This is a genomic window from Streptomyces sp. NPDC006283, from assembly GCF_040613325.1.
In the GTDB taxonomy this organism is placed as follows: Bacteria; Actinomycetota; Actinomycetes; order Streptomycetales; family Streptomycetaceae; genus Streptomyces.
The window spans coordinates 1-52,297 of sequence record NZ_JBEXRZ010000022.1 but is presented as its reverse complement, the minus strand read 5'-3'; the positions used below and the strand labels follow the sequence as shown (position 1 = coordinate 52,297).

Annotated in this window: 44 protein-coding genes, 1 tRNA gene and 2 pseudogenes; 23 read left to right on the top strand and 24 right to left on the bottom strand. The window is 70.5% G+C overall.

Annotated elements, in window-relative coordinates; all coding sequences use genetic code 11:
- The 6 genes from pknB to ABZ070_RS07720 form a co-directional block, all read right to left on the bottom strand.
- On the bottom strand, positions 1-818 hold an 818-nt coding region (gene pknB / locus ABZ070_RS07745), incomplete at its 3' end, for a Stk1 family PASTA domain-containing Ser/Thr kinase (RefSeq protein ID WP_356631048.1).
- Positions 819-986: 168 nt separating this feature from the next.
- Complete coding sequence (locus ABZ070_RS07740) at positions 987-2,447, bottom strand: penicillin-binding transpeptidase domain-containing protein (RefSeq protein ID WP_356631046.1); 1,461 nt, start codon at positions 2,445-2,447, stop codon at positions 987-989.
- Positions 2,444-3,871, bottom strand: a complete 1,428-nt coding sequence (locus tag ABZ070_RS07735) for an FtsW/RodA/SpoVE family cell cycle protein (RefSeq protein WP_356631044.1) — start codon at positions 3,869-3,871, stop codon at positions 2,444-2,446. Before ABZ070_RS07735 ends, ABZ070_RS07740 begins: the two co-directional genes overlap by 4 nt.
- A 24-nt stretch (positions 3,872-3,895) precedes the next feature.
- On the bottom strand, positions 3,896-5,392 hold the full coding sequence (locus tag ABZ070_RS07730) for a Stp1/IreP family PP2C-type Ser/Thr phosphatase (protein WP_356631043.1): 1,497 nt from the start codon (positions 5,390-5,392) through the stop codon (positions 3,896-3,898).
- A 141-nt stretch (positions 5,393-5,533) separates the two neighbouring features.
- On the bottom strand, positions 5,534-6,046 hold the full coding sequence (locus ABZ070_RS07725; protein ID WP_356631041.1) for an FHA domain-containing protein: 513 nt from the start codon (positions 6,044-6,046) through the stop codon (positions 5,534-5,536).
- Between the two features lie 10 nt (positions 6,047-6,056).
- A complete protein-coding gene (locus tag ABZ070_RS07720) occupies positions 6,057-6,908 on the bottom strand; it encodes a DUF3662 and FHA domain-containing protein (protein ID WP_356631039.1) in 852 nt (283 codons plus the stop codon).
- Between the two features lie 337 nt (positions 6,909-7,245).
- On the opposite strand from ABZ070_RS07720, the gene ABZ070_RS07715 reads away from it, so the two are divergent.
- A tRNA-Leu gene (locus tag ABZ070_RS07715) sits at positions 7,246-7,332 on the top strand.
- A gap of 134 nt (positions 7,333-7,466) precedes the next feature.
- On the opposite strand, the gene ABZ070_RS07710 is transcribed toward ABZ070_RS07715, so the two are convergent.
- Entirely contained in the window at positions 7,467-7,628 is a 162-nt protein-coding gene (locus ABZ070_RS07710) for a hypothetical protein (protein ID WP_356631058.1), read from the bottom strand.
- 239 nt (positions 7,629-7,867) lie between these two features.
- On the opposite strand from ABZ070_RS07710, the gene ABZ070_RS07705 reads away from it, so the two are divergent.
- The 6 genes from ABZ070_RS07705 (at position 7,868) to ABZ070_RS07680 (ending at position 15,059) form a co-directional block, all read left to right on the top strand.
- Positions 7,868-9,553 (top strand): ribonuclease J, encoded by a 1,686-nt coding sequence (locus tag ABZ070_RS07705; RefSeq protein WP_356631037.1) that lies wholly within the window; start codon positions 7,868-7,870, stop codon positions 9,551-9,553.
- A 143-nt stretch (positions 9,554-9,696) separates the two neighbouring features.
- Positions 9,697-10,419 (top strand): spermidine synthase, encoded by a 723-nt coding sequence (locus tag ABZ070_RS07700; RefSeq protein WP_356631035.1) that lies wholly within the window; start codon positions 9,697-9,699, stop codon positions 10,417-10,419.
- Positions 10,420-10,640: 221 nt separating this feature from the next.
- Positions 10,641-11,900, top strand: a complete 1,260-nt coding sequence (locus ABZ070_RS07695) for a serine hydrolase (RefSeq protein WP_356631054.1) — start codon at positions 10,641-10,643, stop codon at positions 11,898-11,900.
- A gap of 228 nt (positions 11,901-12,128) precedes the next feature.
- Positions 12,129-13,643, top strand: a complete 1,515-nt coding sequence (locus ABZ070_RS07690; RefSeq protein WP_356631033.1) for a DUF2252 domain-containing protein — start codon at positions 12,129-12,131, stop codon at positions 13,641-13,643.
- 33 nt (positions 13,644-13,676) lie between these two features.
- Positions 13,677-14,525, top strand: coding sequence for a J domain-containing protein (locus ABZ070_RS07685; RefSeq protein WP_356631031.1), 849 nt, complete (start codon positions 13,677-13,679; stop codon positions 14,523-14,525).
- A 189-nt stretch (positions 14,526-14,714) separates the two neighbouring features.
- Positions 14,715-15,059 carry a rhodanese-like domain-containing protein gene (locus tag ABZ070_RS07680; RefSeq protein ID WP_356631029.1) on the top strand — a complete coding sequence of 115 codons (345 nt, stop codon included), beginning with the start codon at positions 14,715-14,717 and terminating at the stop codon, positions 15,057-15,059.
- A gap of 84 nt (positions 15,060-15,143) precedes the next feature.
- Here the strand turns inward: ABZ070_RS07680 and ABZ070_RS07675 are convergent, their stop codons facing one another.
- From ABZ070_RS07675 to paaA, 6 genes are all read right to left on the bottom strand, one after another.
- Complete coding sequence (locus ABZ070_RS07675) at positions 15,144-16,286, bottom strand: acyl-CoA dehydrogenase family protein (protein ID WP_356631027.1); 1,143 nt, start codon at positions 16,284-16,286, stop codon at positions 15,144-15,146.
- A gap of 138 nt (positions 16,287-16,424) precedes the next feature.
- Positions 16,425-17,480 (bottom strand): 2Fe-2S iron-sulfur cluster-binding protein, encoded by a 1,056-nt coding sequence (locus ABZ070_RS07670; RefSeq protein WP_356631025.1) that lies wholly within the window; start codon positions 17,478-17,480, stop codon positions 16,425-16,427.
- Positions 17,481-17,996, bottom strand: coding sequence for a 1,2-phenylacetyl-CoA epoxidase subunit PaaD (gene paaD / locus ABZ070_RS07665; RefSeq protein WP_356631023.1), 516 nt, complete (start codon positions 17,994-17,996; stop codon positions 17,481-17,483).
- The gene (paaC, locus tag ABZ070_RS07660) at positions 17,990-18,724 is read right to left on the bottom strand and encodes a 1,2-phenylacetyl-CoA epoxidase subunit PaaC (RefSeq protein ID WP_356631021.1); all 735 of its coding nucleotides are present in this window, start codon (positions 18,722-18,724) and stop codon (positions 17,990-17,992) included. The genes paaD and paaC overlap by 7 nt, the downstream gene beginning before the upstream one ends.
- Before the next feature lie 47 nt (positions 18,725-18,771).
- Positions 18,772-19,062 carry a 1,2-phenylacetyl-CoA epoxidase subunit PaaB gene (paaB, locus tag ABZ070_RS07655; protein WP_356631019.1) on the bottom strand — a complete coding sequence of 97 codons (291 nt, stop codon included), beginning with the start codon at positions 19,060-19,062 and terminating at the stop codon, positions 18,772-18,774.
- Positions 19,059-20,024: a 1,2-phenylacetyl-CoA epoxidase subunit PaaA gene (paaA, locus tag ABZ070_RS07650; RefSeq protein WP_356631017.1), complete on the bottom strand. Its 966-nt coding sequence runs from the start codon at positions 20,022-20,024 to the stop codon at positions 19,059-19,061. The genes paaB and paaA overlap by 4 nt, the downstream gene beginning before the upstream one ends.
- Positions 20,025-20,137: 113 nt before the next feature.
- On the opposite strand from paaA, the pseudogene ABZ070_RS07645 reads away from it, so the two are divergent.
- From ABZ070_RS07645 to ABZ070_RS07635, 3 genes and pseudogenes are all read left to right on the top strand, one after another.
- Positions 20,138-21,106: pseudogene (locus ABZ070_RS07645) on the top strand (DUF5819 family protein); the annotation flags it as partial.
- A 215-nt stretch (positions 21,107-21,321) separates the two neighbouring features.
- On the top strand, positions 21,322-22,509 hold the full coding sequence (locus ABZ070_RS07640; protein WP_356631015.1) for an HTTM domain-containing protein: 1,188 nt from the start codon (positions 21,322-21,324) through the stop codon (positions 22,507-22,509).
- Positions 22,506-23,165, top strand: a complete 660-nt coding sequence (locus tag ABZ070_RS07635) for a TrmH family RNA methyltransferase (protein WP_356631013.1) — start codon at positions 22,506-22,508, stop codon at positions 23,163-23,165. The genes ABZ070_RS07640 and ABZ070_RS07635 overlap by 4 nt, the downstream gene beginning before the upstream one ends.
- A gap of 163 nt (positions 23,166-23,328) precedes the next feature.
- On the opposite strand, the gene paaN is transcribed toward ABZ070_RS07635, so the two are convergent.
- Positions 23,329-25,005, bottom strand: a complete 1,677-nt coding sequence (gene paaN, locus ABZ070_RS07630) for a phenylacetic acid degradation protein PaaN (RefSeq protein WP_356631011.1) — start codon at positions 25,003-25,005, stop codon at positions 23,329-23,331.
- 122 nt (positions 25,006-25,127) lie between these two features.
- On the opposite strand from paaN, the gene ABZ070_RS07625 reads away from it, so the two are divergent.
- Together ABZ070_RS07625 and ABZ070_RS07620 are read left to right on the top strand one after the other, a co-directional pair.
- Entirely contained in the window at positions 25,128-26,642 is a 1,515-nt protein-coding gene (locus ABZ070_RS07625) for a 3-hydroxyacyl-CoA dehydrogenase (protein ID WP_356631009.1), read from the top strand.
- Positions 26,639-27,244, top strand: coding sequence for a TetR/AcrR family transcriptional regulator (locus tag ABZ070_RS07620; RefSeq protein ID WP_356631007.1), 606 nt, complete (start codon positions 26,639-26,641; stop codon positions 27,242-27,244). Before ABZ070_RS07625 ends, ABZ070_RS07620 begins: the two co-directional genes overlap by 4 nt.
- A 19-nt stretch (positions 27,245-27,263) precedes the next feature.
- Here the strand turns inward: ABZ070_RS07620 and ABZ070_RS07615 are convergent, their stop codons facing one another.
- The gene (locus tag ABZ070_RS07615; RefSeq protein WP_356631052.1) at positions 27,264-27,803 is read right to left on the bottom strand and encodes an Lrp/AsnC family transcriptional regulator; all 540 of its coding nucleotides are present in this window, start codon (positions 27,801-27,803) and stop codon (positions 27,264-27,266) included.
- A 226-nt stretch (positions 27,804-28,029) separates the two neighbouring features.
- Between ABZ070_RS07615 and pdhA (ABZ070_RS07610) the strand changes: the two genes are divergently transcribed.
- The 7 genes from pdhA (ABZ070_RS07610) to ABZ070_RS07580 all read left to right on the top strand — a co-directional run bounded on the left by pdhA (ABZ070_RS07610) (position 28,030) and on the right by ABZ070_RS07580 (position 36,477).
- Positions 28,030-29,172 carry a pyruvate dehydrogenase (acetyl-transferring) E1 component subunit alpha gene (pdhA, locus tag ABZ070_RS07610; RefSeq protein ID WP_356631005.1) on the top strand — a complete coding sequence of 381 codons (1,143 nt, stop codon included), beginning with the start codon at positions 28,030-28,032 and terminating at the stop codon, positions 29,170-29,172.
- Positions 29,169-30,173: an alpha-ketoacid dehydrogenase subunit beta gene (locus ABZ070_RS07605; protein ID WP_356631003.1), complete on the top strand. Its 1,005-nt coding sequence runs from the start codon at positions 29,169-29,171 to the stop codon at positions 30,171-30,173. The genes pdhA (ABZ070_RS07610) and ABZ070_RS07605 overlap by 4 nt, the downstream gene beginning before the upstream one ends.
- Positions 30,173-31,582, top strand: a complete 1,410-nt coding sequence (locus ABZ070_RS07600; RefSeq protein WP_356631001.1) for a dihydrolipoamide acetyltransferase family protein — start codon at positions 30,173-30,175, stop codon at positions 31,580-31,582. The genes ABZ070_RS07605 and ABZ070_RS07600 overlap by 1 nt, the downstream gene beginning before the upstream one ends.
- Positions 31,583-31,708: 126 nt before the next feature.
- Positions 31,709-32,617 carry an NTP transferase domain-containing protein gene (locus ABZ070_RS07595; RefSeq protein ID WP_356630999.1) on the top strand — a complete coding sequence of 303 codons (909 nt, stop codon included), beginning with the start codon at positions 31,709-31,711 and terminating at the stop codon, positions 32,615-32,617.
- A 128-nt stretch (positions 32,618-32,745) separates the two neighbouring features.
- The gene (locus ABZ070_RS07590) at positions 32,746-34,401 is read left to right on the top strand and encodes a molybdopterin-binding protein (RefSeq protein WP_356630997.1); all 1,656 of its coding nucleotides are present in this window, start codon (positions 32,746-32,748) and stop codon (positions 34,399-34,401) included.
- A 20-nt stretch (positions 34,402-34,421) separates the two neighbouring features.
- A complete protein-coding gene (locus tag ABZ070_RS07585) occupies positions 34,422-35,477 on the top strand; it encodes a potassium channel family protein (protein WP_356631050.1) in 1,056 nt (351 codons plus the stop codon).
- 10 nt (positions 35,478-35,487) lie between these two features.
- Positions 35,488-36,477, top strand: a complete 990-nt coding sequence (locus ABZ070_RS07580; protein WP_356630995.1) for an NAD(P)H-quinone oxidoreductase — start codon at positions 35,488-35,490, stop codon at positions 36,475-36,477.
- A gap of 198 nt (positions 36,478-36,675) precedes the next feature.
- Here ABZ070_RS07580 and ABZ070_RS07575 read toward each other — a convergent pair whose 3' ends face one another.
- The 6 genes and pseudogenes from ABZ070_RS07575 to ABZ070_RS07550 all read right to left on the bottom strand — a co-directional run bounded on the left by ABZ070_RS07575 (position 36,676) and on the right by ABZ070_RS07550 (position 44,108).
- Positions 36,676-37,218, bottom strand: coding sequence for a bacterial proteasome activator family protein (locus ABZ070_RS07575; RefSeq protein ID WP_356630993.1), 543 nt, complete (start codon positions 37,216-37,218; stop codon positions 36,676-36,678).
- Positions 37,219-37,419: 201 nt separating this feature from the next.
- Positions 37,420-40,281 carry an ABC transporter permease gene (locus ABZ070_RS07570; protein WP_356630991.1) on the bottom strand — a complete coding sequence of 954 codons (2,862 nt, stop codon included), beginning with the start codon at positions 40,279-40,281 and terminating at the stop codon, positions 37,420-37,422.
- Positions 40,278-41,039: an ABC transporter ATP-binding protein gene (locus ABZ070_RS07565; protein WP_356630989.1), complete on the bottom strand. Its 762-nt coding sequence runs from the start codon at positions 41,037-41,039 to the stop codon at positions 40,278-40,280. The genes ABZ070_RS07570 and ABZ070_RS07565 overlap by 4 nt, the downstream gene beginning before the upstream one ends.
- A gap of 205 nt (positions 41,040-41,244) precedes the next feature.
- A pseudogene (locus tag ABZ070_RS07560) lies at positions 41,245-41,679 on the bottom strand (PadR family transcriptional regulator); the annotation flags it as partial.
- 83 nt (positions 41,680-41,762) lie between these two features.
- Complete coding sequence (locus ABZ070_RS07555) at positions 41,763-42,311, bottom strand: hypothetical protein (RefSeq protein WP_356631056.1); 549 nt, start codon at positions 42,309-42,311, stop codon at positions 41,763-41,765.
- A 183-nt stretch (positions 42,312-42,494) separates the two neighbouring features.
- Complete coding sequence (locus ABZ070_RS07550) at positions 42,495-44,108, bottom strand: protein kinase (RefSeq protein ID WP_356630987.1); 1,614 nt, start codon at positions 44,106-44,108, stop codon at positions 42,495-42,497.
- 367 nt (positions 44,109-44,475) lie between these two features.
- Here ABZ070_RS07550 and ABZ070_RS07545 point away from each other — a divergent pair, with 367 nt between their 5' ends.
- The gene (locus ABZ070_RS07545; RefSeq protein ID WP_356630985.1) at positions 44,476-46,026 is read left to right on the top strand and encodes a protein kinase; all 1,551 of its coding nucleotides are present in this window, start codon (positions 44,476-44,478) and stop codon (positions 46,024-46,026) included.
- 30 nt (positions 46,027-46,056) lie between these two features.
- Here the strand turns inward: ABZ070_RS07545 and ABZ070_RS07540 are convergent, their stop codons facing one another.
- From ABZ070_RS07540 to ABZ070_RS07530, 3 genes are all read right to left on the bottom strand, one after another.
- Entirely contained in the window at positions 46,057-47,064 is a 1,008-nt protein-coding gene (locus ABZ070_RS07540) for a phosphotransferase (RefSeq protein WP_356630983.1), read from the bottom strand.
- Between the two features lie 34 nt (positions 47,065-47,098).
- Positions 47,099-47,515, bottom strand: coding sequence for a pyridoxamine 5'-phosphate oxidase family protein (locus ABZ070_RS07535; protein WP_356630981.1), 417 nt, complete (start codon positions 47,513-47,515; stop codon positions 47,099-47,101).
- 135 nt (positions 47,516-47,650) lie between these two features.
- Positions 47,651-48,319, bottom strand: a complete 669-nt coding sequence (locus tag ABZ070_RS07530; RefSeq protein WP_356630979.1) for a response regulator transcription factor — start codon at positions 48,317-48,319, stop codon at positions 47,651-47,653.
- A gap of 327 nt (positions 48,320-48,646) precedes the next feature.
- Here ABZ070_RS07530 and pdhA (ABZ070_RS07525) point away from each other — a divergent pair, with 327 nt between their 5' ends.
- The 3 genes from pdhA (ABZ070_RS07525) to ABZ070_RS07515 are packed head-to-tail and all read left to right on the top strand — an operon-like array spanning position 48,647 to position 52,235.
- Positions 48,647-49,798 (top strand): pyruvate dehydrogenase (acetyl-transferring) E1 component subunit alpha, encoded by a 1,152-nt coding sequence (pdhA, locus tag ABZ070_RS07525; protein WP_356630977.1) that lies wholly within the window; start codon positions 48,647-48,649, stop codon positions 49,796-49,798.
- Between the two features lie 2 nt (positions 49,799-49,800).
- A complete protein-coding gene (locus ABZ070_RS07520) occupies positions 49,801-50,781 on the top strand; it encodes an alpha-ketoacid dehydrogenase subunit beta (RefSeq protein ID WP_356630975.1) in 981 nt (326 codons plus the stop codon).
- Between the two features lie 14 nt (positions 50,782-50,795).
- Entirely contained in the window at positions 50,796-52,235 is a 1,440-nt protein-coding gene (locus tag ABZ070_RS07515) for a dihydrolipoamide acetyltransferase family protein (protein WP_356630973.1), read from the top strand.
- Positions 52,236-52,297: the final 62 nt, after the last annotated feature.

Here is a 52,297-nt window from a genome sequence, read left to right as displayed (position 1 = left end):
GACTGGTAGCGGTAGTCGGGGTCCTTGACCAGGGCCTTCAACACGATCGCGTCCATCTCGGGCGTGATCTCGGGGTCGAAGTTGCTGGGCGGCTGAGGCTCTTCGCGCACGTGCTGGTAGGCCACCGCAACCGGGGAGTCGCCCACGAACGGGGGACGCACGGTGAGGAGCTCGTAGAGCAGGCAGCCGGTGGAGTAGAGGTCGGAGCGCGCGTCGACCTGCTCGCCCTTGGCCTGCTCCGGGGAGAGGTACTGGGCGGTGCCGATGACGGCCGCGGTCTGCGTCATGGTCATGCCCGAGTCGCCCATGGCGCGGGCGATGCCGAAGTCCATGACCTTGACCTGGCCGGTACGCGTCAGCATGACGTTCGCCGGCTTGATGTCGCGGTGGACGATCCCGGCGCGGTGCGAGTACTCGAGCGCCTGCAGGATGCCCACGGTCATCTCGAGCGTGCGCTCCGGCAGCAGCTTGCGGCCGGAGTGCAGCAGCTCACGCAGCGTGGAGCCGTCCACGTACTCCATGACGATGTACGGGATCGAGACACCGGCCCCGGCGCCCGAGGCGTTGTCGTACACCATGTCTTCGCCGGTGTCGTAGACAGCGACGATCGCCGGGTGATTGAGCGAGGCGGCCGACTGGGCCTCACGGCGGAACCGGGCCTGGAAGGACGGGTCGCGGGCGAGGTCGGCCCGCAGCGTCTTCACGGCGACAGTGCGGCCGAGCCGGGTGTCGTGGGCGAGGTAGACCTCGGCCATGCCACCACGGCCGAGCACCGAGCCCAGTTCATACCGGCCGCCGAGGCGACGCGGCTCTTCCATAACTGTTCCAGCCCTCTCCGTCAGTCCCGACCGCACCCGTGTGTGGTCCTCCGGTGTGCTGTTCGCGCAAAGGCTACCGGGCACGCCCTACTTGATCCGCCCGCAAGCGGCAGCTGATACCCGACCGGTATCGCAATGTGCAGGTATGAAGGTCGGGCGTGATCTACGTCACTGCTTGTCGTTGAGTACGGCCTGCATCACGGCCTTCGCGATCGGGGCGGCCAGGCCGCCGCCGGAGATGTCGTCACGGCGGGCGTTGCTGTCCTCGACCACGACCGCGACGGCGACCGGCGAACCGTTGTCGTCCTTGGCGTACGAGATGAACCAGGCGTACGGGTTCTTGCTGTTGTTCTCGCCGTGCTGGGCCGTGCCGGTCTTGCCGCCGACCTCGACACCCGGGATCGCCGCGTTGCCGCCGGTGCCGTTCTCGACGACGTTCTCCATCATCTGCTGGACCAGCTGGGCGTTCTCCTGGCTGAGCGGCCGGCTCATCTCCTCCGGCTCGGTCTTCTCGATCACGTCCAGGTTGGGTGCTTCCAGCTGGTCGATCATGTACGGCTTCATCAGCTTGCCGTCGTTGGCGATCGCCGCCGTGACCATGGCCATCTGGAGAGGGGTGGTGGCGGTGTTGAACTGGCCGATCGACGACAGTGCGTTGCCGGGCCGGTCCATCTTCTTGTCGTAGACGGAGGCGGCTGCGCGGACCGGGGTGTCGATCTCGGGGTTGTTGAAGCCGAACTTCTCCGCGGTCTCCAGCATCTTGTCGCGGGTGACCGTGTCACCGAGCTTCGCGAAGACGGAGTTGCAGGAGACCTCGAGCGCCTTGTTGAGGCTGGCGTTCTCGCACCCGTTCGCGTGGTTGATCATCGGGGTGGTGGTGTTCGGCAGGATGTACGGCTCGGGGGTGTCCGTGGCGGCGTTGATGTCGTCGACCGCCCCGTGCTCGAGAGCCGCCGCGGCGGTGAGCACCTTGAACGTGGAGCCGGGCGGGTACGTCTCGCGCAGCGCACGGTTCAGCATCGGCTTGTCCGGGTCCTTGCCGAGCGCGACCCACGCCTTCTCGTCGTCCTTCAGCCGGCCGGCGAAGGACGAGGGGTCGTACGACGGGGTGGACGCCAGGGCGAGGATCTTGCCGGTCTTCGGGTCGATCGCCGCGACGGCGCCCTTCTTGTCGCCGAGGCCCTCGAAGGCGGCCTTCTGGGCCTTGCCGTTGAGGGTGGTGACGACGTTGCCGCCCTTCTTCTTGTCGCCCGTGAACATCGCCATCGTGCGGTCGAAGAAGAGCTGGTCGGAATTGCCGGTGAGGATGCCGTCCTCGAGCTTCTCGATCTGGTTGGCGCCGAAGACCTGCGAGGCGTAACCGGTCACCGGAGCCCACAGGGGCCCGTCGGTGTAGGTCCGCTTGTACTTGTAGTACGTGTCCTTGGTCTCGGCCGAGCCGGTGATCGCCTTGCCGTCGACGACGATGTTGCCGCGCTCGTAGGCGTAGCGCTCGATCTCCACGCGCTTGTTGAGCTTGTGCGTGTTCAGCTCGTCGGCCCGGACGTACTGGAGCCAGTTGTCCCGGAGCAGCAGGGCGAGCACGAGCAGCCCGCAGAAGATCGCGATCCGGCGCAGGGGCTTGTTCACGGTCGGACCACCTGGGTCATCTCGGCGTCGGGTGAAGGTGCGGGCGCGGGCGCCGGGCGGCGTGCGGTGTCGCTGATCCGCAGCAGGATGCCGATCAGCGCCCAGTTGGCGATCACGGACGAACCACCGGCCGCGAGGAACGGCATCGTCATACCGGTCAGCGGGATGAGGCCCATCACACCGCCGGCGACGACGAACACCTGGAGCGCGAAGGCGCCGGACAGGCCGATCGCCAGCAGCTTGCCGAACGGGTCACGCGCCGCCAGCGCGGTGCGCACACCGCGCTCGATGATCAGACCGTAGAGCAGCAGGAAGGCCATCACGCCGGCCAGCCCCAGCTCCTCGCCGACGGTGGCGAAGATGAAGTCCGAGTTGGCGGCGAAGGCGATGAGGTCGGAGTTGCCCTGGCCCCAGCCCGTGCCGAGCGTGCCTCCGGCGCCGAACGACATCAGCACCTGCGTCATCTGGTCGCAGGCGTAGACCATGTTGGAACCCTCGGGAGCCGTCTCCAGGCATCCGAACGGGTCGAGCCAGGCGGCCACACGGGACTGGACGTGACTCGCGAACTGCGACACGACGACCGCGCCGCCGACGGACATCAGCAGACCCATGACGATCCAGCTGGTCCGCTCGGTGGCCACGTACAGCATGACCACGAACATGCCGAAGAAGAGCAGCGAGGTACCGAGGTCGTTCTCGAAGATCAGAATGAGCAGGCTCACGGCCCAGATCGTCAGGATCGGACCGAGGTCGCGTCCGCGCGGCAGGTACAGGCCCATGAAGCGCCGGCTGGCGAGCGCGAGGGCATCGCGCTTGACCATGAGGTACCCGGAGAAGAAGACCGCGATGATGATCTTCGCGAACTCGCCGGGCTGGATGGAGAATCCCCCGACCCTGATCCAGATCTTGGCACCGAAGACCGGCATTCCGAGGCCCGGGACCAGCGGCAGCAGCAGCAGAACGATGGACGCCGCCATCGAGATGTACGTGAACCGCTGGAGGATGCGGTGGTCCTTCAGGATCAGCAGCACACCCACCAGCAGCGCGATGCCGAGCGCCGAGTACATCAGCTGGTTCGTGGCCTGCGGCGCGAAGTCGCTGCGCGCCAGCAGGCGGGGCGACTGGTCCAGCCGCCAGATCAGCACCAGCCCGAGGCCGTTCAGCAGCGTCGCCAGCGGCAGCAGCAGCGGATCGGCGTACTTGGCGAACCGGCGGACCACGATGTGTGCCACGCCTGCGAGCAGGCCGAGACCGAGCCCGTAACCAAGGACACCCGCGGGCAGTTCGCCGTCGAGGGCGAGCCCCACGTTGATGTACGCGAAGACGGGGATGGCGACAGCGAAGGCGAGGAGCATCAGCTCCGTGTTCCGCCGGCTCGGCGCGTCGATCGCGCCGATCGTGGTCGTGTTGGTGACAACGCTCATGTGGAGAAGGCCCCCTACGGACTATTACTGCTTGCCGCAGTTCGAGGCCAGCTTCTGCTCCTCCTCCGAGAGGGTGGGACCCGGGGAGGGAGAGGCTGCGGTCGGCTTGGTCTTTTCGCCCTGGGTGGTGGGCGTGCCGGCGGTGCCGCCGGCCTCGCCCTCGCCCGGGGGCGGGGTGCTCGCGCGATCCGCCGCCTCGCGGCGCTGCTCGTCCTTCTTGCAGGCGCCGGCCTGCTTGGCGAGCTCTTCGATCTTGGCGCGGGCCTTGCCGAGGCTGTCCTCGGTGATCGTCGCCTCGACCTGCTTGCGCTGGTAGGGCGGGAGGTACTTGAGTTCGATCTCGGGGTGGTCCTTCTCGACATCCGAGAGCGAGACCCAGCCGAGGTCCTGGCTGATGCCTCTGTACAGCGCCACGTGCTCGTCCTGCGAGCCGACGTAGTACTGGGTCTGGGTCCAGCGGTAACCGCCGTACAGACCGCCGCCGACGACCGCCAGGGCGAGAACGGTGTAGAACGAGCGCTTCAGCCACTTGCGGCCGCCGCCGCGCTTGACGAAGTCGTCGTCGGTGTACGCGCCGAAGCTGCCCTCGGGCGGCATGCCGCCGTAGCCGGGGTCGCCGGAGCCGGGCGGGCCGAAGCTGCCGTTCGGCGCCGGCGGCGCGGACGGGCGGCCGAGGCCCGCGGCGCGGCCGGCCGGGGTCTGCATGGCACCGCCGTCGTTCAGCTGGTGCTGGTTCTCGGCGACCGCGCCGACGACGACCGGGGTGTCGCTGAGCTGCCCTGCCAGGGTGTCGCCCGAGTCGGTGTCGAGGACGTCGGCGACGATGCACGTGATGTTGTCGGGGCCGCCGCCGCGCAGCGCGAGCTGGATCAGATCCTGCACGGTCTCCTGCGGGCCCTGGTAGCTGGCGAGCGTCTCCTCCATGGTCTGGTGGGAGACGACGCCGGACAGGCCGTCGGAGCAGATCAGATAGCGGTCACCGGCGCGGACCTCACGGATGGAGAGATCGGGCTCGACGTGGTCGCCGCTGCCCAGCGCGCGCATCAGCAGCGAGCGCTGCGGATGGGTCGTGGCCTCTTCCTCGGTGATCCGGCCCTCGTCGACGAGCCGCTGCACCCAGGTGTGGTCCTGCGTGATCTGGGTCAGCACGCCGTCGCGGAGCAGGTAGGCGCGCGAGTCGCCGACGTGCACCAGGCCGAGCCGCTGACCGGTCCACAGCAGGGCGGTGAGCGTCGTGCCCATGCCCTCGAGCTGGGGGTCCTCCTCGACCATCATCCGAAGCTGGTCGTTGGCGCGCTGCACCGCGGTGCCGAGCGAGGTGAGGATGTCGGAGCCGGGCACGTCGTCGTCGAGCGTGACGAGTGTGGAGATGACCTCGGAAGAGGCGACCTCACCGGCGGCCTGGCCGCCCATGCCGTCGGCGATGGCCAGAAGGCGGGGGCCGGCGTAACCGGAGTCCTCGTTGCCCTCCCGGATCATGCCCTTGTGCGATCCGGCGGCGAAACGCAGAGAGAGACTCATACGCACCTCGCCCGTCGGCTCGCCGCTCGACTGTCGCGCCAGCCGGTCTCGAGCCACACTGCCCACCCTCCGGTCGGGAGCCGGTGCGGGTCGCCTGTGGGGACCGCCGCGGCTCGCTCGCTCCGCTCGCTCATTGTCGTACTACTTCCGCAGCTCGATGACGGTCTTGCCGATGCGGATCGGCGCGCCCAGCGGAATCGGTGTCGGGGTGGTGAGTCGGGTCCGGTCGAGATACGTGCCGTTGGTGGACCCGAGATCCTCGACGATCCACTGGCCGTCACGGTCCGGGTAGATCCTGGCATGCCTGCTGGACGCGTAGTCGTCGTCCAGCACGATCGTGGAGTCGTGCGCCCGGCCCAGGGTGATGGTCTGGCCCTGGAGGGCGACGGTCGTGCCCGTGAGTGTGCCCTCGGACACGACCAGTTTCGTCGGCGCTCCGCGGCGCTGGCGGCCGCCCGCCTGCTGGCGCTGCTGCGGCGGCGCGGTGTTCTGACGCGCCTGCTGGGGACGCTGGTCGGCGCCACGGCGTGAGCCGCGCTGCGTCACCCGCGTACCGAACAGATCGCTGCGGATGACCTGGACGGCCACGATGACGAACAGCCACAGAACAGCCAGGAAACCTAGCCGCATGACCGTCAGGGTCAGCTCTGACATTGCCCCCGCTTCACCCTTCGGCTTGCCGGTAAACGATGGTGGTGCTGCCCACGACGATCCGCGAGCCGTCGCGGAGCGTAGCGCGGGTGGTGTGCTGCCCGTCCACCACGATGCCGTTGGTGGACCCGAGATCCTGGATCGTCGAGGGCGTTCCGGTCCGGATCTCACAGTGCCGGCGCGATACGCCGGGGTCGTCGATCCGCACATCGGCGTCGGTGCTGCGACCCAGCACCAGCGTCGGGCGGGAGATCTGATGGCGTGTGCCGTTGATCTCGATCCAGCGTCGTACTTGTGTGCTCGGCATGGCACCGGGACCGGGTCCGCGCTGGCCCTGTGCGGGGCCGGGGCGCGGGCCCGCGGACATGCCGGGCGGCGGTGCGGCCGGCATGGGAGGAGCACCGGCCGGGGGGTAACCGTAACCTCCGCGAGCACCTGCCGGGGCCCCCGGGGCGCCGCCGACGGGCCCGCCCCCCGGCGACTGTGACGTACTCGACGCGAGGGTGCGGCTGCGCACCCGGTAGAGACCGGTGTCGAGGTCGTCGGCCTTCTCGAGGTGAACCTTGATCGGCCCCATGAAGGTGTAGCGCTGCTGCTTGGCGTAGTCGCGGACCAGGCCGGACAGTTCGTCGCCCAGCTGGCCGGAGTACGGGCTGAGGCGCTCGAAGTCCGGGGTGCTGAGCTCCACGATGAAGTCGTTGGGGACGACCGTCCGCTCGCGGTTCCAGATCGTCGCGTTGTTGTCGCACTCCCGCTGGAGGGCGCCCGCGATCTCGACGGGCTGGACCTCGGACTTGAACACCTTGGCGAAGGTGCCGTTGACCAGGCCTTCGAGACGCTGCTCGAATCGCTTCAGGACTCCCATGGGGCACCTCCTCCGTCGTTGTCGCCCTGGTACTGCTTACTGATCGTATCCACGCGTCGGGAAATCGGCTGGTTCCCCTTGTCTGCCCCGTCGATGAGTGTCACCCCTCACACCGGATCGTAGAGGCGGCCTCCTGACAGTGTCCCGCACCCGGGGTGCATACAGGAGGAGTGGGGGGAGGCCGCCCTTCGTTCCCCGTTCGCTCGCTCTGTTCCCTGTTCGCTCGTCGGGGCCCCGAAACAAACGGATGTGAATCCACCCTGTGCAGCGTGCTAATCTTCTGCATGTCGCCAGGGGGCGCACCGAAACAGGTGAGGAACCGACGACAACACCCAATGCGCGGGTGGCGGAATAGGCAGACGCGCTGGATTCAGGTTCCAGTGCCCGCAAGGGCGTGGGGGTTCAACTCCCCCCTCGCGCACCACAGGAGACGGGTCTCCACCGGACGAAAGTCCCGGTGGGGGCCCTTTTCCCGTTGTCGTACGAAGCCCCGGCAGCCTTGGCGGCGCCGGGGCGCAGTTCTTGATCTTCCGAAGGCGGCCCGCGAACCGCTGGACCTCAGTCACAGGCGCGCACCGCGAAGGGGCCCATGGACGGGTCGAAGCCCATGGTGATCGAGAAGGAGACGGCTCCAGGGACGAGCGCCAAGCCGGCCGCGGGCCCCGCCGGCACCTCGGTGCGGTGGGCGGGGGAACGCTGCGGCTGCGGGTCGGACCTCATCGCCCCGAGCCTGCGGAATCACAGGGCCCGATCGCGCCTCGCGCCCGGCGGGACGACCGTGCGGGGTGCGGAGATCGATCGGAGGGGGCCTCCGGGGCGGGGCGGGCGGACCGGAGGGCACAGCGCCGGCTGCCGCGGGATCACGATGCAGGATGCCCGGGGAGCAGCGGGGATCATGGCGCGGGACGACTGAGGAGCAGCGGGGATCATGGCGCGGGACTCTTCGGTAGCGTCAGGGTATGAGCCATCCACATCCCGAATTGAAAGCCGCTCCTCCGCTGCCCGCAGGAGGACTGAGGGTCGTCGCACTGGGCGGCCTGGGCGAGATCGGCCGCAACATGACCGTCTTCGAGCACGCGGGCAAGTTGCTCATCGTCGACTGCGGTGTGCTGTTCCCGGAGGAGACACAGCCCGGGGTGGATGTGATCCTTCCCGACTTCACCTCGATCCGGGACCGCCTGGACGACATCGTGGGCGTGGTCCTGACCCATGGCCACGAGGACCACATCGGCGGCGTCCCCTATCTGCTGCGTGAGCGGTCCGACATCCCCGTCGTCGGTTCCAAACTGACGCTGGCCTTCCTGGAGGCCAAGCTGAAGGAACACGGCATCAGGCCGCGCACGGTGCGGGTGCGGGAGGGCGACCGGCGGAGATTCGGCCCCTTCGACTGCGAGTTCGTCGCCGTCAACCACTCCATCCCGGACGGGCTCGCGGTCGCGATCCGCACGGGTGCCGGCATGGTGTTGCACACCGGCGACTTCAAGATGGACCAGTTCCCCCTGGACGAACGCATCACCGACCTGCGCGCGTTCGCCCGCCTCGGTGAGGAGGGCGTGGACCTGTTCCTCACCGACTCCACCAACGCCGAGGTGCCCGGCTTCACCACCTCTGAGCTCGAGTTGAACCCCGCGATCGAGCAGGTTCTGCGCACCGCGCCGCGGCGGGTCATCGTCTCCAGTTTCGCCAGCCATGTGCACCGGATCCAGCAGGTGCTGGACGCGGCTCATCAGCACGGACGCAAGGTCGCCTTCGTCGGGCGGTCCATGGTCCGCAACATGGGGATCGCCCGTGAGCTCGGCTACCTGAAGGTGCCCTCCGGCCTGGTGGTCAGCATGAAGGAAATGGAGAAGCTGCCGGACCACAAGATCACCCTGGTGTGCACCGGATCGCAGGGCGAGCCGATGGCCGCCCTGTCCCGGATGGCCAACCGCGACCATGTGATCCGCATCGGCAAGGGCGACACGGTCCTGCTGGCGAGCTCCCTGATCCCGGGCAACGAGAACGCCATCTACCGGGTGATCAACGGACTGACCCGGTGGGGCGCCAACGTCGTCCACAAGGGCAACGCCAAGGTGCATGTCTCCGGTCACGCCAGCGCCGGTGAACTCGTCTACTGCTACAACATCGTCAAGCCGCGCAACGTCATGCCCGTCCACGGCGAGTGGCGTCATCTGCGCGCCAACGGCGACCTGGCGATCCGTACCGGTGTCGACCCGGACCGGGTGGTGATCGCCGAGGACGGCGTCGTCGTCGACCTGGTCGACGGGCGCGCCTCGATCACCGGCAAGGTGCCCGCGGGCAACGTCTACGTCGACGGCATGACGGTCGGCGGTGCCACCGAGGCGTCTCTGAAGGACCGCCTCACCCTGGCCGAGGAAGGCGTTGTCACCGTGGTCGCCATCGTCGACGCCGACACCGGAGCGCTCGCGGAGGCGCCGGACTTCCTGGCCCGGGGATTCGTGCACGACGACACCACGTTCGAGCCGGTCATCCCGGTGATCGAGAAGACCCTGGCCACCGCGGCCGAGGAAGGCGTCGGCGACGCCCACCAGCTCGAACAGCTCATCGCGCGCGCAGTGGCCGCCTGGGCGTTCCGTACCTACCGCCGCAAGCCGCTCATCATCCCCGTGATCATCGATGCCTGACACGGCTGGGGCCTGACGTCGCTGGGGCCTTGTACCGCTGGGGCGTAACGCCGCTGACACGCGGCTCCCGAGGCGGTGCGGGGCTGACGCCCGACGCGTGAGGCCTGACGCCTGACACTCGACGACAGCAGGAGGGCCGCCGAATGAGTCGGCGTTTCGAGGAGATCGACTGGCGTCCGACACCGATGGGCGACATCAGCCTGCGGCGTCGGCGGGACCCGGCGTCGGGCGAGGACGTGTACGAGGTGAAACTCGGGGACGAGTTCCTGATGTCGAGCCTTTTCACGGCGGGCGAGATCGCACTGGCCCGGTTCGGCCTGGCGATGCTGCCCGGCGCCGAACTGGACGTCGCCGTCGGTGGCCTTGGTCTCGGCTGCACGGCGCGAACAGCGCTGGACGACCCGAGGGTCCGCTCCCTGATCGTGGTGGAGGCGCTCGGCGAGGTGATCGAGTGGCACAAGCGGGAGCTGGTGCCGCTGGGCGCCGGGCTGGTGTCCGACCCCCGCTGCCGGTTGGTCCACGGCGACTTCTTCGCCGCCGTGGACGACGCTTGCGGGCTGGATCCCGAAGAGCCGGGCCGCCGTTTCCACGCCGTTCTGCTCGACGTGGACCACTCGCCCCGGCATGTGCTGCACCCCAGTCATGCTGCGTTCTACCGGCCCGTCGGGCTGGAGGCGTTGGCCGGCCGTCTTCACCCCGATGGTGTCTTCGCCCTGTGGTCGAACGACCCGCCGGACGAGGAGTTCACCGCTGTGCTCGGCCGGGTCTTCGCGGAAGCGGCGGCCCACGTCGTCGAGTTCGCCAACCCCTTGCAGCAGGCGACCGCCGCCAACACCGTCTACGTGGCGAGGAAGGGAACAGGCTGAGAGGCGGGGGGTGTGTCCGCCTCCTCGGGTCGGGCCGTCGCTCGGGAGCGCGGCGCGTCCGCCTCGGGTCGGGCCGGTCGTTGCCTCGGGTCGGGCCGGTCGTTGCCTCGGGTTGGGCCGGTCGGCTCAGCAGCGCTGCGGGGAGCGGGACCCATTTTTACGCTGACTGAATGATCATCAGACCTGTTTCGAAGATGGCTCTCTGCGGCGCCTCGGCTTTCATGGCCGGCGCCCTTACCCTCCTTCCGGTTCCCGTTGCGGCGGCCCCGCTGGACGACCCTCCTCCCCGATCGGAATCCTCCGGCTCGTCACGGCTGGACGAGCCGGGGACGCACGTGAAGCTTCGCGACGGGGCGCCCGATCTGCCTGATGATGTGTCCGCTCTGTCGTGGCTGGTGGCCGATGCGGAGTCGGGCGATGTCCTCGCCGCCCATGACGCACACGAGCCGCTGCCGCCCGCCAGCACGATGAAGACGCTGTTCGCCCTGACCGCGCTGCCCCGGCTGTCCGGGGCGGACACGCACACGGTCACCGACGAGGAGCTCGCCACCGTGGGTGAGGGCAGCAGCCTGGTGGGCGTCGCCCCCGGCAACACCTACCGGGTGGCGGACCTGTGGCGAGGCGTCTTCCTCAGCTCCGGCAACGACGCCGTGCACGTACTCGCCGAGATGAACGGAGGCTGGGAGGAGACGGCCGCCCAGATGGAGGAAAAGGCCCGCAGCCTGGGCGCGCTGGACACCAATGTCGTCTCGCCGGACGGCTACGACGCCCCGGGCCAGGTGTCCTCGGCGTTCGACCTGGCCGTCTTCGGACGGGCCGGACTGGCGATCCCGGAGTTCGCCGAGTACGCGTCGACCGTCGACGCCCAGTTCCCCGGTAACACCGACAGCGACGGGACGCCGACCTGGACGTACGGCATCCTCAACACCAACCGGCTGCTGACCGGAGTGGGCGGGGTCGAGGCCTATCCGGGCCTGATCGGCATCAAGAACGGCTACACGACCGAAGCCGGCAACACGCTGATCGCCGCGGCCCGCCGTGACGGCCGCACGATCCTGGTGACGGTGATGAACCCTCAGGAAAGCGGTGGACACGCCTTGTACGGGGAGGCGCGGGATCTGCTCGACTGGGGCTTCGACGCCGCGGGTCACGTCAGCCCTGTGGGTTCGCTGCAGCCGCCCGCCCCCCGCGCCGATCCCCCCGCGCGGCAGGTGACTCCCCATGCCGGACCGGAGCCCGTCGCACCGGAGCCGCTCCCGACGCCGGAACGCCCGCTGGGGGGTGAGGAATACGGAGACGGCAGCGCGTACGCCTGGGTCGGGGGCGTCGTCGGGGCCGCGTTCCTGACGGCTGGGCTCATCGTGGTCCGCAGAAACCGCGCCCCCGTGCGGTGGGGCCGGATCCTTCCCGCCCGTTGGGCGGCCTCTGCCACGGTGCGGCGGCTCCGGCTTCGGCTCCGTCGGCGTGCTGCGGATCTGTGAGCCCCGCGAGTCCGGTGATTCATGCGATGTCGTGGGCCACGCCGACTCTGTGAGCCCACCGCTTCTGTAAGCCTGCCGCTTCTGCGAGCCCACGCGATGTTTCACGTGGAACACCTGCGGATGGGGACCGTCCGCTTTCTTGGGGGGAGACGGGTGTCCGGGCTCGGCGGTACGGTCGTGAGCACGTGAGGTTCATGGCGTCCGCAGGCGCCGGGGGAGGCAGTGGGCATGAGCGAGTCGGCAGCGCCGGTGCCGGAGCAGCGGCTGGAAACCCGCGCGAGCGGTGTCGGTACGGAGAGCGACACCGGCCCGGCCGGTTCCGGCGGCGACGTGCGCATACCCGAGGTGCCGGGCTTCGCGTCCCGTACCGAGATCTCGGGCTCCGGCAGGTCACCGAAGAGCGCGGGCAAGGCGCTGCGCAGCCTGGTACCGCGCGCGGCACACGACTCGCTGGTGCTCACGACAGGGCGTCCCGATGCCGTGCAGGCCGTCGAGGAGTCCAGCCGCGGACGGGTGCCCGAGCTCACTCCGATAAGAGTGGGCAGGATGGCGGCCTCGCCGTTCGCCTTCCTGCGGGGCGCGGCCGGCCTGATGGCCCACGATCTGGCGGGCACGCCCATGACCGGCATCAGCGCACAGATCTGCGGCGACGCGCACGCGGCGAACTTCGGGCTCTACGGGGACGCCCGCGGCCGCCTCGTCATCGACCTCAACGACTTCGACGAAACCGTCGTCGGCCCGTGGGAGTGGGACCTCAAGCGCCTTGCGGTGTCCCTGGTGCTGGCGGGACGGGTGGCGGGCGTCGACGAGGACATCTGCCGCGCGGCTGCGTTCGACACCGTGGGCGCCTACCGGCGCACCATGCGGCTGCTGGCCAAGCTGCCCGCGATCGAGGCGTGGAACGCGAAGGCCGACGAGGAACTCGTCTCGTACACCGACGCGCGGGACCTGGTGGGCACGCTGGAGCGGGTCGCGGCCAAGGCACGCAACAACACGAGCGCGCGCTTCGCCGCCAAGGCGACGGAGGCCGTGGCGGAAGACGACGACCCACAGGGCGCCGGCCGCCGGTTCGTGGACGCCCCGCCGGTCCTGCGCCGGGTGCCGGACGCCGAGGCGGCGGCAGTCGCCGCCTCGCTCGGCCCGTATCTGGCGACCGTCGGCGAGGACAGGCTCCCGCTGCTCGCCCGTTACGCGATACACGACGTCGCCTTCCGGGTGGTGGGGACGGGAAGCGTCGGAACGCGCTCGTATGTGGTGCTGCTGCTCGACCACCGGGGCGATCCGCTGGTGCTGCAGGTCAAGGAGGCACGGGCCTCGGCGCTGGTGCCCCATCTGGCCGCCGTCGGTGTCCAGGTCCCGGAGGTGGGGCACGAGGGCCGACGGGTGGTGCTCGGGCAGAAGCGCATGCAGGTGGTCAGCGACAGTCTGCTCGGCTGGACGTCGGTGGAAGGGCGCCCCTTCCAGGTCCGGCAGTTCAGGAACCGCAAGGGCAGTGTGGACCCCGCGGCCCTCACGGCCGACCAGCTCGACGACTACGGCCGGATGACCGGCGCCCTGCTGGCCCGGGCCCACGCCCACAGCGCCGACCCGCGGCTGCTCGCCGGATACTGCGGCAAGAACGAGGAGCTGGACGAGGCGGTCGCGGCGTTCGCGGTGCTGTACGCCGACCGCACGGAGGCCGACCACGCGGACCTGCTGACAGCGCTCAAGAACGGCCGGATAGCCGCTGAACTGGGCGTGTGACAGCAAGCCCGGCAGCGCCCTTAGTCTGGACTGGTGACTCAGGATGCCGCCGGGGGACCGACGACCCGGAACGACGACGCGCAGCAGGCTGCGGACCAGGACGAGCAGGCGCGGCCCGAGGCCCGGCTCGCCAAGGCTGTGGGGGCGGCCGAGCACGCGCTGATCGAGTTCGAGATCGCGGTGGAGACGTTCCGGGTGGAGGTGGAGAACTTCTCCCGGCTGCACCACCAGAAGCTCGGGCCGATGTACGCGCGCCTGGACGAGCTCGACGCCCAGATCGCCGAGGCACGGGCGGCGCGCAGCGGCGACCCGGAGGACCTGCGCAAGGCGCAGGAGGCCCGGGCCATGGTGCTGCCGATGCCCGGCGTCGACGAGCTGTTCCACGACTGGATGGACTCCGACGGCCTCTCCCCCGAGGCCTCTGCGATGCTCACCGACCAGCCCGTCCGGGCGCCCAAGCGGGTCAGGCCCAGCGAAGAGGCGCGCAAGCTCTACCGCGAGCTGGCCCGCAAGGCGCATCCGGACCTGGCCCAGGACGAGACGGAGCGGGTGCGGCGCGAGGAGTTCATCACGCGGGTGAACGCCGCCTATGGCCTCGGTGACGCGGTGCAGCTCAAAGAACTGGCCGAGGAATGGGCCGCCGGGCCGGTGTCGGCCGCGCCGCGCCCCAGCGAGAGCGAAGAGCTGTACGCCCGGCTGGAGTGGCTCGCGCAGCGTAAGGAACTGCTGACCGCGGTGGCCAGGGAGCTGGAGGAAGGCGCGATCGGAGCGATGCTGCGGATGGCGCCGGACGACCCGGACCGGCTGCTGGAGGAGATCGCCGAGCAGCTGCTGGCGCAGGTGAGCGAACGTGAGGCGGAACTGGCCTCACTGGTGCAGTAGGTTTCCTGGGGCCCGCCGGGCTCGGGCATCAGGACCTGGACGCCGCAGGCCTCAGGACTTGGGCCCGCAGACCCAAGGCACAGGGAGGCGGGCCCTCGGGAGGCGGCGCGCGTCACAGCAGCCGGCGCGGCGCCTGCGCGACACCCGCGGCTGCACCCACACGAACACGTACGAGAGAAGGCATCACCCATGAACTTCGCCCCGCTGCCCTCGGTGGAAGCCGCGGCGGTACCGGCCGACGGCCTGGTGCTGGACGTGCGGGAGGCCGACGAATGGGCGGCCGGACACGTCGACGGCGCGCTGCACGTCCCCATGAGCGACTTCGTGGCCCGCTTCGGCGAGGTGACGGAGGCTGTCTCGGACGGGCGCCGCGCATACGTGATGTGCCGGGTGGGGGGCCGTTCCGCGCAGGTCACTCAGTACCTCGTGCAGCAGGGCATCGACGCCGTGAACATCGACGGCGGAATGCTCGCCTGGGACGGCGCCGGCCGCCCGATGGTCACCGAGGACGGCAGCCCCGCCTTCGTGCTCTGACCGCTGCGGTCCGGGTGAAGCGGGCCGACGCCGTTGCAGCGGTGCCGCGCCCAGGTGCCCGGGTCGGGGCTTCGATTCCGACGCCTAGCCGAGCGGGTGGGCCGCCAGCAGGTCGCCCAGAGCCTCTTCATGGGCGGCGGCGGGGCCGAGGGAAAGCTCCAGCTGCTTGGCCCAGGCGTGGTAGCGGTGCAGCGGGTATTCGATGTCCGCTCCGAAGCCGCCGTGCAGGTGCTGAGCCGTCTGCACCACGCGCCGTACCCCCTCCGACGCCCAGATCTTGGCCACCGCTATGTCGCCGGCGGGCGGCAGAGCCCCGCCGGCGCCGGTGCTGATCCGCCAGGCGGCCTGCCACAGCGTGGCTTCCATGGCGCGCAGGTCGATGTACCGATCGGCGGTGTGCACGGCCACGGCCTGGAACGTGGCGACCGGAAAACCGAACTGCTCACGCTTGCCGGTGTAATCGGCGGTCATGGCCAGCACCCTTTCACCGAGGCCCAGCGCCACGGCACAGGTGCCCGTGGCGAGCAGTCCCCGCAGCCACTCCCAGGCCTCTTCGTCGTCGATCAGATCCCGGTCGTCGACCCGTACGGTGTCGAACCGGACCTCGGCGAGAAGCTCCCCGCTCGTGGAGACCTGGTCGAAAAGGGTGACGCCGTCGTGGCCGTTCGGCACGAGAGCCAGAACGGCCCGGCCGTCCTCGGTATGGGCCGGCACGGCGACACGGTCCGCGCACTGGGCCCAGGGCACTGCCGTCTGCACCCCGTCGAGGACCCAGCCGTCCGTCGATCCGGCGGGCCGGCGTGCCGTGACGGCGTGCTCGGCGGGGTCGTGCCCCGTACGGCCGTTGGCGCCGACGGTGAAGACCAGCTCACCGCGCCCGATCCGGGGGAGGACCACCTCGCGGAGCTCGGCGCTGCCGTAGCGCGCCACGGCCATGGCGACCGCGCTCGTCTCCAGCAGTGGCACACGTGCCAGCACCTTCGCAGACTCGCGCAGCACCAGGCAGAGGGCGACGGGGTCGAGGCCTGCCCCGCCGTGCTCCGGCGGCAGGACCAGACTCAGCAGGTCGGAGGCCGCGAGCCGGTCCCACAGCGGGCGGTCGAACTCGTCGGCAACCGCTCCCGCGGCCATCGCCGGACTCGGCACCGCATCGGGGGCCACCGACGAGAAGACCGCCTTCGCCGCCTCCACGGCCGCCAGGTGCTCCTCGGTGAAGGTGAAGTCCACAGCCCGCTCCTTCCACGACACAGCCGTATCTGACGGAGCGTCAAGATAGGGCAGGCCGTGCGGGAAGGGAATGGGCGTGGAGACCGAGAAGCGCTCCGAGCGGCGTCCGTACGTCGCCGGGGAGCGCTCACGGCTTCGTCAGCGGTCGAAGTCCAACTCCACGTCCGGTGTGGCGGGATGGGACTGGCAGGCCAGGACGTAGCCCGCCTCGGTCTCCTCCGGTTCCAGAGCGAAGTTGCGATCCATACGGACCTCACCCGACACCAGGAAGGCCCTGCAGGTGCCGCAGACGCCGCCCTTGCAGGCGTACGGCGCGTCCGCCCGGCTGCGCAGCACCGTCTCCAGGAGCGACTCGCCTTCCTTGACCGGCCAGGTGCCCGACCTGCCGTCAAGGGTCGCGGTGAGCGAGGCGTGGGCCGGTGCGGCCACAGCGACGGCAACCGGCGACGAGCCGTCGTCGACGTGGAAGATCTCCTGGTGGATATGGCCCCGGTCCACGCCGAGCCCGCGCAGAGCGCGCTCGGCGCCCTGCACCAGCCCGAACGGTCCGCAGAGGAACCAGCCGTCCACGGCCTGCACCGGCAGCAGGACCGGCAGCAGGCTTGTCAGGCGGTCCTGGTCCAGCCGCCCGGAGGGCAGACCGGACTGCTGCTCCTCCCGCGAGAGAACGGTCACGAGCTGGAAGCGCTCGGGGAAGCGGTCCTTGAGGTCGGCGACCTCGTCGAGGAACATCGTCGAGGCCGCGGTGCGGTCGCTGCGGATGAGGCAGAACCGGGCTTCGGGCTCCTGCGCGAGAAGCGTTGCGGCCATCGACAGCACCGGGGTGATGCCACTGCCGCCCACCACGGCGGCGAAATGACCTGGCCTGGGGGGAAACAGGAACCGGCCTGCGGGAGGCATGACCTCGACCACGTCCCCGGCGGACAGCTCCTTCAGGGCAAAGGTCGAGAACTCGCCGCCGTCGACCAGACGGATACCGACGCGGAGCACGGGCGCGGCGTCGCCCACGGCGGCCGGGGCGCAGATCGAATACGTACGGCGGACTTCCACGCCGTCCACGAACCGGCGCAGCGCTATGTGCTGGCCGGGTGTGTGGCGGAAGGTCTCGCGCAGCTCGGCCGGCACCTCGAAGGTGACGGCCACCGAGTCGTCCGTGAGCCGTTCGACCGCGCTGACCCGGAGCGGATGGAACATCTACAACTCCTTGAAATGGTCGAAAGGTTCGCGACAAGAAACACATCGCCGCAGGGCCTTGCAGGCCGTGGAGGAGAACCTGCTCAGCAGCTCCGTCTCGGTCGAGCCGCAGTTCGGGCAGCGCACCGAGAGGGTCAACGGCACCGGCTCGTCCGCCGAGTGGGGGCGAGGCGGCGCTATGCCGAACTCGGTGAGCTTGCGCCGGCCTTCCGCGCTGATGTCGTCCGTCGACCAGGCAGGGGAGAGAACCCTGACGACCGAGACGTCGGACATGCCGTGCTCGTGCAGCACCTGCTCGATGTCCGAGGTCATGGCCTCGATGGCCGGACAGCCTGTGTAGGTCGGCGTCAGCTCGACCCTGACGCTGCCGGGACCGAGCAGACTCACCCCGCGAATGACGCCGAGCTCTCCGAGCGTCAGCACCGGCAGTTCGGGGTCCGGCACCGAGCCCGCGAGCCGGCGCAGCTCCGCCTCGAGCGTCGTGTCGGTCTCGACCTGTCCGGCCCCGGTCACCATGACGCCCCCGGGTGGCTGCGGTGCAGGTGCTGCATTTCGGCAAGCATCCGCCCGAACGACTCGGTGTGGAGCCCCTGGCGCCCTGCTCCCGCCGACCAGGCATCGCTGCGGGGGCCCGGGGGAACGGTCAACGTCGCCCGCTCCAGGACGGCCCGGACCCGCTCCAACCAGAGCGCCTCCAGAGTGCCGAGGTCCACGTCGAGCCCGTCCACCGGCTGGAACATCTCGCCCGTGAAACGCCACAGCGCGTCGCACGCCCGCTGCATCCGCTCATGGCTCTCAGCGGTGCCGTCACCGAGCCGCGTGATCCAGTGCTCGGCGTGGTCCTGGTGGTAGGCGACCTCCTTGACCGCCTTGGCGGCGAGCCCGGCGAACGGGCCCTCTGTGGCGGCCAGTTGCCCGTACAACAGGTGCTGGTGGACCGAGAAGTAGAACTGACGGGCGATGGTGTGCGCGAAGTCGCCGTTCGGCTGCTCGACCAGCTGGAGGTTGCGGAAGGCCCGCTCCTCACGAAGGAACGCCAGTTCGTCCTCGTCCCCGACGAGCGAGAGCAGCACACGAGCCTGTCCCAGCAGGTCCAGGGCGATGTTGGCCAGGGCGACCTCTTCTTCGAGGACCGGCGCGTGGCCGGCCCATTCGGCCAGCCGGTGCGAAAGCACCAGGGCGTCGTCGCCGAGAGCCAGGGCCGCCGAGGCGTTCACCGCGGGGCCGTCCGTGGGGGCGTACACCGGGGGAACCTTTGCCGCGGGCGTGGGCCGCGTGGTGGGCGTCGTGCTCACAGGTGCTTCACCCCTTCCGGGATCTCGTAAAAGGTCGGGTGGCGGTAGGGCTTGTCGGCGGCCGGCTCGAAGAACGGGTCCTTCTCGTCCGGAGAGGAGGCAGTGATCGAGGCGGAGGGCACCACCCAGATCGAGACGCCCTCGCTGCGCCGGGTGTACAGATCCCGTGCATTGCGCAGGGCCATCTCCGCGTCCGGTGCGTGGAGGCTGCCTGCATGGGTGTGCGACAGCCCGCGGCGCGAGCGCACGAAGACCTCCCACAGCGGCCATTCGGTCGAGCTGCTCATGCCGTCGCCTCCACGGACTCGTTGTGCTGTGCCTGGTGCTTCTCCGCGTACGCGGCGGCCGCGTCCCTCACCCAGGCTCCCTCTTCGTGCGCGCGTCGGCGCTGGCTGATCCGCTGTTCGTTGCAGGGGCCGTTGCCCTTGAGGACCTCGTGGAACTCGGCCCAGTCGATCGCGCCGAAGTCGTGCTGGCCGCGTTCCTCGTTCCACCGCAGATCAGGGTCCGGGAGGGTGAGACCCAGTGATTCGGCCTGCGGGACACAGATGTCCACGAAACGCTGACGCAGCTCGTCGTTCGAATGGCGCTTGATCTTCCAGGCCATGGACTGCGCGGAATGCGCCGACGCGTCGTCCGGCGGCCCGAACATCATCAGCGAGGGCCACCACCAGCGGTCCACGGCGTCCTGGGCCATCGCATGCTGCTCGGGCGTACCCCGGGACAGGGTGAGCAGCAGCTCGTACCCCTGGCGCTGGTGGAAGGACTCCTCCTTGCACACACGCACCATCGCGCGGGCATAGGGCCCGTACGAGCAGCGGCAGAGCGGCACCTGGTTGGTGATCGCGGCGCCGTCCACCAGCCAGCCGATCGCGCCCACGTCGGCCCAGGTCAGCGTGGGGTAGTTGAAGATCGAGGAGTATTTCTGGCGGCCGGAGTGGAGCTTGTCCAGGAGGTCGTCGCGGCTGGCGCCCAGCGTTTCCGCGGCGCTGTACAGGTACAGGCCGTGACCTGCCTCGTCCTGCACCTTGGCCATCAGGATCGCCTTGCGGCGCAATGAGGGCGCGCGCGTGATCCAGTTCGCCTCGGGCTGCATGCCGATGATCTCCGAGTGCGCGTGCTGAGCCATCTGGCGCACCAGTGAGGCGCGGTACGCCTCCGGCATCCAGTCACGCGGCTCGATGCGCTCATCGGCGGCCACGGCGGCGTCGAACGCTGCCTCGTACCCATCCGCAGTCACTGCCGTCATCCGGACTCCCCTACCGACCGATCGTTCGGTTCATCGACTTCAATGGTCGGTCGGGGGCCCGTAGGGTGTCAACCCTGTGGATAACCGAGGTGGGCGACGGGGATCGGGGCGGGATGGACTCCTACGAGGATGAGGGCGCCAACGGCGCCGGAAGCCTGAGCTCCGGCCCGCGTTCCCCCCGCCCTGCCCGGCGGCCGGACGATCTCCCCGGCCCCCGCCGCGAGGACGGGACCCGACAGCTGCGACGGGTGGACGGGCCGCAGGATGTCCAGGACGGTGGCCAGGGCGGGGACGAGGGGCCTCAGGAGCCCGCCGCCGGGGAAAGGTCGCGTGACGACGGTCGTGAGGCCTGGCCCATAGCCCGGCAGGCGCTGCCCTGCCCGCCGGCGCCGCAGACCCCTCCGCCCTCAGACGCCGGGCCGCCGCCCGGGCCCCTCGCCCTCGCTCCGCCCCAGACGGGTGGCGGCATGGCCGGCCTGTCCCTCCCTTACCAAGTGGCCGCCGCCGTGGCGCTCGGGCTGATCGCGGTCGTCGCCTGCGTCCACCTTGCGATGGTCTTCCTCCATGTCGCTCCCGCCAACACCGTGACCAAACAGCACGGCGAGGCGGTCGACGGCTGGGTCTACCCGGAGTTCGAGCAGAACTGGAAGCTCTTCGCGCCCAATCCGCTCCAGCAGAACATCGCCGTTCAGGTGCGTGCCCAGTACACGGCCGCCGACGGCAGCCGGCGCAGCAGCGACTGGATCGACCTGTCGGCCGAGGACGGCGCGGAGATCCGGGGCAACCTTCTCCCCAGCCACCTCCACCAGAACCAGCTCCGCCGTGCCTGGGACTTCTACGTGGGCTCCCACGACACGGAGAACCAGCCCAACGGCCTGCGCGGACGGCTCTCCGAAAGCTACATCCGCCGCATCGCGATGCTGCGCCTCGAACGCCACGACCTGGGCGGACCGGTCGAGCGCATCCAGCTGCGTGCGTCGACCAGGTCGATCGAAGCTCCCGAGTGGAGCGACGAGAAGATCGACACGCGGCCCGTGCACCGTGAGCTGCCGTGGTGGACGGTCACCGCGGCGGATCTGCCCGGAGGCGTCGACAACGGACGCGAGCAGGCCGGGCGTGCCGCGGCCGGACGTTCCGGGGCCGGACGCGAGCAGGCCGGACGTGAACAGGCCGGACGTGAACAGGCCGGACGTGCCGAGGCCGGACGCGAGCAGGCCGGGCGCGCCGAGGCCGGACGTGGGCAGACTGGGCGGGTCGACAGCGAGGGGATGACCGGCGACGCGGGGGTGGGCCGGTGATGGCCGCCACGAAGCCCGCCGCCGACCGCAAGGTCGCCCGCGCGGTCCAGCGCGTCACCTCGACCGCTCTCGGGCCGTATCAGAGCGCCGTCGTCCGGATCGGCTTCGCCGCGACCTGGTTGCTGTTCCTCCTGTGCGAGGTGCCCAACCGGCATGCCCTCTACGGACCCGACGGTCCCTGGAGCTGGGACATGGGCCGGGAACTGGTCGCCGACAACAACGCGTTCACCGTGCTCCTGGTGTCGGGCAGCACCCTGTGGTTCGAGGTCGTGTACGGCGTCTGCCTGCTGTCCAGCCTGTTGATGCTGCTCGGCTGGCACACCCGTGCCGTGTCCGCCGTCTTCATGGTCGGCGTCCTGTCCCTGCAGAACCGCTCGATCTTCGTGGGCGACGGCGGCGACAACGTCGTCCATCTCATGGCTGTCTACCTGGTGCTCACGCGCTGTGCCCAGGTCTGGTCGCTCGACGCCCGGCGGGCGGCCCGGAACCCTGGCCCCGACCGCGTGGGGCCGGTTCTGTGGTCGGTGCTCGGCGTGCTGCTCTTCGTCGGGACGCTGCTGGGCCGGGCAGGCGGGGACACCTGGCTGATCGTCCTCTTCTGGGTCCTGTGGACAGCGCAGGGCGTGTGGTGGGCGGCGAACCGCTACGCGCCGGAGAGCGAGCCGCGGACCCTGCTGGACGTCCTGGCGAACCTCGCCCACAACGCCGCCCTCTTCGTGATCATGGCCGAGGTGTGCCTGATCTACGCGACCGCCGGCTGGTACAAGATCCAGGGCTCACGCTGGCAGGACGGCACCGCGCTGTACTACCCGCTCAAGCTGGACTACTTCGCCCCCTGGCCGGAACTCTCCGCGCTGCTGGCCTCCGGTGGCGTGATGGTGATGCTGCTCACCTACGGCACGGTCGCCGTGCAGGTCGCGTTCCCGTTCACGCTGCTCCGGCGGCGCGTCAAGAACGTCTTGCTCGCGGTCATGATGCTCGAGCACGCGGCCATCGCCGTCCTGCTCGGCCTGCCGTTCTTCTCCCTGGCGATGATCGCCGCGGACGCGGTGTTCCTGCCGACCGCCTTCCTGGTGAACCTGGGCGCTCTGGTGGTGCGCAGGCGGAACCGGCTGCTGGCAGGCAGGGCCGTCCCGCCCCAGTTGCGACGAGGGAGCGAGGAGCGGCACCGTACGCTCGTTGGGTGAGCACCACCGAAGAACCGCTTCAGTACGACGAGGGCTACGCGCCCGAGGTCGGCGTCGGCCCGCACCCGCTGCCCTGGCCCCAGGGCGAGCGATACGACCCCGAGCTGCTGGCCGGAGGCGACCGGCGCAACGTCGTCGACCAGTACCGGTACTGGTCGCGGGATGCGATCGTCGCCGACCTCGACACCCGCAGGCACGGGTTCCACGTGGCCGTGGAGAACTGGGGTCACGACTTCAACATCGGCTCGGTGGTGCGCACCGCCAACGCGTTCTTGGCCCGGGAGATCCACATCGTCGGCCGCCGGCGCTGGAATCGGCGCGGCGCCATGGTCACCGACCGCTATCAGCATGTGCGGCACCACCCGGACACTGTTTCGCTCACGGAGTGGGCGGCAGCGGAGGATCTGCCGATCATCGGGATCGACAATCTGCCGGGGGCTGTGCCCCTGGAGCGGACCGAGCTGCCTCGCCGGTGCGTGCTGCTCTTCGGTCAGGAAGGGCCCGGCCTCACGGACGAGGCGCGCAAACACGCGGCGATGGTGTGCTCGATCGCTCAGTTCGGCTCGACACGGTCGATCAACGCGGGCGCTGCGGCCGCCATCGCTATGCACGCCTGGGTGCAGCGGCACGCCGACGTTCCGGCCCCGGGAGCCTGATCAACGGCTTCCTCCGGCGGCGGGTTGGCGCCGGGCCGGATACCGATGGTGCCCGGGCCGGGCCATCGGTGACACCGGACCGGGGGTATTGGTGACGCCGGGCCGCATGGGAGGACTGTGGGGCAGGGCCGCTGTGGGCCCCGCCCCCCCACTCCGTGAAACATCAGGCCTGGCGGCGGACCTCCACCACGCGGAAGCGGTTGGCGACGAAGGCGCTGTCGCACAGGGCCGCATTCGCCGCCGGGTTGCCTCCCGATCCGTGGAAGTCGGAGAACGCGGCGGTCTGGTTGACGTACACCCCGCCCGTCAGGTTCAGCGAGAGCTGGGCCGACTCGTCCAGGCAGACGTCCTCGAGCGCACGCTCCGTCTCGGCAGAGGTGGTGTAGGCGCCGACCGTCATCGCGCCCTTCTCGCGAACCGTGCGTCGCAAAAGGTCCAGAGCGTCCGCCGTGGAGTCCACCGAGACGACGAAGGACACCGGGCCGAAGCACTCGGAGAGGTACGCGGGCTCGGAGTCGGCGGAGTCCCAGATCTTGCGGGCGCCGTCGAGCTTCACGATGACCGGAGTCCGCACCGTCGCCCCGGGGAACTCCGGGTTGGCGACCTCGCGAGACTCCAGCGCCACCTCGCCGAGGCCGGCCGCGGCCTCGAGGCGCGCCTTGACGTCGGGGTTGACCAGGGCGCCGAGCAGGGCGTTCGCCCGGGCGTCGTCGCCGAGCAGACCACCTACGGCGGCGGCCAGGTCGGCGGCCACCTCGTCGTACGTCTTCGGGCCGGTGTCGGTCGTGATGCCGTCCCGGGGGATCAGCACGTTCTGCGGGGTGGTGCACATCTGGCCGCTGTACAGCGACAGGGAGAAGGCCAGGTTGGACAGCATGCCCTTGTAGTTGTCGGTGGAGTCGACGACGACGGTGTTGACGCCGGCCTTCTCGGTGTAGACCTGCGCCTGGCGGGCGTTGGCCTCCAGCCAGTCGCCGAAGGCCGTGGAGCCCGTGTAGTCGATGATCTTGATCTCCGGGCGCGTTGCCAGGATCTTCGCGATCCCCTCGCCCGGACGCTCGGCGGCGAGGCACACGAGGTTCGGGTCGAAACCGGCCTCCGTGAGGACCTCGCGGGCCACCTTCACCGTGAGTGCCAGGGGCAGTACGGCGCGGGGGTGCGGCTTGACCAGGACGGGGTTGCCCGTCGCCAGGGAGGCGAAGAGGCCCGGGTAGCCGTTCCACGTCGGGAAGGTGTTGCAGCCGATCACCAGCGCGATGCCGCGGCCGGCGGTCGTGAACGTCTTCCGCAGCTCGAGAGGGTCGCGCTTGCCCTGGGGCTTGGACCAGTCGGCGGCGGTGGGGGTGCGGGTCTGCTCCGCGTACGCGTAGGCGACGGCCTCCAGCCCGCGGTCCTGGGCGTGCGGGCCGCCGGCCTGGAACGCCATCATGAAGGCCTGCCCGCTGGTGTGCATCACGGCGTGCGCGAACTCGTGGGTGCGGGCGCTGATCCGGGAAAGGATCTCGAGGCAGACGAGGGCGCGCGTCTCGGGGCCGGCCTCGCGCCAGGCCGTCATGCCGGCGCGCATCGCCGGCAGCAGGACGTCCAGGTCCGGATGCGGGTACTCGATACCCAGCTCCGGTCCGTACGGGGAGACTTCGCCGCCCGTCCAGCCGTCCGTGCCCGGCTGGTCCAAATCGAAGCGCGAGCCGCGGAGCGCCTCGAAGGCGGCCAGGCCGTCGGCGGGCGCGCTCTCGCCGTACGCCTTCGGATGCTCGGGGTGCGGAGACCAGTACGCGCGCGTGCGGATCGCTTCGAGGGCCTGGTCGAGCGTGGGCCGGTGGGTCTCGGTCAGCTGCATGCGGACCAACTCCTCATCGAGCTGGGCAGGGGAGGAATGACAGAGTTAGAGTAACCGAACGATCGGTCGGTACAAGGGGGCCTGTCGAACCTGTGGACAACTCATCGGGGAGGATCGCCTCCATGACCGCCATCGATACGAGTCGTACCGTCGCCGTCGTCGGCACCGGAACCATGGGCCAGGGAATCGCGCAGGTCGCCCTGGTCGCAGGCCATCCCGTGCGTCTCCACGACGCCGTTCCCGGGCGTGCGGACGAGGCCGCGGCCGCGATCGGCGCTCGCTTGGACCGGCTCGTCGAGAAGGGGCGCATGGCGCCCGCCGAGCGGGACGCCGCGCGTGCCAGGCTCCTGCCGGCCACGGACCTCGCGGAGCTCGCCGACGCGGCGCTCGTCGTCGAGGCGGTTCTGGAACAGCTCACGGTCAAGCAGGAGCTGTTCACGGAGCTGGAGAAGACAGTCGCCGACGAGTGCCTGCTCGCCACGAACACCTCCTCCCTGTCCGTCACCGCCGTCGCGGGAGCACTGCGGAACCCTGGCCGCTTCGTCGGCCTGCACTTCTTCAACCCCGCGCCGCTTCTGCCTCTCGTCGAGGTCGTCAGCGGCCATGCCACCGAGGGCGACGCCGCAGAGAGGGCCTACGCGACCGTTCTGGCCTGGGGGAAGACACCGGTGCGCTGCGCCGACACCCCAGGCTTCATCGTCAACCGCATAGCCCGGCCCTTCTATGCGGAGGCCTTCGCGGTGCACGAGGAGCACGGCGTCGACCCGGCGACCGTCGACGCGATCCTGCGGGAGTCCGGCGGATTCAAGATGGGCCCCTTCGAGCTCACGGACCTGATCGGCCAGGACGTGAACGAGGCCGTGACCCGTTCGGTCTGGGAGTCCTTCTTCCACAGCCCCAAATTCCTGCCCTCCCTTGCGCAGCGCCGTCTGGTCGAGTCCCGCCGTCTCGGCCGTAAGTCCGGACGTGGCTGGTTCTCCTACGAGGAGGGCGCCGCGAAGCCCGAGCCGCACACCGCAGAGCCGCAGGACGCACCCGAGTACGTCGTGATCGAGGGCGATCTCGAGCCCGCAGGCGCACTGGTCGACATGATCCGCGAAGCCGGTATCGAGGTGCGGCAGGAGGGCGAGGACGCCGGGACGCGCCTGGTACTGCCCAGCGGTGGTCAGCTGGTGCTCGCGGACGGGCAGCTGTCCGCGGAGTTCCGTGACGTCGTCTACTTCGATCTTGCTCTCGACTACCGGTCCGCGACCCGGATCGCGCTGTCCGCCGCGCACGACGTCCCGGCCCACACGCTCGCCCAGGCGACCGGCCTCTTCCAGGCGCTCGGCAAGAAGGTGAGCGTCATCCCCGACGTGCCCGGCATGATCGTCGCGCGTACGGTCGCGATGCTGATCGACGTCGCCGTCGACGCGGCGGCGAAGCGCGTCGTCAGCGAGGCGGACATCGACACAGCGATGCGCCTGGGGGTCAACTACCCGCAGGGACCGGTGGAATGGAGTCGCAAGCTCCCCGCCGGCTGGGCCCACGACCTGCTGGATCTGCTGCACGGCCGCTGTCCCACCGGCCGTTACGCGCCCAGCCTCGCGCTGTTCCAGCACTCGCTCGCCGGCGCGGAGGGTGAGGACGCCTCATGACCACCGCAAAGCGCGACACCTATACGCCGGAGACGCTGTTGACCGTCGCCGTGCAGATCTTCAACGAGCGCGGCTACGACGGTACGTCCATGGAGCATCTGTCCAAGGCGGCCGGGATCTCCAAGTCCTCGATCTACCACCATGTCTCCGGCAAGGAGGAGCTGCTCCGGCGTGCCGTCAGCCGTGCGCTGGACGCCTTGTTCGCGATCCTGGACGAGAGCGGTGCCCAGCGGGGACGAGCCATCGAGCGGGTGGAGTACGTCACCCGGCGCACCGTCGAGGTGCTGGTGGCCGAGCTGCCCCATGTGACGCTGCTGCTCCGGGTGAGAGGCAACACAAAGACCGAGCGGTGGGCGCTGGAGCGGCGTCGTGAGTTCGACCAGCGGGTGGCCGATCTGCTGAAGGCGGCCGCCGCGGACGGCGATCTCCGGGCCGACGTGGACATCCGGCTGGCGACCCGGCTGCTCTTCGGCATGGTGAACTCACTGGTCGAGTGGTACCGCCCGCATCCCGGTGGCGGCTACGACGGGGACCAGGTGGCGGAGACGGTCGTCCGGCTCGCCTTCGACGGGCTGCGGACCAGCCCTGACCGGGCTGCCTGAGCGCCCGGCCGGCAGGGAGTCACAGCTCGTCCGTCTCCTGAGCCGTGCGCTGCGCCGGAGCCGCCGCACCCTGCCCCGCCACCGGGTCCAGGTCCGTCTCCTCGAAGACCAGCAGCGTCCGGGTTGACAGCACCTCGGGGATGGCCTGGAGCCTGGTCAGGACCAGTTCGCGCAGAGTGCGGTTGTCGGGTGTGTGCACCAGTAGCAGGACGTCGAAGTCCCCGCTGACCAGCGCGATGTGGGCCGCGCCCGGCAAGGCCTGCAACTGCTCCCGGACGGTCCGCCAGGAGTTCTGGACGATCTTGAGCGTGATGTAGGCGGAGGCGCCCTGGCCTGCCCGCTCGTGATTGACCCGCGCGCTGAAGCCCCGGATCACACCGTCGTCGATGAGCCGGTTGATCCGGGCGTACGCGTTGGCACGGGAGACGTGCACCCGCTCCGCCACGGAACGGATGGAAGCGCGCCCGTCCGTCTGGAGCATGCGGAGGATGTCGCGGTCGATGGCATCCAGTGGGCGCGCCGGAGGCGTTTGCCCGGCGCGGTCCCCGCCGTCGGCCATTTGTTCAGCAGCCACGTCCCCCCACCTTCCTGGCATGGACGACCTGTCTCCATCTCATGCTGTGGAGAACCGTTTGTCCACAGGCTGCCCGCGCCTGTAGCCAAAATGCGCCCACGACCGAACAATCGGTAGGTGAGGCGCGCCACACACGTGCGCCTCCGACCCGTTTCTTCATCGCTTTCGTCGTCGCTCGCACGAGGAGGTGCTCGCGTTGAGAAAAAGCAGCATGACGGTTCAGGAGCTGCCCGGTTCCGCTGCCGCCGCCTACCGGCCCACACCGCCCCCCGCGTGGCAGCCGCGTACCGACCCCGCGCCCCTGCTTCCGGACCCGGAGCCCTATCGCGTGCTCGGCACGGAAGCCGCCGCCGCGGCCGACCCCGAGCTGCTGCTTCGGCTGTACGCCGAGCTGGTGCGCGGCCGCCGCTACAACGCACAGGCGACGGCGCTCACCAAGCAGGGCCGGCTCGCCGTCTACCCGTCGAGCACCGGGCAGGAGGCGTGCGAGGTGGGCGCTGCGCTGGCGCTCGAGGAGCGCGACTGGCTCTTCCCGAGCTATCGCGACACCCTCGCCGCCGTGGCGCGCGGCCTGGACCCCGTCCAGGCCCTGACACTGCTGCGCGGCGACTGGCACACCGGGTACGACCCGCACGAGCACCGCATCGCGCCGCTGTGCACCCCCCTGGCCACCCAGCTGCCCCATGCCGTGGGCCTGGCGCACGCCGCCCGGCTCAAGGGCGACGACGTGGTCGCCCTCGCCATGATCGGCGACGGCGGCACCAGCGAGGGCGACTTCCACGAGGCGCTGAACTTCGCGGCCGTGTGGAACGCGCCGGTGGTCTTCCTCGTGCAGAACAACGGCTTCGCCATCTCCGTCCCGCTGGCCAAGCAGACGGCCGCGCCCTCCCTGGCCCACAAGGCCGTGGGGTACGGCATGCCCGGCCGCCTCGTCGACGGCAACGACGCGGTCGCGGTGCACGAGGTGCTCGGTGAGGCCGTGGCCCGCGCCAGGCGCGGCGGCGGCCCGACGCTGATCGAGGCCGTCACGTACCGCATGGACGCCCATACGAACGCCGACGACGCCACCCGCTACCGCGAGGACAGCGAGGTCGACGTCTGGCGCGCGCACGACCCGATTCAGCTGCTGGAGAGGGAGTTGACGGAGCGAGGGCTGCTCGACGACGACCGCAGGCAGTCCGCCGCCCAAGCGGCGGAAGAGATGGCCGCGGACCTGCGCCGGCGGATGAACGCCGACCCGGTGCTCGACCCGATGGATCTGTTCGAACACGTCTACGCCCGGCAGACCACGCAGCTGCGCGAGCAGGCGGCGCTGCTCCGGGCCGAGCTGGACGCTGAGGAAGAGGCACGATGACCACGGCCGCGGTGAAGCCCGCAACCATGGCACAGGCCCTGCAACGCGCTATGCGCGACGCGATGGCCGACGACCCGTCCGTCCATGTCATGGGGGAGGACGTCGGCACCCTCGGCGGCGTCTTCCGGGTCACCGACGGTCTCGCCAAGGAGTTCGGCGAGGACCGTTGCACGGACACACCACTGGCCGAGGCGGGCATTCTCGGCACCGCCGTGGGCATGGCGATGTACGGCCTGCGCCCGGTCGTGGAGATGCAGTTCGACGCCTTCGCCTACCCGGCGTTCGAGCAGCTGATCAGCCATGTCGCCCGCATGCGCAATCGCACCAGGGGCGGCATGCCGCTGCCGATCACCGTCCGGGTGCCGTACGGCGGTGGAATCGGTGGCGTCGAGCACCACAGCGACTCCTCCGAGGCGTACTACATGGCGACCCCGGGCCTGCATGTCGTGACCCCCGCGACGGTCGAGGACGCTTACGGACTGCTGCGCGCCTCCATCGCCTCCGACGACCCCGTGGTCTTCCTCGAGCCGAAGCGGCTGTACTGGTCCAAGGCGGACTGGTCGCCCGCGGCGCCTGCCGCGGTGGAGCCGATCGGCCGGGCCGTCGTCCGCCGCCCGGGGCGCAGCGCCACTCTCATCACCTACGGCCCGTCCGTGCCGGTGTGCATGGAGGCAGCCGAGGCTGCGGCGGCAGAGGGCTGGGACCTGGAAGTCGTCGACCTGCGCTCGCTGGTGCCGTTCGACGACGAGACGGTCTGCGCGTCGGTGCGGCGCACGGGACGTGCGGTCGTCGTCCATGAGTCGACCGGTTTCGGCGGTCCCGGAGGGGAGATCGCCGCACGCGTGACCGAGCGCTGCTTCCATCATCTGGAGGCGCCGGTGCTGCGGGTCGCCGGGTTCGACATCCCGTATCCGCCGCCGATGCTGGAGCGGCATCACCTGCCGGGCGTGGACCGTGTGCTGGATGCGGTGGCGCGGCTTCAGTGGGAGGCGGGGAGCTGATGGCTCAGGTGCTGGAATTCAAGCTTCCCGACCTCGGGGAAGGGCTGACCGAGGCCGAGATCGTCCGCTGGCTGGTGTCCGTGGGCGATGTCGTGGCGATCGACCAGCCCGTCGTCGAGGTCGAGACGGCCAAGGCCATGGTGGAGGTGCCCTGCCCGTACGGCGGCGTGGTGACCGCCCGCTTCGGCGAGGAGGGCACCGAGCTGCCCGTCGGGGCACCGCTGCTCACTGTCGCGGTGGGCGCGGCGGATTCTGCCGGAGCGGTTTCGGACACCGCCAAAAGCGCCGGGGCGGACCCGTCCGCAGAGTCCTCCGGCAACGTCCTGGTGGGCTACGGAACCGGCGCGCCCGCGGCGCGGCGGCGTCGTATCCGCCCGGTGGCGCCCGGTTCTGCTTCGGCTGCGGCGCCTGCCGCGGCTGAGCAGGCGCGGCCGAGCGCGTCGGCTTCTTCCCCTGCCACCACTGCCCCCGCTGCCGCCAACGGTGTCGCGGCAGCCGCCCCCGCCGACAAGGCCGCAACCGGCCCTGTGGCCGTCATCTCGCCGCTCGTCCGCAAGCTCGCCCGTGAGCACGGTGTCGACCTGCGCGCGCTGGCCGGCTCAGGGCCCGACGGTCTGATTCTGCGGGCGGACGTCGAGCGAGCCCTGCGCGCTCCCGAGGTGCCGTCGACGGTCGCCCCGGCTCCTGCCGCACTGTCTGCGGCCGCTGCCGCGACACCGCTCGCCGAGCGGGTCCCGCTGCGCGGCGTACGCGGGGCCGTCGCCGACAAGCTGTCCCGCAGTCGGCGTGAGATCCCGGACGCCACGTGTTGGGTCGATGCCGACGCGACCGAACTGATGGCCGCCAGGGCCGCGATGAACGCCGCCGGGGGGCCAAAGATCTCGCTGATCGCCCTGATGGCCCGTATCTGCACGGCAGCCCTCGCCCGCCACCCGGAGCTCAACTCCACGGTGGACATGGACGCCCGGGAGATCGTGCGACTGCCCGAGGTGCACCTCGGGTTCGCGGCCCAGACCGAGCGGGGACTGGTCGTCCCCGTCGTGAAGGATGCGCACAACCGGTCGGCGGAGTCGCTGACCGCCGAGTTCGCGCGGCTCACCGAGGCCGCCCGACAGGGGGCCCTGACCCCGGCGGACCTGACGGGCGGCACGTTCACGCTGAACAACTACGGCGTGTTCGGCGTCGACGGCTCCACGCCGATCATCAACCACCCGGAAGCCGCGATGCTCGGGGTGGGCAGGATCGTGCCCAAGCCGTGGGTGCACGCGGGCGAGCTGGCGGTCCGCCAGGTGGTGCAGCTCTCGCTCACCTTCGACCACCGCGTCTGCGACGGCGGCACGGCGGGCGGATTCCTGAGGTATGTCGCCGACTGCGTCGAGCACCCCTCGGTGCTGCTGCGCAGCCTGTAGGACAGCCGCCGAACAGCAGGCCGGCCGACGAGAGGCCGGGCGCCGCCGAAAAGAAAGCAGGGCACTGCCGAAGAGAAGATCGAACCGGGGCTCCCCGCCCGGCGGGTCGCGGACCATACTTCAGGAATGACCGCGACTACCGCGTACGACGCCATCGTGCTCGCCGGAGGCGCCGCGAGGCGGCTGGGCGGGGCCGACAAGCCCGGGCTGAGCGTGGGCGGGCGAGCCCTGCTCGACCGTGTGCTGGCCGCATGCCGGGGCGCCGGCCGGACCGTGGTGGTCGGCGGCCGGCGGCCCACGGCCCGGCCCGTGGTGTGGGCGCGCGAGGACCCGCCCGGAGGCGGGCCGCTGGCCGCGCTCGGCGCGGGGGTGCGGCAGACAGGCGCTGAGGCTGTCCTCGTGCTGTCGGCCGATCTTCCGTTCCTCGAGGAGGGGACGGTACGGCGACTGATCGAGGCTCTCGCCGCCAAGGACAGCGAGGCGGTTGTGCTGACCGACCCCGACGGTCGCGAGCAGCCCTTGGTCGCCGCCTACCGCGCCGAGCCCCTTCGACGTGAACTTGCTCTCCTTCAATCCGAGTTCGGGAGCCTTTCCGGGCTGCCATTGCGTCTACTGACGCGGGAACTGGAGCTGGCCCGGATCGAGACCGACCCCCTCGCCTCCTTCGACTGCGACACCTGGGAGGACATCTCCACAGCCCGGGCCCGCATCAGGGAGCATGGGAACGTGCTGGACGAATGGATCACCGCAGTCAAGGACGAACTCGGCATCGAGTTGGACGTCGACATCCGAGCCCTTCTCGACCTCGCCCGCGACGCCGCGCACGGCGTCGCACGCCCCGCCGCACCGCTCACCACCTTCCTGGTGGGCTATGCGGCGGCCAAGGCCGACGGCGGCCCCGAGGCTGTCGCGGAGGCCGCCCGCAAGGCGGCCGCCCTGGCCGCGCGCTGGGCCGAAGAGGCCGAGCAGTCGGCGGGCACAGGTGGGCCGGCGAATCCGGCGGCCGGCACGAACGGCGGGGCCGAAACGGAATGACCGGTCACGATCGCAGGGCGGCGGGCTCGGGGTCCTCGGCGGGCGCCGAACGGGCACAGGTCACCCCTGTTACGCCGGCCCCCTTCGCACAGCCGGGGCCGGGCGGCGCCTGTGAACCGGACCGCGTCGTGAGCTCTGACAGTCTGTTCGAGCCCGACCACGTCTCGGAGTCGGACAGTGCCTTCCGGCCGGACACCGTCTTCGACTCGGACAGCCTCTTCGAGCCGGACGGTGGCTCCCGAGCGGACGGCGCCCCAGGAGCGACCAACACCTCCGGGGCGAGCAACACCCCCGGCTCGAAAAGCGCCTCGGGGGCGGACCGTGACCCCCGAGGGCCCGGCGGTCAGCCGGCCGGCGGCTCCCAATCAGCTGGTTGCTCCGGATCGGCCGGCGGCTCCAAATCCGTCGGCGGCTCCGGATCGGCCGATGGCGGCCCCGAGCCCGCGGGGACTCGCGAGTCGGACGGTGTCGACGAAGCGCTCGCCTTGATCCGTCCGATGAAGGACCATGCCGCGGGCACCGCCCCTGCTCACTCCGGCGGCCCCGCCGCCCGTGGGCACCACGCCTCGCCGTGGCTCGACGCCCGGGCCCTCGCCGCTCGCATCGGCCGGACCACCGCGCCCCGTACGCACCGCATTCCTCTGGCTGAAGCTCTCGGGCAGGTCCTCGCCGAGCCGCTCACCGCTTTGTGCGACCTGCCTTCCTTCGACTCCTCCGCCATGGACGGCTGGGCCGTCGCGGGTCCCGGTCCCTGGACGGTGGAGAGTGACGGTTCGATCCTCGCCGGGCATGGCGACGCCCGTCCGCTGCCCGACGGTACGGCGGTGCGGATCGCCACGGGCGCCCGTGTTCCGCCGGAGACCACCGCCGTGATCCGCAACGAGCACGCCCGCATGGACGCAGCCACGCACCAGCTCCATGCCGAGCGTGAGGTGACTCCCGGTCAGGACATCCGCCCGCGCGGCCAGGAGTGCCGGTCCGGGGACCATCTGCTGTCCGCAGCAGCTCTGGTGACCCCACCGGTGCTCGGGCTGGCCGCCGCCGCCGGATACGACGAGCTGGTCACCGTCGCCCGTCCCCGTGTCGAAGTCCTCGTACTCGGCGACGAATTGCTCACCTCGTCCCTCCCGCGTGACGGCTTGATCCGTGACGCGCTCGGCCCGATGATCGGCCCGTGGCTGCGCGCGCTCGGAGTCGAGGTTCTGGCCACTCGCCGTCTCGGAGACGACGCCGAAGCGCTGTACCGGGCTGTGACCACCTCCGAGGCCGACGTCGTGATCACCACCGGAGGTACGGCAGCCGGTCCTGTCGATCACGTCCATCCGGTCCTGCGGAAGGCGGGTGCGCACCTGCTGGTCGATCAGGTCGCCGTACGGCCCGGCCATCCGATGCTGCTGGCCGAACTCGCCTCGGGGCGGCACCTGGTGGGGCTTCCCGGCAACCCTCTCGCCGCCGTGTCAGGGCTCGTGACGCTGGCCGAGCCGCTGCTGCGCAGCCTCGCCGGGCGCCCCGCGGCCGAGCCGTACAGCGTTCCGGTACGTGACGAGGTGCACGGCCACCCGTACGACACCCGGCTCGTCCCGTTCGTGCATCGGGACGACCAGCTGCTGCCGCTCCACTACAACGGCCCGGCGATGCTGCGCGGGATGGCGGCTGCCGACGGACTTGCCGTCGTCCCGCCGGGCGGTGCGCGGCCGGGAGAGGAGCTGGAGGTCCTCGACCTTCCCTGGGCCACCTGGACGCCCTGGGCACCCTCGCACGACGAAGGAGGGTGTTTCACGTGAAACTTCCCGGCCAGGACGCCATGGCCCGCCACGCCGACGAACTCCTCGTCACGGGCCGGGTGAAGCTCCCCCGCCGCATTGTCGAGCGTCCGCTGCGTCAGGTGAGCAAGCGGCTGCTGATGGCGCTGATGGTCCTCGCCATCACCGTGCTGATCGTCTGGACCGACCGCGCGGGCTACCACGACAACTCGGACAAGACCGTCGACTTGCTCGACGCCTTCTACTACGCGACCGTCACGCTCTCCACGACCGGCTACGGCGACATCGTTCCGTACAGCGACGGGGCCCGGCTCACCAACGTGCTGCTGATCACCCCGCTGCGCGTGCTCTTCCTCATCATCCTGGTCGGCACCACTCTCGAGGTCCTCACGGAGCGCACCCGGGAGGAGTGGCGGCTGAACCGCTGGAGGTCCCACTTGCGCGAGCACACCGTCATCGTCGGCTTCGGCACGAAGGGACGGTCGGCGATGCAGACTCTCTGTGCCACAGGGTTGAGCAAGGACCAGATCGTGGTGGTCGACCCGAGCGCCAAGGTGATCGACGCCGCCAACGCGGAGGGCTTCGTGGGAGTGGTCGGTGACGCGACCAGAAGCGATGTCCTCATCCGTGCCGAGCTGCAGAAGGCCCGTCAGGTCGTCATCGCCCCTCAGCGGGACGACACGGCGGTGCTGGTCACGCTCACCGCCCGCCAGCTCAACCGCGGCGCGAAGATCGTCGCCGCGGTCCGTGAGGAGGAGAACGCACCGCTGCTGCGCCAGTCCGGAGCGGATGCGGTCATCACCAGTTCCGGCGCGGCCGGCCGGCTGCTGGGCCTCTCCGTGCTCAGCCCCAGCGCAGGCACGGTGATGGAGGATCTGATCCAGCAGGGCAGCGGCCTCGACCTCATCGAACGCCCGGTGATAAAGGCCGAAGTGGGGCGCAGCGTCCGGGAGACGGACGACTTGGTGGTGAGCGTGCTGCGTGGCCATCGGCTGCTGGGCTACGACGACCCGGCGGCCAGTCCTCTGCAGCTCACGGACCGGCTCATCACGATCGTGCGCGCGGAGAACACCCCTTCCGGCAACGGCGCGGAGTAGCCTCGCCGCCATGTATGCGATCACGATTCCCGAGCCCGGTGGTCCCGAGGCCCTGGTCTGGGCCGAGGTGCCCGATCCCGTACCCGGCGAGGGCGAAGTCCTCGTCGATGTCGTGGCGAGTGCGGTGAACCGCGCCGATCTGCTGCAACGGCAGGGTTTTTACGACCCCCCGCCCGGCTCGTCCCCCTACCCCGGCCTCGAATGCTCGGGCCGGATCGCGGCGCTCGGGCCCGGGGTCTCCGGCTGGGCCGTCGGCGACGAGGTGTGCGCCCTGCTGGCGGGCGGCGGCTACGCGGAGAAGGTGGCCGTACCCGCAGGTCAGTTGCTGCCGGTGCCGGAGGGCATGGATCTGACGACGGCCGCCGCGCTGCCCGAGGTCACCTCGACGGTGTGGTCGAACGTGTTCATGATCGCCCACCTCCGTCCGGGCGAGACACTGCTGGTGCACGGCGGTGCGAGCGGTATCGGCACCATGGCCATCCAGCTGGCCAAGGCCGTGGGCGCCCGCGTGGCCGTGACCGCGGGCGGGCCCGGCAAGCTCGCGCGCTGCGCCGAACTGGGTGCGGACATCCTGATCGACTATCGCGAGCAGGACTTCGTCGAGGAGATCCGCAAGGCGACGGACGGCGCCGGGGCGGACGTGATTCTCGACATCGTCGGTGCCAAGTACCTGGACCGGAACGTCAAGGCACTGGCCGTCAACGGACGACTTGCCGTCATCGGCCTCCAGGGCGGAGTGAAGGGCGAGCTGAACCTCGGCGCCCTGCTCGCGAAGCGTGCCGCGGTCACGGCCACCTCTCTGCGCGGCAGGCCGCTGGGCGAGAAGGCGGCGATTGTGGCGGCCGTGCGGGAACACGTGTGGCCGTTGATCGGCGGGGGCCGGGTGCGCGCTGTCGTGGACCGTACGGTGCCGCTGGAGGAAGCGGCGGAGGGGCACCGCGCGCTGGAGTCCGGTGCCCATGTGGGCAAAGTGCTGCTGACCGCCCCGGGCAAGGGCTGAGCACCACGCCTCGTCCGGCGCGGAACACACGCGTACGTGCAAGGGCCCGGTCCACCGTCCGGTGGGCCGGGCCCTCGGCTTGGGCGCCGGGCGTCCGGTAAGCGCCAGGCGTCCAACAAGTAGGTGCACGTGCCCGGCAGCGCGGGTGCCCCGCCGGGCCGGGCGGTCAGAGATCCGGCCTAATCCAAACGAGAGGCCCTAGAGGTACGGGCCGGAGCGGATCGCCCCGTGCTGACCGCCTTCGTCCTCGTCGTGCGGCGCACCGGCCGGCAGGGCGCGCCGCATCTGCTCCAGCTGCGCACGCGCGGCCATCTGCTGGGCGAACAACGCCGTCTGGATCCCGTGGAAAAGACCCTCGAGCCAGCCCACCAACTGCGCCTGTGCAATGCGCAGTTCCGCTTCGGAGGGAATCGCGTCGTCGGTGAAGGGGAGGGACAGGCGTTCCAGTTCCTCGACGAGCTCGGGCGCGAGACCGTCCTCGAGCTCCTTGACCGAGCCGGCGTGGATCTCCTTGAGGCGGACGCGGCTCGCCTCGTCCAGAGGAGCCGCCCTCACTTCTTCCAGCAGCTGCTTGATCATGCTGCCGATGCGCATGACCTTCGCAGGCTGTTCGACCATTTCCGTCACCGGGACCTCGCGCGACTCGTCGTCACCGTCGCCGCGACCGAGGGCCATCCCGTCCTGTCCCACGACGAGGACGTGGGGGCTCTCCTGCGACCGTTCATTCCTCGGCATCTCCATGCCGCCATTCTCTCGTACATGGGCGTCACAACACGGTGTGCCCCCGTAGGAGAGTGATCCACCCTCCTACGGGGGCACAAAACCGCTGGACATTGACCCATCGGGCGACGTTTACCGATCGCGGTCACGGTTGTCGGCGGCCTCCGGGGCGACCGCCGAGGCCCCGGTCATGTCGCCTCGCGCCCGCCGAGGCGACTCCGATCAGGTTGCCTCCCGCCGGGCGAGGGCCCCACGGGAGCGTGTCACCAGCGCGGCCAGCAGAGCGGCGCCCACCGGAACGGCGACGAGCAGCGCCGCCAGCGTCTCCCAGGGAACGACGATCGGCACGTGCGGCATCTCGCCCACGCCCCAGCCCTCATCGAGGGCCTGCTCGTACCAGGCCATCTGCTGGCGCTCCTCCGTGAGCCGCAGCCCGACCGCAGGCAGCACGCCCGCCGCCGACCCGAGGACCACACCCATCGCGGCCACCACCCCGCACTGGAAGCCGCTGAGCGTCCGGCGTACCCGCGGCGGCGCGCCGACGGCGGCGAGCGTCTTCAGGTCCGCCTCCGCGTCCGCCTGGGCGAGCCCTGTGGCGATTCCGGCGGCACCGATCGTGATCAGCCCGGCGAACACCGTCAGCGACAGCAGGATGATGCTGGCCTCGCTGGTGTAGCCCTTCTCGACATGGAGGGCGACGTCGGTTCCGGTCTTGTCCAGCTCGTCGTCGAGCCGTTGCTGCTGCTCCGTGGTCGGCAACGTGTCGGTCGAGTAGTACGCGCCGAACGGCACGGTGGTGAGGCCCGCCGACTTGGCCGCGGCAGGGGCGAGCAGCATCTGCAGACCGTAGGAGTTCTCCGTGGCGGCGACCTGGTGGGCGGTGAAGCTCTTGATCTCGCCCGGGATCTTCTGGCCCTTCTCGAAGGCCCTGTCGGCGGCCTCCGTGTCGGTGACCAGCTGGATGTCGATCTTGCTCTTGTCGTTGATGTTGCGCTTGTCGAAGGACACGATCTGCCCGGCCGCCAGTGCCTTCTCGGCGGCCGGATCGTCGATCCCGAGCACCTGGAGCAGCTTCGCGTCGCCGACGATCACACCGCCCTCGGTGTAGACACCGCCGCCACCGCCCTGCCGGCATCGCCAGTCGTCGTTCAGCTTGCGGCGTTCGGCCTTGCTGAACTTGGCCGAGGGGTCCTCGTCCGGCTTCGCCGGGTCAACGGCCCACAGCGGGCACTGGTTCTTCAGCGGCACCACGACCTCCAGCCTGCCGCAGGCCTTGTCGTCGCTGTACGGCGAGCAGGAGGGGCTTCCGACGGCTATCCGGTCGATGTCCGCCCGAACGTCCACCGGCAGAAGTTTCTGCACTGTGTCGCGTACCTGGGGCACATCCCGCCCGCTGCCCTCCTCGATGACCATGGAGACCGCTCCGTGCGGCAGCTGCGCCTCGTAGGCGGCGGCCTCCTGGGCGTCGCTGCTCGCCGCGTAGGTGGCCACCGCCACCGTTCCGGCGACCGCGGCCAGGACCGCGGCCACCGCGGGAGCCGTGCGTCCGCGGTTGCGCACCGCGTCGCGCAGTGCGAGCCGCGGAGAAAGCGGCAGAATGCGGCCGACCCGCCCGAACAGACCCACCAGCGCGGGTGTCAGCGCGACCACGCCCAGCTCCGCGAGGGCGCTGCCGCCCGCGACGACGACGAACTGGTCGGTCATCGTGGAGCCGTACAGGGCGATCGCCGCACCGATCGTCACCGCGATCAGGCCGATGACGGGCAGGACCCTGCTGCTCCTGCGCACACCTCGACGGCCGGTGAGGGAGGCCAGGACGGTCTGCCGCGAGGAGGTGACGGCGGGCACGATCGCGGCGAGCAGGCCGGTGAGCACGGCGAGCAGCGCGATGCCGAGGAGCTCCAGCGGCCGCACGTCGAAGCCGCCGAAGCGCTTGCCCATGTAGTCCTCGAGGACCGGTTGCAGCAGGTAGGTGAGGGCCAGACCGAGGACCGTGCCGACGACGGCGGCGGCGACACCGATCACCAGACCACCGCCGAGGACGATGGCGCGAATGTGCCGGCGATCGCCGCCATTGGCTCCGACCAGGCCGAGCTGGCGGCGCGAGCGTCGGGCGCCGACCGCGAAGGCGGGGCCGGCCAGCAGGCAGATCTCCAGCATCGCGAGTCCGACGACGGTGCCGGCGGCGGCGAGCGCGGCGGCCTTGGCGGCCGTGCTCGCCTCGAAGTTGCCCCAGCCTTCCTCCTGGAAGAGCGGCACCTCGGAGTCGGCCGGCGGGTCGAGCGCCACGGCACGCGAAGTGACGATCACACCCTTGGTGTTGATGTCCTTGACCATGTTCCACGTGAAACCACCCGGAACGGTCGCCAGCAGCGTCGTCGAGGGCGAGGTGCCGGACATGTCTGCTGCCTTGAGCGCCTTGTCGAGCGGCGCGAGCAGTGCGCCGGGCAGTGCGTTGACCTGGTCGGTGTCCAGTGCGCCGGGGAGCTCGTAGGAGCCGACGATGCGGTATTCGCGGTCGAAACCGCGCGCCGTGAGCTGGGAGCCCACCTTCAGGCCGCTGCTCTCGAGGAAGTGGTCCGTAGCGGCGACCTCGTCGGCCTTCTGCGGGAGACGGCCGCCGGTCACGGTCAAGAGGCCCTTGGCCATCGGGTCCGTGGCTTTCAGCTCGCGGATCTCCGTGTGCAGCAGCCCGTGTGCCGTACGGAGCTTCGCTGAACCGACCGTGTCGGTGAGCGACTTGGCGCCCGCGGGCAGTGCCTTGGTGACGTCCGTCTTTCCCTCGGGCCACGGCTTGTCTTCGAAGTCGCCGACCGGGTCGTAGTTCACGCCGTCCGGGGACTGCATGAGGGGCATGCCGCCCAAGGACGGGTCGGAAAGCCTGCCGTCGGCTGCGCCCAGGGAACGCTGGACGCTCTGCTCGGCGGAGAGTTCTGCACTGCGCAGGGTCAGATCCGCGGCACTCACGCCGAGGATGGGCAGGGCGATCATGGCCAGGACGAGGAAGCTGCGTCCCTTGGAGCGCCAGGCGTCACGGCGCGCGATCCGTATCGCGGCGCGCCAGGAGTGGTACCAGTTCGTCACAGCTCGGCCGCCTGGCCCGAGAGCAGGGAGTCCGCCTGGCTGCGGACGGTCTGGTCGACGACCGCGCCGTCGCGCAGGAACACCACGCGGTCGGCCCAGGCCGCGAAGCGCGGCTCGTGGGTGACGAGGATGCCGGCGGCACCGGCGTCACAGCGCGAGCGCAGCAGGGCGAGCACGGATTCGCCGGTCTCGGAGTCCAGGGCGCCGGTCGGTTCGTCGGCGAGGACGAGGCGGCGGTCGCCGACGAGGGCGCGGGCGATGGCCACACGCTGCTGCTGGCCGCCCGACATCTCGTCGGGGAAGCGGTCGGCGAGGTGACCGAGGTCCATCTCCTCGAGGGCGGCGACGGCTTCGGTGCGGGCCTTGCGGGCGGACGTGCCGTCGAGCTCGCGCGGCAGGGCGATGTTCTCCGCGGCGGTGAGGGCCGGGATGAGGTTGTAGTCCTGGAAGACGTAACCGATGCTGCGGCGGCGCAGCGCTGCGAGCGTCTTGCGGTCGGCGGTCGTGATGTCGGTGTTCTCGACGATCACCCGTCCGGAGGTCGGGGTGTCGAGGCCGCCCGCGATGGTGAGCAGCGTCGACTTCCCGGAGCCGGACGGCCCCATGACGGCGACGAGTTCACCGGGGAACACATCGAGGTTGACGCCGCGCAGGGCGTGCACCTCGGTGGCGCCGCTGCCGTGGATCCGGCTCAGTTGCTGGAGTTGCAGAACAGGTTGCTGTGACGACTGGGGCTGCGGTGACAGCTGGTCGGACATGGGTAGGTCTCCCCCTTGGGCGGGCGCGTACACACGAGCGGGTGTACGAAGAGTTGAGCGATCGGCCTGGTAGCCGGCCGATGCGGGTCTGTGGGTCGCCGGTCGGCCGGGGCCGGTACGGCTGTGGGCGCTGCCTGTTCGGTGGCAGCCGGGGCGGTACGAGAGGCGGGGCAGGGCGAGAGGCGGGGGCGCTGCCGCACCCAGGTCAGGTCGCGGTGTCGTGGTCCGGTCGTGCGGGGCGGGCGCGGGCCGCGGGCGCCTGCGGCCCCTGTGCGACGGCGTGAGCCGTCGGCGGGGCAGTTGATGCGGCCGTGCCGGCGCCGGCTCCCCGCCCGGCCGTAGCGGAGAGCCTGATGAGCCGGGCCTCGCAGTGGTCGAGCCAGCGCGCCTCGGCCTCGGTCTGGAAGATCAGCTGCTCCAGCACGAGCAGCCAGGCCACGTCGTCCCGCTCCTGGGAGCCTCCGCTCTCGATGGCGGCGAGCGCCTGTGCCTTGAGGCGGGTGTAGTCCTGCATGGCGTTCACCGTGTGGTGGCGCTGCGACTGGATGACGGCCCGGATGTCCACGCCGGGTGCGCCAACCGCCATCGCCAGCTTGATGGCCAGTTCGTCACGGGGCGGGCTCCTGCGGTCCACGGGAGACTCAGTATGTATACCGAGTATGTCCGCCAGGGCAACCTTCCCTGGAAGGACCCGGCGCGTACATCTCGCGACGGATGCCCGGCTCAGCGCCGCCGCAGCCGCACCCCGAGAAAGCCGATTCCGAGCCCCATCAGAGCCATGCCGACGCCCAGCGACAGGGGAGAGATCTGCTGGGCGACCGGGGCCGGAGCGGACCGAGGCGCCTGGTGACGGGCGGCGGCGGGGTCGCTTCGGCCCGGCGTCGGTGCCCACCGGTCCCACGCCTTGGCGGGCAGATCCGTCTCGGGTACCTCCTCCTCCCCAGGAGGGGCGTCCTCCTCGCGCTCTCCTGGACGAGAGCGCTCGCCCCGAGTCGGCGGGAACGGTGCGGCGGACTTCGAAGCGCCGTGGGAGACCGCAGCGGCGGGCGTACGGCCGGGAGTCGCCGAGGAGCTCACGCTCTTGTCGGGGGCCGGTACGCGCCCCGGCCGTTGCCGCCCTTCACCGGCCAGTCTTCCGGCGAACGAGGCGGAGGCCGAGGGCTTCGGGGACGGCTTCGGCGCCGCCTGCGCCTCGGTGTGGGCGAGTGGTGCGGGCAGCAGCAGCAGCGAAGCAACGGTGAACGCGCAGCGAGTGCGCAGCCTTGGAGTCACCGTATGACCCCTCTCGTGCCGAGTCGTCGTCACCGAGATACCGGACTCAGCGTCACATGAGGGTATGTCTCCGGCATCTCGGGCATCACGCCGTCCGGCCCCCGGTACCACGACGGCCCGGCACGCAGGGCGTGTACCGGGCCGTTTGTGTCTCAGGGCGCTGTGACAGACGCTCCGGGCGGACTACTCCGGATAGCCGTTGGAGACCTCGAGGGTGAAGGTGGCGCTGTCCGGGTCCACCTCCGTGCCGGCAAGCGGGAACTGCGAGATCACGACGCCCTCACCCCACATGGAGTTCGGCTTCGCCTTCTCGTCGATCTTCCAGCCCGCGGCCTGCGCGCACTCCTTGACCGAGAGGATGTCCTTGTTGACGAAGTCCGGCGCGTCGACCTTCGACGGGTCGTTGTAACTGTCCGGGGCGTCCGAGCACTTCGTCTTGTCGATCGTCCGCTCGCGCTCCGGGCCCTTGTAGCCCGCCTTCTGCGACTCGCTCGCGGTCGGGTCGCCGCCGGCCTCCTTGCCCGGGTCGCCGTCCCCGTTCATCGCGATAGCCGTGACCAGGCCGCCGACGGCCAGCAGCGCGACCGCGATGGCGCCGACGATCACCGGCATGTTCCGCTTGCCGCCGCTGCCGCCGGATTGGGGTGCCTGCTGCGGCGAGATCGTGTACGGGGGCGGGGTCGAGGCGTGCGGAGCCGGGGCCTGGTACGCCGGGGCCGGCGTCGGGTAGCCGTAGTGGGGCGCCGGGGCCGGGGTCGGCGAGGGGGTGGGCGGGCCGTACGGGCCGGGCTGGTACGGCGTCTGGACGCCGCTCTGCGGCGCCGGGGCCGACTGGTCCAGAGGCGGGAACACGGCGGAACCGACGCCCGCGCCGCTGTTCGCCGGCGCACCACTGATGATCACCGGCGCACCGGTCTGTCCGGCGCCGGCGACCCGCGCGCACTCGTCGCGCATGGCCGCCGCGCTCGGGAAGCGCTCGTTCGGGTTCTTCTTCAGCGCCCGCGCCACGAGTGCGTCCATCGCAGGGGTGACGGAGCGGTTGATCGTGGACGGCGCGACCGGCTCCTCCTGCACGTGCGCGTACGCGATCGCCAGCGGCGAGTCGGCGTCGAACGGCAGCCGTCCGGTCAGCAGCTGGAAGAGCATGATGCCGACCGAGTACAGGTCGGAGCGGGCGTCCACGCCGCGCCCCAGCGCCTGCTCGGGCGAGAGGTACTGCGGGGTGCCGACGACCATGCCGGTCTGCGTCATCGACGTGACGCCCGACTGCATGGCGCGGGCGATGCCGAAGTCCATCACCTTGACGACGCCGCGCTTGGTCATCATCACGTTGCCGGGCTTGATGTCCCGGTGCACCAGACCCATCTCGTGGCTGGTCTCCAGCGCGGCGAGCACGTCGGCCGTGACCTTGAGCGCCTTGTCGGCGGGCATCGCGCCGTACTGCTGGATGTCCGCGGCCAGGACCGAGCCCAAGGGCTGTCCCTCGACGTACTCCATGACGATGTACGGCATCAGCGCGCCGTCGAGCTCGTCCTCGCCGGTGTCGAAGACCGACACGATGTTGGTGTGGGACAGCTTGGCGACGGCCTGGGCCTCGCGCCGGAACCGCTCGCGGAAGGACTGCTCGCGCCCCAGCTCCGTGTGGAGCGTCTTGATGGCGACCTGGCGGTCGAGAGCCGAGTCGTAGGCCAGGTAGACGGAGGCCATGCCGCCTTCGCCGAGCAGATCGCGAAGCTGATACCGCCCGCCCGCCACGGAACCACCCGCATAGCGGCCCTGAGCGCCGTCCTGGCTCATGACTGTGCATCCCCCTTGGCGCGGTGGCCCGACGGCCCGGCCCGCGATGGTTCGCGTTCTTGGAGATCCGTGTCTCGAGGACCGAGAAACCTGGACCGTGATCCCGTATTACGGGGCAAGTCTGCCCCAGGGGTCCGACACGTCAAGCCAGGTGCCCGTTCCGTGACCGTACGCACAACAAGCGTCTCGTAAGCGTTACAGGAACAGCATGGAATTTGCACGGCTCCCGGCCCAGCGGGTTTGATTGCCGGTCTCTCTCGAAACCGGCCTGCTGCGCCAAGGCTGTAGCGTGACGTGGCACAGCACCCTGAGAAATGGCGACCCGCACGCACAGTACGCACGCGGACAGATACGACGGCGAGGACTGATGGCACCCGAACCCGAAGCAGACGGCAGCGGAGTGCCGGATTCGGCGGACGCCTTCGGTGCCGGCGGGCTGGTCGGCGACGGCCGCTACCGCCTGACGCACCGTCTCGGACGCGGCGGCATGGCGGAAGTGTTCGCGGCGGAGGACGTACGGCTCGGCCGTACCGTCGCCGTCAAGCTGCTGCGCGCCGACCTGGCCGAGGATCCGGTCTCCAAGGCCCGTTTCACCCGCGAGGCCCAGTCGGTGGCCGGCCTCAACCACCATGCGGTGGTCGCCGTCTACGACTCCGGTGAGGACGTCGTCGGCAGCCAGACCGTCCCCTACATCGTGATGGAGCTGGTCGAGGGACGCACGATCCGCGATCTGCTCGTCAACGCGGAGGCACCGCCGCCCGAGCAGGCCCTGATCATCGTCTCGGGCGTCCTCGAGGCCCTCGCCTACTCGCACCAGCACGGCATCGTGCACCGCGACATCAAGCCCGCCAACGTGATCATCACCAACTCCGGCGCGGTCAAGGTGATGGACTTCGGCATCGCGCGGGCACTGCACGGCGCGCAGTCGACGATGACCCAGACCGGCATGGTCATGGGTACGCCCCAGTACCTCTCCCCGGAGCAGGCCCTGGGCAAGGCCGTCGACCACCGCTCGGACCTGTACGCGACGGGCTGCCTGCTCTACGAACTGCTGGCGCTGCGCCCGCCGTTCACCGGCGAGACCCCGCTCTCCGTCGTCTACCAGCACGTCCAGGACATCCCGGTGCCGCCGTCCGAGGTCTCGGACGTGGTTCCGCCGGAGCTCGACGGGCTGGTCATGCGCTCCCTCGCGAAGGACCCGGACGACCGGTTCCAGAGCGCGGAGGAGATGCGCGGGCTGGTGCAGTACGCGCTGCAGATGCTCCAGCAGCAGGGCAGCCACAGCGGCACCTGGAACACGGGTCCCGTCCAGCTCTACGAGGGCGCCGGCGCCCCCGCGATGGGCGGCACGGCACCGACCTCGACGATGCACCCCGTGCACGGCGAGACCTCGCAGGGCCCGATCCTTCCGCCGATGAACCCGAACGACGGCGGCTACGACGGCGGTTACGGCAACGGCCACCACGGCGGCGGCAAGCGCGGCAGGGGCAAGGTGTGGCTGCTCGCCGCGCTCGCCGTGGTCGCGGTCGCCGCGGGCATCGCCTTCGCGCTCGACAGGGCCAACGACCCGGGCGGTACCAGCCCGAACGACGGCAAGACGGTCTCCGAGTCGCCGAGCACGACGCCCGAGGAGACCCCGACGTCGACCGAAGAGGAGACCGAGCCGACGGACGAGCCGGACACGTCGACCGGCGGCAACCAGCAGCCGTCCTGGACGCCGTCGGACCTTCCGTCGTTCACGCCGAGTACTCCGCAGACGCCGACGGACGACCCGACCCCGTCCGGTCCGACGGGCGAGCCCTCGGACACGCCGAGCGAACCCTCGGACACGCCGAGCGAGCCCTCGGACCCGCCGACCGCGACCGGTGGTGCCACCGAAGGCGGGGGTGGCGACCCGGGAGGCAACGACGGCGAGTGACGCGGCGGCTGCCCTGGCAGCCGCCTCGCCTCACCCCGCGAACGCCTCGCACACCGCTTCGTACTCCTCGGTCCACCAGACCGCCAGGGCCGACGCCGCAGGGAACTGCGGGTCGGCCCTTCGGTCGTCCAGCTGGTAGCGCCAGCGCAGTATCCAGAAGTCGTTGAGCCGCTCCCACCACACCCGGTGCACTGCCGCCCGGAGCTCGGCCGCGTCGGCGCCGGCGGCGCGGCGGTAGGCCCGTGCGTACGCCCGCACCTTCGTCAGCTCCAGCTGCCCCGCGGGCAGGACGAAGAAGATCGCCGCGGCCCGGACGGCTTCCTCCGCCCGCGGCTGTACACCGAGCCGGTCCCAGTCGACGATGGCGGCGGGCTCGGCACCCCGGTAGAGCAGGTTCAGCGGGTGGAAGTCGCCGTGCACCCAGCCGCCCGCCCGCCCCGGCGGCGGCCTGCGGCCGGCATGCCGCTCCAGGAGAATGCGCCGCTGCAGCAGCCGGTGCTCCGCGAGGGTGTCGAACGAGTCCCGGGGGCGGCTCGAGCGGGCCTTCTCCAGCAGCTCGTCGATGAGCGCGAAGGTCTTTTCGGGGTCGGCGCTCCCGTGCTCGGCGGAGCGGGCCGCATGCGGTTCCATGACCTGCGCCAGGCAGGTGTGGACGAGGCCCAGGAGGGAGCCGAGCCGCCGCGACTGGGCCGTGCTGAGCTGGGAGCCGTTGCGGTGCCGGCCGTCGATCCACGGGTGCAGGGCGTAGCAGCGGCCGCCGATGACGGCGACGGTCTCGCCGCCGGAGTCTTCCAGGGGCGGGGCGACCGGAACGCCCAGTGCCTGGAGCCGCTGCGTGGCGCGGTGCTGGCGGGCGATGGCGTCGTGGTCCCCGTCGAGGTGGTGCTTCAGGAAGTAGGCCCCGCGCGTGGTCGCGAGGCGGTAGCCGCGGTTGAGGAGCCCCTGGGTGACGGGCTTGCAGGAGAGCGGCTCGCCCGGGTTCTCGTAACGGCGCAGCAGCGCGTCGAGAGGTGGAGCGGTAACAGATGAGCGCAACACCCTGCAGATGATAGTTGCCGGGCGTGGCGCCTCGTCACGCAGTGTGGCGTGACCGATGCTCCTCGAGGTGATCCACGGTGTGCACGGTGACGAAGTGCGGCTCGATGCACAGGTAGACCGGCCTGAATTCCTGGCCGTCGATGCGGTGTGGCTGTCGCCCGAAGCGCTGCAGCTCCGTCGCCGACGGCCGGACCGTCTCGGCGGTCCCCGTGAACTGCACGGACCAGAGCGCCGCGGAGCCCGAGTTGAGGTTGTCGGCACCGTACGCCACCACGCTGCCGCAGCACGCCCGGTGGTAGTCGAAGGCGGCGTGCAGACGGAGCACGACGCGGCCGTCCACCACGATGTGCCGCGCCGGCACCACGAAGGGCATGGCCCGCATGCTCATGGCCAGACGGCCGTACGGGATGCGGCCCAGCAGTTCGACGGCGCGCAGTTCGTCTGTGGACATGACGTCCACCTTCCGCACCGCCGGCTCCGCCGACTAGGGCCGCCTGCCCCGAACGGGCGGGGACCAAAGTCCCGGAACCGTCCGTGTGCCTAATAGCCCGAAAGAGTGAAGGGTTGCGCCCTGACGTGCCCGGATTCAGCTCTGCTGACGCTCCGCCTGGATTCTGGCCACGTAGGCCGCCGCCTGCGAGCGGCGCTCCATTCCCAGCTTGGCGAGCAGGCTGGAGACATAGTTCTTGATCGTCTTCTCGGCGAGATGGAGACGCTCGCCGATGACCCGGTTGGTGAGCCCCTCCCCGATGAGATCCAGAATTCTGCGCTCCTGGTCGGTGAGTTTCGCCAGCCTGTCGTCACCGGTCGGCGCCTTCCCGCCCTCCCGCAGCCGCTCCAGGACGCGGGCGGTCGCCACCGGGTCGAGCAGCGACCTGCCCGCCGCGACGTCCCGCACCGCCGCCAGCAGCTCGTTGCCGCGGATCGCCTTCAGCACGTATCCGGAGGCTCCCGCCATGATCGCGTCGAAGAGCGCCTCGTCGTCCGCGAAGGAAGTCAGCATCAGGCACTTGATGTTCTCGTTCCGCGAACGGACCTCACGGCACACCTCGACGCCGCTCCCGTCCGGCAGCCTGACGTCGAGGATTGCGACATCGGGGTCGACTGCGGCGATCCTGACCAGGGCATCTGCGGCCGTGGCCGCCTCCCCGACGACCTCGATGTCGTCCTCGGCGGCCAGTAGTTCATGAACGCCGCGCCGCACGACTTCGTGGTCGTCAAGCAGGAATACAGTGATTTTTCCCTTTTCAGGCACGGGGGCAGTCTCACATATTGACTCTTCCCGTGCCCGGGGTGCCCGGGATAACGTGCCCGTGTTCCGGCGGCCTGCAGGGCTGTGACCAGTGGTTGTTCCCCAGTTTCCCGATTTACTTGGAAATCCAAGCAAAATCGCAGGTCAAATGGGGTTTCGCAGTAATGCTTCCCACTGGGTAACGTGCCTGTGACAGGACGTTCGCCGGGGCACCTGTCACGCCTGACTTCCTGCCGTGTCGCACACACCCCGTGCGCGGGCACGGACGTGGGCGAGCCGCACTGGCTTTCCGGCGGACCCCGGGGGCCGGACCGACGGAGGAGCACGCACGTGACCGTGGAGAGCACTGCTGCCGCGCGTAAACCGCGACGCGTCAGCAAGCGCGCCAGCGCCGCCAAGAAGCCACAGAATTCCGAGCCTCAGCTCGTACAGCTGCTGACGCCCGAGGGCGAGCGCGTCCAGCACCCCGAGTACGACATCGACCTGAGCGCCGACGAGCTGCGGGGCCTGTACCGGGACATGGTCCTGACCCGCCGCTTCGACGCCGAGGCCACCGCCCTGCAGCGCCAGGGCGAACTGGGCCTGTGGGCGTCGCTGCTGGGCCAGGAGGCCGCACAGATCGGCTCGGGACGCGCCCTGCGCGACGACGACTACGTCTTCCCGACCTACCGCGAGCACGGCGTCGCCTGGTGCCGCGGGGTCGACCCGACGAATCTGCTGGGCATGTTCCGCGGCGTGAACCACGGCGGCTGGGACCCGACCACGAACAACTTCCACCTGTACACGATCGTCATCGGCTCGCAGACGCTGCACGCCACCGGCTACGCGATGGGCGTGGCCAAGGACGGCGCCGACTCGGCCGTGATCGCGTACTTCGGTGACGGCGCGTCCAGCCAGGGCGACGTCGCCGAGTCGTTCACGTTCTCCGCGGTCTACAACGCCCCGGTCGTGTTCTTCTGCCAGAACAACCAGTGGGCCATCTCCGAGCCCACCGAGCGCCAGACCCGCGTACCGCTGTACCAGCGCGCGCAGGGCTTCGGCTTCCCCGGTGTCCGCGTCGACGGCAACGACGTCCTCGCCTGCCTCGCCGTGACCCGTTCCGCGCTGGAGCGGGCCCGCCGCGGCGAGGGCCCCACGCTCGTCGAGGCCTTCACGTACCGGATGGGTGCGCACACCACCTCGGACGACCCCACCAAGTACCGGCACGACGACGAGCGGGCGGCCTGGGAGGCCAAGGACCCGATTCTGCGGCTGCGTACGTACCTCGAGCGCGAGGGCCTCGCCGACGAGGCCTTCTTCACCTCTCTCGACGAGGAGAGCGACGTGCTCGCCAAGCGGGTGCGCGAGGCGGTCCGGGCCATGCCCGACCCCGACGACATGGCGATGTTCGACAACATCTACGCGGACGGGCACGCGCTCGTCGACGAAGAACGCGCCCAGTTCGCCGCCTACCAGGCGTCGTTCGCCGAGGAGGGCAACTAGTCATGGCAGTCACCAAGCTCCCCCTCGCGAAGGCGCTCAACGAGTCGCTGCGCAAGGCCCTCGAGACCGACCCCAAGGTCCTGATCATGGGTGAGGACGTCGGCAAGCTCGGCGGCGTCTTCCGGATCACCGACGGACTCCAGAAGGACTTCGGCGAGGACAGGGTCATCGACACCCCGCTCGCGGAGTCGGGCATCGTCGGCACCGCGATCGGTCTCGCGCTGCGCGGCTACCGCCCGGTCGTCGAGATCCAGTTCGACGGCTTCGTCTTCCCCGCGTACGACCAGATCGTCACCCAGCTCGCGAAGATGCACGCCCGCGCGCTCGGCAAGATCAAGCTGCCGGTCGTCGTGCGCATCCCCTACGGCGGCGGCATCGGTGCGGTCGAGCACCACTCCGAGTCCCCCGAGGCGCTCTTCGCGCACGTCGCGGGCCTCAAGGTGGTCTCCCCGTCGAACTCCGCGGACGCCTACTGGATGCTGCAGCAGGCGATCCAGAGCGACGACCCGGTGATCTTCTTCGAGCCCAAGCGCCGCTACTGGGACAAGAGCGAGGTCGACACCGAGGCGATCCCCGGGCCGCTGCACGCCGCACGCGTCGCCCGCTCCGGCTCCGACATCACGCTGGCCGCCTACGGCCCGATGGTGAAGGTCTGCCTCGAGGCGGCGGCCGCGGCCGCCGAGGAGGGCAAGTCGGTGGAGGTCCTCGACCTGCGCTCGATGTCCCCGATCGACTTCGACACCATCCAGACCTCCGTGGAGAAGACCGGCCGCCTGGTCGTCGTCCACGAGGCCCCGGTCTTCTACGGCTCCGGCGCGGAGATCGCCGCTCGCATCACCGAGCGGTGCTTCTACCAGCTGGAGGCGCCCATCCTGCGGGTCGGCGGCTTCCACGCCCCCTATCCGCCGGCGCGGCTCGAGGAGGAGTACCTCCCGGGTCTCGACCGGGTGCTGGACGCCGTCGACCGCTCGCTCGCGTACTGAGGAGTGCCGTGACCATGACGCAAGACACTTCGCTCCGCTTCCGCGAGTTCAAGATGCCCGACGTGGGCGAGGGGCTCACCGAGGCCGAGATCCTCAAGTGGTATGTCCAGCCCGGCGACACCGTCACCGACGGCCAGGTCGTGTGCGAGGTCGAGACGGCCAAGGCGGCCGTCGAGCTGCCGATCCCGTACGACGGCGTGGTGCACGAGCTGCGCTTCGCCGAAGGCACCACCGTCGACGTCGGCACGTCGATCATCACGGTCGACGTGGCACCCGGCAGCGGTGAGGCAGCCCCGGCAGCGGCCGCCGCGGTCCCGGCCGCGCAGACCGAGGCGTCCCCCGTCGCGGAGGCCGCCACCGAGACCGCCACCGAGGCCGAGGAGGCCAAGCCGCAGGGCCGTCAGCCCGTGCTCGTCGGCTACGGCGTCGCCGAGTCGTCGACCAAGCGCCGGCCGCGCAAGCAGACCGGTGCCCTCGAGCAGACCCCGGTGACCTCCGCCATCCAGGCGGAGATGAACGGCCACGGCGCGCCGACGGCGCCGCGTCCGCTCGCCAAGCCGCCGGTGCGCAAGCTCGCCAAGGACCTCGGCATCGACCTGGCGACGGTCACCCCGACCGGCCCCGACGGCGTCATCACCCGCGAGGACGTCCACGCGGCAGCCGCCCCGGCGCCGGCCGCCGCCCCCGCCGCCCCCGTCGTGCCCCAGCCCGCCGCCGCGCCGGAGCAGGTCTCCGCACCGCTCGCGACCGGCGCCCGCGAGACCCGTGTCCCCGTCAAGGGCGTACGGAAGGCCACCGCCGCCGCCATGGTCGGCAGCGCCTTCACCGCGCCGCACGTCACGGAGTTCGTGACGATCGACGTGACGCGGACGATGAAGCTCGTGGACGAGCTCAAGGCCGACAAGGACATGGCGGGGCTGCGGGTCAACCCGCTGCTGCTGATCGCCAAGGCCCTGCTGGTCGCGATCAAGCGGAACCCGGAGATCAACGCCTCCTGGGACGAGGCCGGCCAGGAGATCGTTCAGAAGCACTACGTCAACCTGGGCATCGCGGCAGCCACGCCGCGCGGTCTGATCGTCCCGAACATCAAGGATGCGCACGACAAGACCCTTCCGCAGCTGGCCGAATCCCTCGGCGAGCTGGTCGCGACGGCCAGGGAGGGCAAGACCACCCCGGCGGCGATGCAGGGCGGCACGGTGACCATCACCAATGTCGGCGTCTTCGGCGTGGACACCGGCACGCCGATCCTCAACCCCGGCGAGTCGGCGATCCTCGCGGTCGGCGCGATCAAGCTCCAGCCCTGGGTCCACAAGGGCAAGGTCAAGCCCCGGCAGGTCACCACGCTGGCGCTCTCCTTCGATCACCGCCTGGTCGACGGCGAGCTCGGCTCCAAGGTCCTCGCGGACGTCGCGGCGATCCTGGAGAACCCGAAGCGGCTCATGACCTGGGCCTGATGCCTGGTTCCACGTGAAACGCCCGGCCGGGCCAGCGCCTGAGCGCCCACGAGACGGCCCCC

Excerpts from the sequence above, each read along its gene's own strand:
- ABZ070_RS07735 (WP_356631044.1), bottom strand. The coding sequence starts at position 3,871 with ATGAGCGTTGTCACCAACACGACCACGATCGGCGCGATCGACGCGCCG.
- ABZ070_RS07730 (WP_356631043.1), bottom strand. The coding sequence starts at position 5,392 with ATGAGTCTCTCTCTGCGTTTCGCCGCCGGATCGCACAAGGGCATGATC.
- ABZ070_RS07725 (WP_356631041.1), bottom strand. The coding sequence starts at position 6,046 with ATGTCAGAGCTGACCCTGACGGTCATGCGGCTAGGTTTCCTGGCTGTT.
- ABZ070_RS07720 (WP_356631039.1), bottom strand. The coding sequence starts at position 6,908 with ATGGGAGTCCTGAAGCGATTCGAGCAGCGTCTCGAAGGCCTGGTCAAC.
- ABZ070_RS07710 (WP_356631058.1), bottom strand. The coding sequence starts at position 7,628 with ATGAGGTCCGACCCGCAGCCGCAGCGTTCCCCCGCCCACCGCACCGAG.
- ABZ070_RS07705 (WP_356631037.1), top strand. The coding sequence starts at position 7,868 with ATGAGCCATCCACATCCCGAATTGAAAGCCGCTCCTCCGCTGCCCGCA.
- ABZ070_RS07700 (WP_356631035.1), top strand. The coding sequence starts at position 9,697 with ATGAGTCGGCGTTTCGAGGAGATCGACTGGCGTCCGACACCGATGGGC.
- ABZ070_RS07695 (WP_356631054.1), top strand. The coding sequence starts at position 10,641 with ATGGCCGGCGCCCTTACCCTCCTTCCGGTTCCCGTTGCGGCGGCCCCG.
- ABZ070_RS07690 (WP_356631033.1), top strand. The coding sequence starts at position 12,129 with ATGAGCGAGTCGGCAGCGCCGGTGCCGGAGCAGCGGCTGGAAACCCGC.
- ABZ070_RS07680 (WP_356631029.1), top strand. The coding sequence starts at position 14,715 with ATGAACTTCGCCCCGCTGCCCTCGGTGGAAGCCGCGGCGGTACCGGCC.
- ABZ070_RS07670 (WP_356631025.1), bottom strand. The coding sequence starts at position 17,480 with ATGTTCCATCCGCTCCGGGTCAGCGCGGTCGAACGGCTCACGGACGAC.
- paaD (WP_356631023.1), bottom strand. The coding sequence starts at position 17,996 with ATGGTGACCGGGGCCGGACAGGTCGAGACCGACACGACGCTCGAGGCG.
- paaB (WP_356631019.1), bottom strand. The coding sequence starts at position 19,062 with ATGAGCAGCTCGACCGAATGGCCGCTGTGGGAGGTCTTCGTGCGCTCG.
- paaA (WP_356631017.1), bottom strand. The coding sequence starts at position 20,024 with ATGACGGCAGTGACTGCGGATGGGTACGAGGCAGCGTTCGACGCCGCC.
- ABZ070_RS07640 (WP_356631015.1), top strand. The coding sequence starts at position 21,322 with ATGGCCGCCACGAAGCCCGCCGCCGACCGCAAGGTCGCCCGCGCGGTC.
- paaN (WP_356631011.1), bottom strand. The coding sequence starts at position 25,005 with ATGCAGCTGACCGAGACCCACCGGCCCACGCTCGACCAGGCCCTCGAA.
- ABZ070_RS07625 (WP_356631009.1), top strand. The coding sequence starts at position 25,128 with ATGACCGCCATCGATACGAGTCGTACCGTCGCCGTCGTCGGCACCGGA.
- ABZ070_RS07620 (WP_356631007.1), top strand. The coding sequence starts at position 26,639 with ATGACCACCGCAAAGCGCGACACCTATACGCCGGAGACGCTGTTGACC.
- ABZ070_RS07615 (WP_356631052.1), bottom strand. The coding sequence starts at position 27,803 with ATGGCCGACGGCGGGGACCGCGCCGGGCAAACGCCTCCGGCGCGCCCA.
- pdhA (WP_356631005.1), top strand. The coding sequence starts at position 28,030 with ATGACGGTTCAGGAGCTGCCCGGTTCCGCTGCCGCCGCCTACCGGCCC.
- ABZ070_RS07605 (WP_356631003.1), top strand. The coding sequence starts at position 29,169 with ATGACCACGGCCGCGGTGAAGCCCGCAACCATGGCACAGGCCCTGCAA.
- ABZ070_RS07600 (WP_356631001.1), top strand. The coding sequence starts at position 30,173 with ATGGCTCAGGTGCTGGAATTCAAGCTTCCCGACCTCGGGGAAGGGCTG.
- ABZ070_RS07595 (WP_356630999.1), top strand. The coding sequence starts at position 31,709 with ATGACCGCGACTACCGCGTACGACGCCATCGTGCTCGCCGGAGGCGCC.
- ABZ070_RS07585 (WP_356631050.1), top strand. The coding sequence starts at position 34,422 with ATGGCCCGCCACGCCGACGAACTCCTCGTCACGGGCCGGGTGAAGCTC.
- ABZ070_RS07580 (WP_356630995.1), top strand. The coding sequence starts at position 35,488 with ATGTATGCGATCACGATTCCCGAGCCCGGTGGTCCCGAGGCCCTGGTC.
- ABZ070_RS07575 (WP_356630993.1), bottom strand. The coding sequence starts at position 37,218 with ATGGAGATGCCGAGGAATGAACGGTCGCAGGAGAGCCCCCACGTCCTC.
- ABZ070_RS07565 (WP_356630989.1), bottom strand. The coding sequence starts at position 41,039 with ATGTCCGACCAGCTGTCACCGCAGCCCCAGTCGTCACAGCAACCTGTT.
- ABZ070_RS07550 (WP_356630987.1), bottom strand. The coding sequence starts at position 44,108 with ATGAGCCAGGACGGCGCTCAGGGCCGCTATGCGGGTGGTTCCGTGGCG.
- ABZ070_RS07545 (WP_356630985.1), top strand. The coding sequence starts at position 44,476 with ATGGCACCCGAACCCGAAGCAGACGGCAGCGGAGTGCCGGATTCGGCG.
- ABZ070_RS07535 (WP_356630981.1), bottom strand. The coding sequence starts at position 47,515 with ATGTCCACAGACGAACTGCGCGCCGTCGAACTGCTGGGCCGCATCCCG.
- ABZ070_RS07520 (WP_356630975.1), top strand. The coding sequence starts at position 49,801 with ATGGCAGTCACCAAGCTCCCCCTCGCGAAGGCGCTCAACGAGTCGCTG.
- ABZ070_RS07515 (WP_356630973.1), top strand. The coding sequence starts at position 50,796 with ATGACGCAAGACACTTCGCTCCGCTTCCGCGAGTTCAAGATGCCCGAC.